Genomic DNA, 55,144 nt, shown 5'->3' with positions numbered 1-55,144 from the left:
GCTCCGCTTGAGTTCAAAGAAGGACGGGAAGGAGGCCAGCGTCACGGCGGCGTCCCAGAGCTTACCGGCGTCCTCGCCGCGCGGGATGCGCGTGAGAACCGGCCCGAAGAACGCCGTGCCGTTGAACGCGACAACCGGGGTGCCAACGTCCTGGCCGACCAGCGAGATGCCGGCGTCGTGGCTGGCGCGCAGCTGCGCGTCGAACTCATCGCTCTGGCCGGCGGCAGCCAGTTCGGCCGGCAGGCCCACCTCAGACAGGGACTTGGCGATGACCTCGGCGAAGTCCTTGTTGCCCTCGTTGTGGATCTTGGTGCCCATGGCGTCGTAGAGCGGCTTGATGAACTCGGCTCCGTGCTTCTCCGCGGCCGCGATGATCACCCGGACCGGTGCCCAGGCCTTGACCAGGAAGTCCTTGTACTCGGCCGGCAGCTCGTCGCGGCCCTCATTCAGGACGGCCAGGCTCATCACGTGCCACTCCGTCCGGATATCGCGGACCTCTTCGACCTCGCCGATCCAGCGGGACGTCACCCAGGCGAAGGGGCACATCGGATCAAACCAGAAATCGGCCTTGTTGGTCAGGGTTTCAGACACAGCTGTTCTCCTTAAGGAATGTCAGGGGGAATGCGCAGCGGACGCAGGACGCATCAGTTGCGCAAGCGCATCACTGGTAACAGCCGCCTGCACGGCTGATTTATTCCGGGGCGGCGCGGCTCAGGCGAGACGGATCAGGCGGACTTACGGCGTTTGACGTCGTGGGCGATCATGGTGGGTTCGGCCTTCTTGGCCACCACGTCTTCGGTGATCACCACGGTGGCGACGTCGTCGCGGCTCGGCAGGTCGAACATCACCGGCAGCAGGACTTCCTCCATGATGGCCCGGAGCCCGCGGGCGCCGGTGCCGCGTTCGAGTGCCTGGTCTGCGATGGTGTTCAGCGCCTCCTCCTCGAAGACCAGTTCGACGCCGTCGAGCTGGAACATCTTCTGGTATTGCTTTACGAGGGCGTTTTTGGGCGTGGATAGGATCTGGATCAGTGCCGAACGGTCCAAATTCGAGACCGTGGTGATGACCGGGAGGCGGCCAATGAATTCGGGGATGAGGCCAAACTTGAGCAGATCCTCCGGCATGACCTCGCCGTAAGAGTCCGCATTGTTCTTGACCTCGTTGAGCGGGGCGCCAAAACCGATGCCCTTGCGTCCGGAGCGCGAACCGATGATCTCCTCGAGCCCGGCGAAGGCACCGGCCACGATGAAGAGCACGTTGGTGGTGTCGATCTGGATGAATTCCTGGTGCGGGTGCTTGCGGCCGCCCTGCGGCGGGACGGACGCGACGGTGCCCTCGAGGATCTTCAGCAGGGCCTGCTGCACGCCCTCGCCCGAAACGTCGCGGGTGATGGAGGGGTTCTCGCTCTTGCGCGAAATCTTGTCGATCTCGTCGATGTAGATGATGCCCTGTTCGGCCTTCTTGACGTCGTAGTCAGCGGCCTGGATCAGCTTGAGCAAGATGTTCTCGACGTCCTCGCCCACGTACCCGGCTTCGGTCAGCGCGGTGGCATCGGCGACGGCGAAGGGGACGTTCAGGCGGCGGGCCAGGGTCTGCGCCAGGTAGGTCTTGCCGCAGCCGGTGGGGCCGATCAGCAGGATGTTGGACTTGGCGATCTCGACGTCGTCGTGGTGGACTCCCTCGGCGAGGCTGCCGCTCTTGGGGGCGTGGCCGGCCTGGATCCGCTTGTAATGGTTGTAGACCGCGACGGCGAGTGAGCGTTTGGCGGGTTCCTGGCCGATCACGTATTCCTGCAGGAAGTCAAAGATTTCGCGGGGCTTGGGCAGTTCAAAACTTCCCAGGTCGGCTACTTCGGCGAGCTCTTCTTCAATGATCTCGTTGCAGAGTTCAATGCACTCGTCGCAGATGTAGACGCCGGGCCCGGCAATGAGCTTCCGCACCTGCTTCTGGCTCTTTCCGCAGAAAGAACACTTCAGCAGATCCGTGCTCTCGCCAATCCGAGCCATATGTGAACCCCTTTAGTAACGTGCTGCCGGCCCTGTAGAACTCCTGCGCAGCGCTGCACCCGTTTCTGGAATCACGGACGTTCCGCGTGGGACGCCGGCCGTGACATGTTCCACTCTAGGTCACTTTGGGCCTGTTGGGTGGAAAGCCGACGCCGGTGCGGCCACATTGTGGCGCCGCACCGGCGTCGGTTACTGCTTGCTGTACGGTGGTCCGCGCTACCGCGTGATTGCCTGGGGCTTGATCTTGCGGGAATCAAGTACCTGGTCGATCAGGCCGTAGCTCATAGCCTCGGCTGCGGTGAGGATCTTGTCGCGTTCGATGTCGTTGTTGACCTGCTCCGAGGTGCGCCCGGAGTGCTTGGCCAGCGTGTCCTCCAGCCATTCCCGCATGCGCATGACCTCGGCGGCCTGGATCTCCAGGTCCGAGGCCTGTCCGCCCTGGCCGCCGGACAGCGAGGGCTGGTGGATCAGGACGCGGGCGTTCGGCAGGGCCAGGCGCTTGCCCGGGGTGCCCGCGGCGAGCAGGACGGCCGCTGCGCTGGCCGCCTGGCCGAGGCAGACGGTCTGGATCTCCGGCCGGATGTACGTCATGGTGTCGTAGATCGCCGTCATGGCGGTGAAGGAGCCGCCTGGGGAGTTGATGTAGAGCGTGATGTCCCGATCCGGGTCGGTGGACTCGAGCACCAGCAGCTGGGCCATCACGTCGTCGGCGGAGGCGTCGTCCACCTGGACGCCCAGGAAGATGATGCGGTCCTCGAAAAGCTTGGTGTAGGGGTCCTGGCGCTTGAAGCCGTAAGGGGTCCGCTCTTCAAACTGCGGCAGCACGTAGCGGCTGCTCGGCAGGTTCCCGGCAGTCGATCCGAAGTTGTAGTTCATGTTCATTGCTCCTGGAGTCGGTTCTGTCTGCGTGCCGGTTAGTTTTCGGTGCCGGCGCCGTTGGCGTTCGTTCCGCCGCCGCCTGCCACGGACCCGGCGTGCGCCGCGATCTTGTCGAAGAAGCCGTATTCGAGGGCTTCGGTCGCCGTGAACCACTTGTCGCGGTCGTTGTCCTTGAGGATGGTCTCGACGGACTGTCCGGTCTGCTCCGCGGTCAGTTCGGCCATGACCTTCTTCATGTGCAGGATCAGCTCGGCCTGGATCTTGATGTCCGAAGCGGTGCCGCCGATGCCGCCGGAGGGCTGGTGCATCAGGATCCGGGCGTTCGGGGTGGCGTAGCGCTTGCCCTTGGTGCCGGAGGAGAGCAGGAACTGGCCCATCGAGGCGGCCAGGCCGGTGGCGACGGTGACGACGTCGTTCGGGATGAACTGCATCGTGTCGTAGATGGCCATGCCGGCGGTAACCGAGCCGCCGGGCGAGTTGATGTACAGGTAGATATCCTTCTCGGGGTTCTCGGCCGAGAGCAGCAGCAGCTGCGAGCAAATCGCGTTGGCGTTCTCGTCACGGACCTCGGAGCCGAGCCAGATGATGCGCTCTTTCAGCAGGCGGTTGTAAATGTAGTTATCCTGGGCGGCCGGATCGACGGTAGCCATCCGGGGTGCCCCTGCTTGCTGTGACATATGTACTTACCTCTCGCTGGCGACGGTGACGCCACTGGACGGCATCACTGAACTTTCCTACTTGGACACTAACGGTTTTCGCAGCCGCTTTGTGCTCAGGCACAGGGCTGTTCGCTGACGGCGCACGACCGGCCGGGAGGGTTCATCGCGGGCTTAAAAAACAGCACCCCCGGATCGGTGATCCGGGAGTGCTGCGGGAAACTCGGGTACAGAAAGTGTTAGAACTTCACTGCTGCCGGGTCGTCGTTCTTAGCGGTCTCGGGTGCTGCTTCTTCGGAAGCGACGTCCTCGACGTCGGTCTCGTCGGCTGCCTCGACCGGCGCCTCTTCGCCGCCGGGGCGGACGAAGTCGCTCAGGTCAACCTTGTTGCCCTCGGAATCGGTGACCTCGGCCTGGCCCAGCACGACGGCGAGTGCCTTACGGCGGCGGACCTCGGAGACCATCATCGGAACCTGGCCGCTCTGATCAATGATCTGGGCGAACTGGTTCGGGTCCATGCCGTACTGGCTGGCGGTGGTGACGATGTAGTCGATCAGCTCGTTCTGGCTGACGTCGACTTCTTCCTTCTCGGCGATCGCGTCAAGGATGACCTCGTTCTGGAAGGCACGCTCGGTGTTGGCCTTGACCTCGGCGCGGTGCTCCTCAGTGTCGTGGTCGCCTTCACCGTGGGAGTTCTCGGCGCTGAAGTGCTGTTCGATCTGCTCCTCGACGACGGACGCCGGTACCGGAACCTCGACGAGCTCGACGAGCTTGTCCAGGACCTTGTCGCGGGCCTCTACGCCCTGCTCGACAATCTTGGAGTCGGCGGCCTGCTTGGCGAGGTCCTCGCGGAGCTCGGCCAGGGTGTCGAACTCCGACGCGAGCTGGGCGAAGTCGTCGTTGGCCTCGGGAAGCTCGCGCTCCTTGACGGCCTTGAGCACAACCTTGACCTGGGCGGACTCGCCGGCGTGGTCGCCGCCCACCAGGGTGGTGTCGAAGATGGCGTCTTCGTCGGCGCTGAGGCCGGTGACGGCTTCGTCGAGGCCTTCGAGCATGGTGCCGGCGCCGACCTGGTAGGACAGCCCTGACGCGGAGTCGACCTCGGCGCCGTCGATGGAGGCGGTGATGTCGATCGTGAGGAAGTCGCCGTCGGCGGCGGGGCGGTCAACGGACTTGAGCGTGCCGAAGCGGCCGCGCAGTTCGTCGAGGGCCTTGTCGACGTCGGCTTCGCCGGACTCGGCAGCGGCAACCTCCACCTTGATGCCGGCGTAGTCCGGGAGTTCGATCTCGGGGCGGACGTCAACTTCGGCGTGGAACTTGAGTTCGCCGTCGGTGGCGGAAGGGTCCGGCACCTCGGTGATTTCAACCTCGGGACGGCTCAGCGGCCGGATGCCGGTTTCCTGCACGGCGGTCTGGTACCAGCCGTTGAGGCCTTCGTTGATCGCCGTTTCCAGGACGTAGCCGCGGCCAACGCGCTGGTCAATGAGCTTGGAGGGGACTTTGCCCTTGCGGAAACCGGGAACCTGGATCTGCGAAGCAACAGTCTTGTATGCCTCTGCGATGCTGGGCTTCAATTCCTCAAAGGGGACCTCAACATTGAGCTTGACCCGCGTAGGGGTGAGGTTCTCGACAGCGCTCTTCACAGTCTAAGTACTCCTGGATTTGGGGGATGGGGTTCTGCAACACCACTGCCTGGCAGTCGCTGCAGAGTCGGGGTGACAGGATTTGAACCTGCGACTTCCTGCTCCCAAAGCAGGCGCTCTAGCCAAGCTGAGCTACACCCCGTAAGTGCACAGAACAGTCTACGGTCATAGTGTGCCGGTTTGCACATTTGACACCGGGGGCCTGAATTGGGTTTAGTTGTATCCGGCTTCAACAGCCGCCCGGAAGCTTAGCTGAAGTTCCAGCAAGTTCCCGGGGACGTAGCTTAATGGTAAAGCCTCAGTCTTCCAAACTGATTACGCGGGTTCGATTCCCGTCGTCCCCTCCGAGTCTGACGAAGACAGGGCCCCTCTCCGGAGGGGCTTTTTTCATGTCCGCGCCTTCATGTCCAGGCCTCATGCCCAGTCCATCGATTGCTCCGCAGGTGCCCTTATCACGGCTCAAAACAGCCGCTTTGGAGCAATCGATGAGGAGACCGGCACATCAGCCGGCTCAATCCTGCTGGCAGGCCGGGCACCAGTAGAGCTTCCGCGCAGCGTGCTCCGTCAGGGCCACGGCGGTCCCGCAATCCCGGCAGTCCAGACCCTGCCGCCGGTACACAAAGTGCGCGTCCTCCGGGGCCGGCAGCCTGCCGCCCGGTCCCGTGAAGCCAAGTTCCGTGGCGCCTTCTTCCGTGGCGCGGGGCTCCGTCCAGTAGCGCGCCGGTGTGGTGATGATCCGGCCGTCGCGGACGCCGTCGGACATCATCGCGGCCGTATCGTCCCAGAGCCGCCCGGCGGCCTCCGCCGGCAGTGCCGCCCCGGGAAGCCACGGGTCCAGCCGCTGCCGGAACAGCAACTCGGCACGGTAGACGTTCCCGACGCCGGCGATCACCGACTGGTTCATCAGCAGCGTCGCCAGCGGGGTGCGCTTCCTGGCCAGCCCGGCTATGAAGGCGTCCCGGTCGCCAGGGAGATTCCGCAGCGGATCAGGACCCAGCCGGGCCTCGACGGCGTCCGCCTCGGCTTCGGTCAGCGTTTCGCAGGTGGTCGCGCCGCGCAGGTCCGCCCAGCCGTGTCCACTGACCAAGCGGACCCGGACTGCTCCGACGGGGGCCGGCGGCCCCGCGCACCCGACACCCGCATGCCCAGCACCCGCCAGCCCGGCATCCGCGCCGCCGTCGTCGTAGAGCTCCCGCTCGCCCACTTTCCGGGGCGCGCCGATGCTGGACGCGCCGCGAAAATCCGCGTCGCCGCCGAAGTCCCAGGCCCCGTACAGGCCCAGGTGCACGTGCAGGACCAGCCCGTGCTCGAAGCCGAGAAACAGGTGCTTCCCGTGCGCCGCCGAGCCGGTGAGCACGTGGCCGTCGAGCACGGCAGCGCCCTGGGCGAACCGCCCCTGCGGGCTGGAAACGGCGAGCCGCTCCCCCTCGAAGACGTCCGCGAACTGCCGGGCCAGCCGGTGGACCGAATGCCCCTCCGGCACTATTCGACGACCTCGCCGGTGGTCTCGTAGGTGGCGATCTTGCCGATCCGGCGGACGTGCCGCTCCTCGTTGCTGAAGGGCTCGGTCAGGAAGGCCTCGATGATTGCGGTGGCCTCGTCCACGCTGTGCTGCCGGCCGCCGACGGCCACGACGTTGGCGTCGTTGTGTTCACGGGCCAGCCTGGCGGTGTCGAGGTTCCAGGCCAGCGCGGCGCGGACCCCCTTGACCTTGTTGGCAGCGATCTGCTCGCCGTTGCCGGAGCCGCCCAGGACAATGCCCAGCGCGGACGTGCCGGCTGCCTGGTCGACCACCACGGCAGTGGCGGCGTTGATGCAGAAGGAGGGGTAGTCATCCAGCGCGTCGTAGGTCTTCGGCCCGTGGTCTACCACCTCGTACCCCTTGGCGCCGAGGTGGTGCACCAGGTGGGCGCTAAGTTCCATGCCGGCGTGGTCGGTGGCGATGTGAACGCGCGGGAAGTCCGGGGCAGTGGTCACGGGCAGATCCGTTCTGTGGGGAGCGCCGGAGGACTCGCGGCGCCGCTGGTCAGGGCTGTTCCCAGTTTACTAGGGCTGCGACGCGGGCGCCCCGCCGTTGCGGCGCGCCCGGGCAGCCACGCGGGACAGCACCTGCGCCACGTTGTCCGCCGTCGCGGCACTGCCGCCGCTCACCGTCAGCCGCCGGCCGTCGGAGCGGTCAACGACGACGGCGGGTCCGCTGCCGACCAGCAACGCCGTCGTGGCGCCGCGGCTCCGGTAGCCCCATCCGCCATAGTCGGCGGCCTTGACTTGTTGGGGCGTCGCCGCGTCGATGGCGGCGGCGGGCACATCCATGACCCGTACGAAGCCGCCGGCGAACACCTGCAGCCCGCCGCGGTCCACCCGGATGCGGGCGAAGAGGAACACGGCCGCGAGCAAAGCTGCAGCTACGAGGACCGCCGCCAGCCACGGGACGGCGACGGTGAGCAGGGCAGCCGGTAACAGGGTGGCAATGCCGAGCATCACGAACACCGAACTGCGGGCGTGCACCCAGAGACCCACGGTGTCCCTGGCCAGCTCCGGGTCCTGTTCCCGCGCGAGGGCCTCCCGCACGGCCCGCTCGTCATCGGTGGACCACCGTTCGTCCGCCTTGAAGACGAACCCCATGACCACGCCCAAACCCAGCGCAGCCCCGCTGCCCATGGCCAAAATGGTCACATCGACGCGGGACTCCCGGGCGTCGGCGAGGCCCAGCTGGCCGACCAGCAGGGCGGCGAGGACGGCCGTGACGAAGAGGCTCATGCTCAGCCCTGCACCCATCATGAACCGGCGCATCAGCGCCGGGCGGGACAGCGGCGCGGCCTGCAGCAGGATGGCCCAGCCGACCAGCACGATCAGTCCCGCGCCGGCGCCCACCACGGCTCCGAAAGGCGCGAAGTCCGCTGCGCCGGCGTCGGTCCAGCGGACCGCCAGCGGCTCGGGCAGGTCGGCGCGGATCAGCAGTGCGCAGACCACGAACGCGGCCGCCAGCATGACGGGGAACCCCACGGCGAAACGCAGGGCCCTGGTGTCGACGGAATCCCGGATCTTTCCCATGGCTCCAACGCTACCCCTGCGGCACGCACGCGCAGACGATGCCCGCGGCCAGCCGCCGCTTGCCAACCGGCCTCACCGTGAAAGAATAATTTCACAGTATCGTTTCCACCTCTCCGACCAATCCTGGAGGCACCCCTTGCCCGGAATGAACCTCACGCGCGCCGAAGCCCGCGAGCGCGCCGAACTGATCGCCGTCGGCTCCTATGACGTCAGCCTGGACCTAACGCGGGGCGCGGAGGTCTTCGGCTCCACCACCGCCGTGACCTTCACGGCCACGCCGGGCTCCTCAACCTTCATCGACGCCGTCACCCGGAAGGTGCACAGCGTCACGCTGAACGGCCGCGAACTGGATCCGGCGGAAGTGTCCGACGGCATCCGGATCCAGCTTCCCGATCTTGCCGCCGAGAACGAACTCCTGGTGGTCGCGGACGCGCCCTACATGAACACGGGCGAGGGCCTGCACCGCTTCGTGGACCCGGTAGACAACGAGGTCTATCTCTACACCCAGTTTGAAGTTCCCGATTCCCGACGGATGTTCGCGGTCTTCGAACAGCCAGACCTCAAGGCCAGCTTCAGCTTCACCGTCACCGCACCCTCGCGCTGGGATGTTGTCTCCAACTCCCCCACCCCGGCGCCGGTGGAAACCACCCCCGGCGTGGACGGCGGCGCGCGGTCGGTGTGGGAATTCGCGCCCACCCCGCGGCTCTCCTCCTACGTCACCGCGTTGATCGCCGGGCCGTACCAGTCCGTCCGCAGCGAAGTGAAGTCCGCGGACGGCAAGGTCACCCCGCTGGGCGTCTATGCGCGCAAGTCGCTCATGCAGTACCTGGACGCGGACAACATCTTTGAGCTCACCCGGCAGGGCTTCGAGTTCTTTGAGGCCCAGTTCGGCTGCCCGTACCCGTTCGAAAAGTACGACCAGCTTTTCGTGCCGGAGTTCAACGCGGGTGCTATGGAGAATGCCGGGGCCGTCACGATCCTGGAGGGCTACGTCTTCCGCAGCAAGGTCACGGACGCGCAGGTGGAGCGCCGCGCCATCACCGTGCTGCACGAACTGGCCCACATGTGGTTCGGCGACCTGGTCACCATGCGCTGGTGGAACGACCTCTGGCTGAACGAATCCTTCGCCGAGTACATGTCCCATCTTGCCGCCGTCGAGAACACGAAGTTCGACCACGCCTGGACCACCTTCGCCTCGGTGGAGAAGTCCTGGGCGTACCGGCAGGACCAGCTGCCCACGACCCACCCGATCTTCGCCGAAATCAACGATCTGGAGGACGTCGAGGTGAACTTCGACGGCATCACCTACGCCAAGGGCGCCTCGGTGCTCCGGCAACTGGTGGCCTGGGTCGGGCCGGAAGAGTTCATGGCCGGCGTCCGCGAGTATTTCCGCAAGCACGCCTGGCAGAACACCGAGCTCAGCGACCTGATGGTCGAGCTGGAAAAGTCCAGCGGCCGCGACCTGGACCAGTGGGGACGGCTCTGGCTGGAGACCGCCGGGGTCAACACGCTCAAGCCCGAACTCGCCGTCGAAGCTGACGGCACGATTTCGTCCTTCGCCATCCTGCAGTCCGCCACCGAGGCCCAGTCGACGATCCGGCCGCACCGGCTCGCTGTCGGCTTCTACAACCTGGACGGCGCCGGGAAGCTCGAGCGCGTCCACCGCGAGGAACTCGACGTCGACGGCGAGCGCACCTCAGTTCCGGCCCTGGCCGGCCTCGCGCAGCCGGACCTGATCCTGCTCAACGACGACGACCTCGCCTACGCCAAGGTCCGGCTCGACCCGAAGTCCCTCGCGACCGCCACCGCGCACCTGAAGGACTTTGGCCGGAGCCTCCCCCGCACCCTGGTCTGGGGCTCGGCCTGGGACGCGGCGCGCGACGGCGAAACCCCGGCGCGCGGCTATGTGGAACTGATCCTCGCCAACATCGCGGAGGAATCAGACTCGTCCGTGATCCAGGTCCAGCTCCGCCAGCTCGCTACCACGCTGAACTTCTATGTGGCCGCGGAGTACAAGGACGCGACCGCGGCGGCGGCCGCCGACCGGCTTTGGGAGCTCGCCTCCCGCGTGCCGGCCGGTTCCGACGCGCAGCTGCAGTTCGTGAAGTCCTTCGCCTTGCTGGCGCGCAGTACCGGGCAGCTGGACACGGTCGCCGGCCTGCTGGACGGCTCCCGGGAACTGGCCGGCCTCGCCGTGGACCAGGACCTGCGCTGGGAACTGATCGCGTCCCTCGTGGTCGGCGGACGCGCCGGCCAGCAGCAGATCGACGCCGAACTGGAGCACGACAACACGGCCACCGGCCAAAACGCCGCGGCCCTGGCCAAGGCCGCCATCCCCACCGCCGAAGCCAAGGCGGCGGCCTGGGAGTCGATTGTGGTCAAGGGTGAGCTGTCCAACGCGCTGCAGGGCTCGGCGGTCGCCGGCTTCACGCGGGTGCTGGATACCGGGCTGTTGGAGCCCTACGCCGGGAAGTATTTCGAGGCCGTCCCGGGGATCGTCAAGGACCGCACCCACGCGCTGGCCCAGCAGATCGTCCTCGGGCTCTATCCGGCGCAGCTGACCACGCAGGCGACGGTGGACCGCACGGATGAGTTCCTGGCTTCGCTGCCGGAAGACAGCGCGGCGTTGCGCCGGATGATGCTGGAAAACCGCGACGGCGTCGCCCGGGCCCTGCGCGCACGCGCGGCGGACGTCTAGGACCGCAATGAGCCTCGACGAGCACCATTACACATTGGCAGTCCGCTGGACCGGGAATCTGGGCGGCGGGACGGACACGTACCGCGGCTATTCCCGCGACCACGACGTCGAGATCCCCGGCCTGCCGGTCCTAAAGGGCTCGGCGGACCCCACGTTCCACGGCGACGCTGGACGCTATAACCCCGAGCAGTTGCTGCTGGCGGCGCTCTCGCAGTGCCACATGCTGTCGTTCCTGCACGTCGCCGTCAAACACGGCGTGGTGGTGACCGGGTACGAGGACTCCGCCGAAGGCGTGATGCGGACCAACCGGGACGGCAGCGGCCAGTTCGAGTCAGTGACGCTCAAGCCCCGCGTGACGACGGCGGCTCCCGTTGCGGAGCCGCTGCTCGAGGAGCTCCACCGGGAAGCGAACGCGGTGTGCTTCATCGCCCGGAGCGTGAACTTCCCGGTGCGGCACGAGACCTCGGCCGCCGCGGGTCCGGGCGCCGTGGATCGGGGCGCCTCGGCTCAGGCGGACTGAGCCGCCCGCAAGTCGCGCACCAGCCGGCGCTCGGCGTCGGGGCTGAGACCGGCCTTTCGTTCCCGGTCCAGACCCCGGCGCCGCTCATCCGCGAGGCTGTCCGCCAGCGTCTGGGTCCACGGGCGCAACCGCAGACCCGCCGCGCGGGCCGCGGCATTGCTGCGCGCGGAAAATCCGTCGTGGCCGGGTGGCAGCCAGAGCGGCAAGGAATCCGGTCCTGCCCAGTAGTTCGCCCCGTGGGCGGCCAGCCAGCCGGCCGGCGCCATCACCGTCTCGGAGACTCCCCCGGACAGCCGTCGCGATTCTTCGAGGTACGCGGCAAATGGGACCGGGTCACCGACCGCATTCAGCACCCCGGTGACACCGGCTTCGGCTGCAAACAACAGCCAGGCCGCCAGGTCGCGGACGTCGATCACCTGGGTCGGAGCTGCGGGAATCTCCGGAGCCAGGACCGGGCCGGAGTCCCGGGCGAAGCGGGCGGGCCAGTAACCGTAGCGGTCTGAGCCGTCTCCGGGCCCTCCGATCAGTCCGGACCGGCACAAGTGCGCCCTGTCGCCGACAAAGTCCGCCGTGGCCCGTTCGATGGCGGATTTCGCCTCGCCGTAGTTCTCCGCTGTCGGCTCCGCGCTCCCTGCCAGCGGCTCCAACACGGGGGCGTCCTCCGCGGCACCGCGCACTGAATGGTCGGCGTAGACCGAGCAGCTCGAGACGAACGTCCAGTGCCGGGCGCGGCCGGCCAAGGCTTCGAGCGCCTCCCGCGCCTGCAGCGGATCCCGGGCGACCTCGATGACCGCGTCCCACTCCCCTGCAGCGCTCGCGCCGGCGTAGGCGGCCGGACCCTGTGCCCGGTCCGCCTGCAGCCAGCCGGCGCCCTCCGGCGGCGGCGAGCTTGTTCCGCGGGCCAGGCAGAGGACGTCGTGCCCGCCGGCCACGGCCTGCCGGGCAATTTCTGCTGACAGGAAGGCTGTGCCGCCGAGGACCAGGATGCGCATGGGGCAACGCTACGGCGCTACTGTTGAAGGTGAACAGAGTGTTATGCGCCCGGCGAACGCGGGCGCGCGTTAGGAGCAAACCCCACCGATGTACAGCCTGACCACCGCCGCGCCCATCACGGCGCCGGATATCTCCGCCATCAACCTGCCGGGTGTCCTGATCAGCATCGGAGTGGGCGTTGCCGCGTGGCTGGTGGCGTCCTTCGTGATCTCCGGCATCACCAAGCGCGTCGCCGCCGGCACCACCTTCTTCAAGAAGCCGCATTTCCGCTGGGTGGCGCCGGCGCTGCGCGCCCTGGACAATCAGCGGCGCGAACAGCGCGCCAACACGATCGGGGCGCTGCTCAATAGCGTCGTGAGCGTGCTCGTCGTCGTCATCACCGTGATCTATGTGCTGCAAAACCTCAATGTGAACATTGCCCCGCTCCTCACCAGCGTCGGCATTCTCGGCGTCGCCATCGGTTTCGGCGCCCAGCAGCTGATCCGCGATTTCCTGGCCGGCATCTTCATCACCATCGAAGACCAATATGGGATCGGCGACGTCATCGAGACCTCCGAAGTGGTGGGGATCGTGGAGTCCATGGGCCTGCGCATCACCCGGGTCAGGGCCGAGGACGGGACCGTCTGGTACCTGCGCAACGGCGAGATCCTGCGGGTGGGCAACCGTTCGCAGGGCACGTACGTATCACCCGACGCCCTCGCGGCCGATGACGCCGGCGTGGCACCCCAGCAAGCCGCACCCCAGCAAAAGGCCGGAGAATAGACATGACGATTTCCGCAGCCGGCGAACCGGGCCGGCCGAAGATGCTGATGCAGAACGATCCATTCAGCCAGCCCGGCTACACGGACAATTTCTATGATGCCGTGGGCGGCCACGAGACCTTCGTGAAGCTGATCGACGCCTTTTACGACGGCGTCGCCACGGATCCGCTGTTGCGCCCGATGTATCCGGAGGAGGACCTCGGACCGGCCAAGCGCCGGTTCCTGATGTTCCTGGAACAGTATTGGGGCGGCCCCACCACCTACGGGGAAGAACGCGGCCACCCAAGGCTCCGGATGCGGCACCAGCCGTTCCGCGTCACGCCCGAGGCGAAGGAGGCGTGGCTGCACCACATGCGCGTCGCGGTGGACGCCCTGGAACTGCCGCCGCTCTACGAGAGCACGCTCTGGGATTATATGGAACGCGCCGCGCTCTCGATGGTCAACAGCCCGTCAGGGGCCTGAAACCGAAGTGGAAATGGAAAGACCCCGGAGGCACTTGGGGGAATGTCTCCGGGGTCTTTCTACATCCAGAATACCCGCCCGGGTATGGCGAGGCAAGTAGGCTGGCTCGCATGGCAATTATTCATCAAGCCCAGTTGCACCCGACGAAGATGGAACTCCTGGAGGGGTGGCTGCCGCTGCAGCCATGGTTCACGGCGCACGGTGACGCCCTGAGCAAGGCCGGCTCGTTCCGGTTCGATGACCCGGAAGGCGAAGTCGGTATCGAGACGATGCTGGTCGCGGGGGCGGACACTGTCTTTCAGGTGCCCCTGACCTACCGCGGGTCTCCCCTGCACGGTGCCGAAGCGTCCTTGATCGGCACCATGGAGCACTCGGTCCTCGGCCAGAGGTGGATCTACGATGCGTGCGGCGATCCCAGCTATTTGGCCGCCCTGGCCGCCGCCATCCTGACGGGCACCCCGCAGGCCGAGCAGTATCTTGACGTCGAGGGTCGGCTCGAGGCGATGCCGGAATCCGTCGTCGTGAAGTGCACCGGACCGATAGTCGCGTCACCGCCTGATATCGGCGTCGTGACCGCCCCCGGCAGCAACAGCAGCGGTGCGGGAACCCTGGTCCGGACCGGGGACGTTGAACTGCTGGTCGTGCGGCGGCTCGAGCTGGCGGGCCCGCCTGCCGGACCGCGTGCCTTGACAGCCACGTGGGCCGGGCAACAGGCCCCGGTCAAACTCGCAGCGGCCACTGCGCCCTGACACGGGCGGATCGCTCGGCCCGACGGTCGGCCGCCGGCCGCCCGGCAGTCACCCGGCGGAATGCCTACAGTCCCGAGCCAGCCCGGACCAGGACGTGGCCACGGGGGCTGCTGAGGCGGAACCAGCGGCCCGCACGGAAGAGGCTTTGTTGGCCGTCCGCCAGGAAGCCCAGCGTCAGTGCCGCGAACGCGGCCCCCGCGGGCAGGCCTCCGGCGTCGGGCAACGGCCGTCCCCAGACAGTCGCGCGGGCGTTGTTGACGATCAGGGCGCCGGGTTTCTCCGGGATGATCGCGGCGATCTCGGTGATCCCCGCCTCTGCGCCCTGCCGCAGGCTTAGGTCCGACAGGGTGCCGAGCGACTCCCAGCCGCTGCGGGGAGCGCCGACGCCGGCCCACGATTCGGTAACGGTCACGGGCGGGACCGGAAGTGCGACGTCGTCGGCGCCCGCTCGGGCCAGGCGGTCGAGTACGGCGGAAAGCGGGACGGTCACGTCAAGCTCGGCGGGCTCGGCCAGCGCCACGGTGCGGAGCCCCAGAATGGTGGGCGTCGACTCACCCAGCAGCCGGGGGCGGAGTACGCAGACGTAGGCGGCCAGCACGGGTCCGGCGGCGCTCAGCCGGATGGCGCCGTCGTCAATGGCCCTGGCCCGCGTCGCAAAGGTGCGCAGGTCGGCGAGGTCGCGGGGATCGGTGAACTGCAGGGGCTCGATGAGGACGTCAGGCACAATCTCGACTCTACCGGTTGCGCCTCTTTTGAGCCGTGCCGGGGTGCCGTCTAGAGTCAAACCATGACTGAAGCCGACGCCGGAACGCAGGCGATGCCCCTCGAGGACCCCACCTCCTCGCTCATCCAACTCCTGGACCTCGGCGATCTGGAGGGCGCACGGACCGACGAGGACATTTTCATGGGTCCGTCGCAGAAACAGCCGCGGCAGCGTGTCTTCGGCGGCCAGGTCCTCGCGCAGTCCCTCGTGGCCGGCGGCCGCACCGTCCCGGAAGGCCGTGGCGTCCACTCCATGCACGGCTATTTCCTCCGGCCCGGCGACGCCAACAAGCCCATCACCTTCGGTGTCCAGCGGCTGCGCGACGGACGGTCCTTTTCCGCGCGCCGGGTCCACGCGTACCAGGAGGGCATGCCCATCCTGTCGATGATCGCGTCCTTCCAGGACGAGGACGAGGGAATCGAGCACCAGACCGAGATGCCGACCGGCATCCCGGGCCCGGAGTCGCTGCCGAGCACTGCCGATCTGCTCGGCAAGTACGACCACCCGGTGGCACGGCACTGGGCCTACGAGCGCCCCTTTGACATCCGCCACGTGGATCCGGCGCTGTATGTGTCCGCGACGGGGGCCAAGGAGGCCCGGAACGCCGTCTGGATGCGGACCTTCGGACCGATGCCCGATGACCCCCAGATGCACCGGGCGGCGCTGGCCTACGCGAGCGACTACACGTTGCTGGAATCCGTCCTGCGCCGGCACGGCCTCAGCTGGATCACCCCGGGAATGTCGGTCGCCAGCCTGGACCACGCCATGTGGTGGCACCGCCCCGTCCGCGTGGACGAGTGGCTGCTCTACGTCCAGGAATCCCCGAGCGCGCAGGGCGCACGCGGCCTGGCCACGGGCAAGATCTTCAGCCAGGACGGCCAGCATGTCGCCACGGTCGCGCAGGAGGGCATGATCCGGGTGCCCACGGACCTCAAGAGCAAGGTCAAGGGCGCCGTCCAGACCAAGGTCCTGCAGCACCAGATGCGCAAGGCCGACCGCGCCTGACGGACGACAAAGGGTCGGCTCCCCCCGTGGGGAGCCGACCCTTTGCCGTTGGCCCGGCGGGACTAACCCGGCGGACTAGTCGCGGGTGAGGCGGCGGTGGGTCACGCGGTGCGGCTTGGCCGCGTCCGGGCCGAGGCGCTCGACCTTGTTCTCCTCGTAGGATTCGAAGTTGCCCTCGAACCAATACCACTTGGAGGGGTTCTCCTCGTCACCTTCGTAGGCGAGGATGTGGGTGGCCACCCGGTCCAGGAACCAGCGGTCGTGCGAGACTACGACGGCGCAGCCCGGGAATTCGAGCAGGGCATTTTCGAGGCTGCTGAGCGTCTCGACGTCGAGGTCGTTAGTCGGTTCGTCGAGGAGCAGCAGGTTGCCGCCCTGCTTCAGGGTCAGGGCCAGGTTCAGGCGGTTGCGCTCACCACCGGAAAGCACCCCTGCCTTCTTCTGCTGGTCCGGGCCCTTGAAGCCAAAGGCTGCGACGTAGGCGCGGGACGGCATCTCGACCTGGCCTACCTGGATGAAGTCGAGCCCGTCGGAGACGACCTCCCACAGGGTCTTGTTCGGGTCGATGCCGCCACGGCTCTGGTCCGCGTAGGAGATCTTGACGGAATCACCGATTTTAAGCTCACCGCCGTCGAGGGGCTCAAGTCCGACAATGGTCTTGAACAGGGTGGTCTTGCCGACGCCGTTCGGGCCGATGACGCCGACAATACCGTTCCGCGGCAACGTAAAGGACAGCCCGTCGATCAGGGTGCGGTCCTCGAAGCCCTTCTGCAGGTTCGTGGCCTCCAGAACGAGGCCCCCCAGGCGCGGGCCCGGCGGGATCTGGATCTCTTCGAAGTCGAGCTTGCGGGTCCGGTCCGCCTCGGCGGCCATTTCCTCATAGCGGGCCAGACGGGCCTTGGACTTGGTCTGCCGGCCCTTGGCGTTGGAACGGACCCATTCCAGTTCCTCGGTGAGGCGCTTGGCCTGCTTCGCGTCCTTCTTGCCCTGGACTTCGAGGCGGGCACGCTTCTTCTCCAGGTAGGTGGAGTAGTTGCCTTCGTACGGGTACAGGTGGCCGCGGTCCACTTCGGCGATCCATTCGGCCACGTGGTCCAGGAAGTACCGGTCGTGGGTGACGGCGAGGACGGCACCGGCGTAGGAGGAGAGGTGCTGCTCAAGCCACAGCACGCTCTCGGCGTCGAGGTGGTTGGTCGGTTCGTCCAGCAGCAGCAGGTCCGGCTTCTGCAGCAGGAGCTTGCAGAGTGCAACGCGGCGGCGCTCACCGCCGGAGAGCAGCGTGACGTCGGCATCGGCCGGCGGGCAGCGCAGCGCGTCCATGGCCTGCTCAAGCTGGGAATCGAGGTCCCACGCGTCGGCAGCGTCGATGGCTTCCTGCAGGTGGCCCATTTCCTCGAGGAGCGTGTCGTAGTCCGCGTCCGGGCTCGCCATTTCTTCGGAGATCTCATTGAACCGCTGGATCTTGCCGTAGATTTCGCCGACGCCTTCCTGGACGTTGCCCAGAACGGTCTTGTCCTCGTTCAGCGGCGGTTCCTGCAAAAGGATGCCGACGGAGTACCCGGGGCTCAGGCGTGCTTCACCGTTGGACGGAGTGTCCAGGCCGGCCATGATCTTCAGAATGGTGGATTTACCGGCACCATTGGGGCCAACAACACCAATCTTGGCCCCCGGGAAGAAGGACATGCTCACGTCGTCGAGGATAAGTTTTTCGCCAACGGCCTTGCGGGCCTTGGTCATTGTGTAGATAAATTCCGCCATGCCTACAAATCTAGTGGCTCGGAGCGGATAACTCACATTCCGGAGGGCGCCCGCCGGAGTCCGGCGACGGGTCCGCGGAGCGCCGTTCCGGTGGCTGCGGACTAGGCCGGCGAACCGACGAAACAACGGCCGCCTGCAAGGAGGGGGAGAACGGTCACGGCCACGGTGCCCTTCCGCAGCTGGGCAACGATGCAGTCCTGGTCCTGCCGGACCGCTGCCTCCACCGCGTCCGCCGCAAGACCGGTGGGCGTTCGGCTGGCTGTGACTTCGATGGCAGCGGGCGGGAAGCCGGCGTCGACGATGGCCGCACGGATTTGATCCGTCCCGGGCGCGGACCCCGGGGCCGCCATCCTTGCCAGAGCCGCCTCCATGCGGGTCCGGGCCGCCGAAGTGGCCGGACCGGGCGTCGCGGAGGGGGTTTCGGGTCGGGCGGCCACCGCTGGCGCCGGGGCGGACGGGGCTGACGCGGCCGCGGACGCGCCGCTGCTGCCGATGCTGCTGCTGCCGATGCTGCCGCCGCCGATGGTCGCCGAGCAGGCGGAGGTCGCTGCCAGTAGCAGGCCCACTGCTCCGAACACGGGCAGCAGCGCCAATCGCTCAGTCTTCCTGAAGGCCCGCATCACCTGGCAATTCTGCCACGGGGCCACCGTCCGCGGGCTCAGGCGGCGGCCTCCTTCAGTTCGCCGGTCTCCTCGTCGAACTCCTGCTCGTCATCGGTGTCGTCGCCGTCCGATGCACCATGGCCGCCGTCGTCGTTCGGCTCGCGGTCACCGTCGTGGGGCAGGTCGGCCCCGCTGCCGTTGCCCTCGACAGCCGCGAGGCCCTGGCCAGGCACCGGGCCGCCGCCGGCGGTCCGTGTGAAGTTGGCCGAGCCCCACATCAGGTCGTGGCCGACAGACTCCGCGTCGATCTCAGCCACGTGATAGATGCGGCCCTCCTTTTCCCAGCTGCGCATCTTGAGCCGGCCGACGATGATGACGCGCTGGCCCTTCTTGATGCTGCAGCCCATGTTTCCGGCCAGTTGCCGGTATCCCTGCACCGTGAACCAGTTGGTGTTGCCGTCCACCCAGGCGTTCGCGGCGCGGTCAAAGCGCCGCCCGGTGGAACCCAGCCGGAAGGACGCCGTGGCGACGCCACCCGGCGTCGTTGAGGTCTTGATCTCCGTGGCAACGAAGCCGCGGACCGTAATGCTGTCATTCATGGGGTTGTCCTGTCTCGATTGGTCGTGCCCTAGCAGGCATTCCCAGCTTCCCGCCGGGGCGGAAGCGCCGCGAGGGCGGGACTTGCCTATGTGGAAAACCGAGGCCGCCACGGCGGGCGGGGGCGGGGAGTGGAAAATGCCCGGACGCCACTGACAGGCAGCACGCCGCCGGCACTGTAAACTTCTTGAGGCGCCCCCGGCAGAAGCTGGGCGGCACGCCAGATTGCCCCAGTAGCTCAGGGGATAGAGCAGCGGCCTTCTAATCCGCCGGTCGGGGGTTCGATTCCCTCCTGGGGCACCGCGTGCGGCTCTGGCCGCGGATCATCCGCCGGCCGGAGCCGCCCCTTCAGCCGCTCTCGTTCGGTTCGGACGCTCCCCCACGTCTACTGGGAAGCACGCCGCTCAGATCCACTTGTTGTGTCGGAAAATCACGTACAAAACCAACCCCATCACCACCATCAGCCCCATCGCCATCGGATACCCGAACGGCCAATCGAGTTCGGGCATCAGACGGAAGTTCATCCCGTAAATCGATGCGATGAGCGTGGGGGCGAAGAGAATGGCGGCCCACGACGAGATCCGCTTGGTCTGCTCGTTCTGGGCGATGCTCGATTCCGTCAGCAGCTTCATTTCGTCGTTCTGCCGTTGTGCCACAAGGGCGGCGTTGACCGCGAGCGCATTCTGCAGCAGGGCCCGGAATGCCGCGATCCGTTCGCTGAGACGCAACACATGGTCCAAGACGTCCCGGAAGTGGTCCTGCAAGTCCGGCCCGGGCACCCTGCCGGGGCTGCCCGCCCGGAGCGCCTGTAAGATGGCCGCCAGCGGCGCCGTAGCGCGCTGGAACGTGATCACCTGCCGCGAGAGTTCATAGATCCGGCGGGTGACGCCGGGATCGGCGGCGAAGAGATCATCCTCGATCTCGTCGACGTCGTTCTCCAGACCGGCCGCGACCGGCTCGTATTCGTCTACCACCTGGTCCAGGATGGCGTACAGCACAGCGTCCGGCCCGAGCGCCAGGAACTCGGGCTCGGATTCCATCCGGCGGCGCACCCGTGCCAGGTCCGGCGACTCGGCGTGGCGGACGGTGACCACAAAATCGGGGCCGGAGAAGACGTGGATTTCGCCGAACTGGACTTTCTCCACCTCGTCCAGGTACCGGGCAGGCCGAAGCACGAGAAAGAGGGTGTCGCCGTAGTGTTCAAGCTTGGCGCGCTGATGGCCGGCAAGCGCGTCCTCCACGGCCAGATGGTTCAGGTCAAATTCCTCGGCCACCGAGCGGAGCTCCGGAGCGTCCGGGCGGTACAGCCCGATCCAGGCCATCCCCTGGCGCTGTCGCAGGATGAAGTACGTCTCATCCAGGTCTTCGGGGTCCGCGGTCCGGTGTCCGTCCACGTAAACAGCGTTGTCGACGATAGTCACAGCTGCGCCTCCCTGCCGGACGGCCCGCCAGGGCGTCCCTTTGGAGTGACGCTATACCGTCGCCCGCCCGGTGCCAACAGCCGCACGTTTCGCCGGACCCCCATGCCTCATTTCGCGGCAACGCGCCACTCCCGCACGCACCATTGGTCATAAGCACGCTTAGTATTGAGATGACAGCCGCGGCCCAGGGAAAGCCTGTGCCCGGCCCGCAACCGAAAGGTACGGCCGCCATGACCCAGACACCCCGCGGATTCGATCCCCAGGATCCCAACGATGCCGCGACCACGCCTCCCCCGGTCACGGCTGAGGCCCCGGCCGCGGACATCGACGGGGGCTACGACACCGCTGGCCCAGGTGGGAGCACCCCTCCCCTCACCAGCCCGCCCGGCGGCACACTGGCACCGGCCGGGGAAGCCCCCCGCGCCGCGACCCCCGAAACGCCCACGGCAGCGCCGACGCCGGAACCGGAACCCCGCCGCGTTACCCGCGCGGGAATGGTGTGGGCCGCGGTGGCCAGCGCGCTGGTGGTGTTGGTCCTGCTCATCGTCTTCATCCTGCAGAACCAGGAATACGTCCAGGTGAAGTTCTTTGGCCTCGAAGGGGCAGTCCCGCTCGGCATCGCCCTTTTCATCGCCGCTGTTGGCGGCGGCATCCTGGTCGCCATCGCGGGCGCGGCCCGCATCATTCAGTTGCGGCTCGCAACCCACCGCCAGCGTCTCCGGCTGGCCGGCCAGGCGGCGCGGCAGCGCTGACGCCCTGACGGGGACGGCCCCGGCCGCCCCACGGCCCCGTCCGCACGCAGGTCCCGGGTCCGCTACGGCAACGTCAGGATGACCGGACCGTCGGCGGTGATCGCGACGGTGTGCTCGCTGTGGGCTGCCCGGCGTCCGTTGGCCGAGCGGAGGGTCCACTCGTCGTCGTCGTGGTAGTAGTCGTCCTTGCGGCCGAGGATCAGCATGGGCTCGATCGCAATGACCAGCCCCTCGGTCAGCTTGATCCCCCGGCCCGGCCGGCCGTCGTTGGGCACGTGCGGGTCCGCGTGCATAGTCCTGCCGATACCGTGGCCGCCATGGTCCGCCAGCAGACCGTAGCCGGCCCGGCGAGCGGCCCCGCCGATCGCATAAGCCACGTCACCCATCTTGTTGCCGATCCGCGCCGCCTCGATCCCCCGTGCCAGGGCCTGGTCCGTGGCATCGATCAGCGCCTGGTCCACCGGATCAGCCGTACCCACGATGAAACTGATCGCGGCGTCCCCGCACCAGCCCGCCAGGAACGCGCCGCAGTCCACGCTCAGCAGGTCGCCGTCCGCAAGCCGGTAGTCGTTGGGGATGCCGTGCACCACCGCATCGTTGACACTTGTGCAGATGACGCCCGGGAACGGCACGGAGGCCCAGCGGGGGCGGTAGTCAAGAAACGCCGGAGTGGCGCCGGCCGCGGCAATCGCCTGTGCGGCAACGCCGTCGAGCTCCTTCAGCGTCACGCCGACGTCGGCTGCCTCGCGCACCAGCGCCAGCGTGTTCGCCACCACCCGTCCGGCCTCGCGCATCAGGGCGATCTCGTCGGGGCTCTTGATCATGGACATTGGCTCCTTCCGAGGCGGACCGGTGAGGGCGACGGCTAGATGACCGGACGGGTGGTGACGGGCTCCGCCGGTTTGCTGAACAGCTGCTTGGTTTTCGGATCCAGGAAGATCAGGTACAGCGCGAAGAGCAGGGCGATCAGGGCAGCAGCGTTGCGGGCCAGCGCCAGTGCCAGGCCAAGGTCTCCGGTCTGCAGGTAGGGAAACACTTCCAGCTGGTCCGAGATGGCGTAGACCATGAAGAAGGACACCATGAAATACACCGCCTTCACTTGCCAGTCATCCCGGATGCCGGTGACCGCGAACAGAGGGATGAGCCAGACAACGTACCAGGACTGGATCATCGGTGCCAGGAACACGACGGCGGCGAAGGCAAGCGTGAGGCGACGCATCAGGCGGTCGTAGTCTCCGCGGAAGATCTGCCAGGCGACGATGCCCAGCGCGAGCAGCTTCCCGGCGTCGTACACCCACTTGGCCATCCCCCAGCCGTCGAGGTTGAAGGCGTTCAAGATGGAGGCGACGATGAGTCCGAGCAAACCGACCGGCGCGTACCAGATCCAGATGCTGCCCGGCGCGGACAGGCCATTGATCCAGCCGAACCCGAACCCGTTGACCAGGCTCATCGCGTAGAGCAGGGCGAAGCTGATGCCCCCAGTGAGCGCCCAGAAGATGAACTTGCGCGACCAGCCGGCGTTCTTGCCCGCCCACAGCAGGCCGATAAACGGCAGGAACACGATGGTGATGGGTTTGACCGAGATGGACAGCGTGACCAGGACCAGGCCCAGCAGCACCCGCTTGGTCGCGCAGTAGTACAACCCGGCGAGGGCCAGGCCGATCATCAGGGCGTCGTTGTGCACGCTGGCGATGAAGTTCGTGAGGAACAGCGGATTGGCGGCAGTCAGCCACAGGGCCCGGTGCGGGTTGACACCGTGCAGGTCAGCCAGTTTCGGTACGTAGATGATGCAGAGCACAATGCCGACCAGGGCGGCGAGCCGGAACAGCATGATGCTGGCTTCGGGTTGGACGTTCGTGGACCAGACGACGAACTGCTCGATCCACAGGAAGAGCTGCCCGTACGGCACCGGCGCCTCGGTCCACATCTTGTCGGCGCCCAACTGGAAGTAGTTTGATAGCGCCGAGATGCCGTTTTCGTATGGGTTGAAGCCCTCCACCATCAGGCGGCCCTGGCCGATGTAGGCGTACACGTCGCGGCTGAACAACGGAACGGAAAACATCATCGGCAGCCCCCACGCGACCACCGCCTGCAGCGTTGCCTTGCGGGCGCCGGCACCCCAGCTCCGCACCCGCTGACCCAGCCGAAGCCAGGCACGGACCAGCAGCATACCGCCGACGGCCAGGAGCACAATGCTCAGCCCGGTGCCCACGGCCTCGGTCCGCATCCAGATGAACAAGGGCACCCGCCGCAATTCGGAGACCGGGGCCAGCCAGCCGACGCCGAGCGAACCGACGGCCATGAACATCGAGCCAAGGAATCCCGACAGGATCGGCGACCGGGCGTTGTCCACATCAGCGGCCGCCGCCGTTGGGGAGGTGCGGGACCTGCCGGCGGCCGATTCCGCCACCGCAGGTACAGGCGCCGTCATCTCAGGATCGTCCAATCTGTTGTCGGGCTAGTTGTGGCCGGCCGCTTTGGCCCGCTGGTTCTGGGCCACCTTCCGGCCAGCAGTGCAGTCACGGGGCACGCGGCCACGCCGGAAAATTCCGAGGGCCGCGTATCCGAAATCGTAGCACCGGAGCGCTCAGCGGCGCCGGAACTGTAGGCTGGGCGGGTGCCTATATCTAATGAACGCATCGTGTGGATCGACTGCGAAATGACCGGACTGGACACCACGAATGACGCCCTCATCGAAGTGGCGGCCTTGGTAACGGACTCGGAACTGAACATCCTCGGCGACGGCGTGGACGTCGTGATCAAACCGGACGACGCTGCGCTGGCCCAAATGAACGACTTTGTGCGCGACATGCATACCCGCTCCGGGCTGCTCGCTGAACTCCCGCACGGCAAGACCATGGCCGAAGCGCAGTCGGTGGTGCTCGAGTACATCAAGAAGTGGGTGCCGGACCCGAAGAAAGCCCCGCTGGGCGGCAACTCGGTGGGCACCGACCGGGTGTTCCTGGTCCGCGACATGCCGGAACTGGTCGAGCACCTGCACTACCGGGTGATCGATGTGAGCACCATCAAGGAGCTCTCCCGGCGCTGGTACGCCCGGGCGTACTTCCAGTCCCCGGCCAAGCTCGGCGGCCACCGCGCCCTGGGCGACATCCAGGACTCCATCGACGAACTCCGTTACTACCGGGAGGCAGTCTTCGTGCCCGCGCCCGGTCCCGACAGCGCCACCGCGCAGCGGATCGCGAAGTCGATCATGGCACCGGCACCCGAAGCGACGGGAGCGCAGGCTCCGGCACCGGCGGAGTAATCTCCACCACGTTTGGAGAAATATCCGACCAAATACGGAAAATTGGCAAAACCATCCCCGAACAGCAGGTAAGCTATTTGTCGTTGCCTTTTCAGCCCGCCGGTTCGCCGGAGGGAGTGAGACGGCACATGGTGGGCGTAGCTCAGTTGGCAGAGCGCCTGGTTGTGGTCCAGGAGGTCGCGGGTTCAACCCCCGTCGCTCACCCTCACCAAGGACGGCAGAGTTGTCCGACCTTGCCTAAGGCCGCACCGGATATCCGGTGCGGCCTTTGGTGTCTGTACGGCGGTGTCTATACGGCGTTATCTGTCCACTGTTGTCCGTGAGGAAGGAACCGCGATGAAGCGCCAGCTCTTTGAAGAAGACCACGAGATGTTCCGTGAGATGGCCGCGGAGTTCGACGCGCGTGCGGTTGCCCCGCACTACGGGCAATGGGACCAGGACCACATCATGTCCCGCGAACTCTGGACGGCGGCCGGCGAGCAGGGCCTGCTGGGCCTCGCCGTCCCCGAGGAGTTCGGCGGCATGGGCGTGGACGACTACCGTTACCGCGCCGTGCTGGACGAGGAATTCGCCCGACGCGACCACCTGGCTGTCGGCCTGGCCTTCCACCTGCACGATGACATGGTCCTCCCCCACCTGTTGGCCTACGGCTCCGACGAACTAAAGTCCCGGTGGCTGCCCGGCATGGTCTCCGGCGAAACGGTCACCTCGATCGCCATGACCGAACCCGGCGCCGGTTCGGATCTGCGCGGCGTCCGCACCAAGGCCATTCGCGACGGCGACGACTGGCTGGTTACCGGCCAGAAAACCTTCATCGGCAACGGCATCTCCGGCGACGCGGCGCTGGTCCTGGCCCGTACCGACGGGAGCACCGGGAGGGGCGGCCGCGACTCCTTCTCGCTGTTCATGGTGCGGAAGGGCGAGGGCTACAACACGGGCAAGCAGCTGGACAAGATGGGACTGAAGGCCTCCGACACGGCGGAACTGTTCTTCGACAACGTCCGGGTGCCGCGCGCCGACCTGGTTGGGGAGGAAGGCAAGGGCCTGCAGTACGCCGCCGAGCAGCTCCCCCAGGGCCGGCTGGCCATCGCCGTCGCCAGTTCCGCCGTCGTCCGGGCCGTCTATGAGGCGACCGTGACGTACACGAAGGAGCGGAACGCCTTCGGCGAGCGGATCATCGATTTCCAGAACAGCCGGTTCGAACTCGCCGACATCCTCACCGAGGTGGAGGTCACGGAGGGTTACGTGGACCGGGCCATGCTGGCCTTCAACGCCGGCGAACTCGACGCCGCCTCGGCGGCGCGGGCCAAGTTGTGGGCCTCCGAGCGGGCCAAGTCCATCACCGACCGGTGCCTGCAGCTGCACGGCGGCTACGGTTACATCCTGGAATACCCGGTGGCCCAGGCTTACCTCGCCGCCCGGTTGCTCACCATTTTCGGCGGCACCAACGAAATCATGCGCGACGTCATCGGCCGCACCATCGCCGACTGACCACCCGGGCACGCACACGCAAAGCATCAAAGGAACCAGCCGCCATGACAGTCCTTCCAATCACGATCTGGGGCGAACCCGTGCTGCACCGCCGGGCCGCCGAAGTCGAAGTCTTCGACGACGAACTGCGCACCCTGATCGCGGACATGTTCGAGACCAACGACGCCGCCAACGGCGTGGGCCTCGCCGCACCCCAGGTCGGGGTGGGCCGGCGGTTGTTTGTGTACAAATTCGAAAACGACGACGGCGCGCCGTCGTCCGGTGTCGTCGTCAACCCGGTGCTCACCCTCTCCAAGGTCTCCGGTGCACTGCCGGATCCGGACGAGGAGGAGGAAGGATGCCTGTCCTTCCCCGGCGGCCAGTACCCGCTCAAGCGCGCCGAATGGGCGCGGGTGCAAGGGTTCGACGGCGAGGGCAAGCCGATCGAGTTCGAGGCGACCGGCTGGTTCGCCCGGGTGATCCAGCACGAATACGACCACCTCGACGGCAAGCTGTACGTTAACCGGCTGATCGACCGCTACTCCCGCAAGGCGATGAAGCAGGCCAAGAAAAGCGGCTGGGGTGTGCCCGGACTGACGTGGATGCCCGGCGTGGACCCGGATCCCTTCGGCCACTAGCGCACCGGCGGGCTACTCTTCGCGCGGTTCCAGGAGGGCGGCCGCGTGATCCGGAACGTAGCGGAAGAGATCCCGCGGTGGACGGGTGTAGTTGACAGCCTTGGGCCTTTCCGGCAACGTCACCGGCTCCGTGCGGACTTCGGCGTAGTCGATGCTGGAAAGCAGATGGGCGATCATGTTGATCCGGGCCCGACGCTTGTCCTCGGCCTCGACCACAAACCATGGCGATTCGGCGGTGTCCGTCTGCATGAACATGTCGTCCTTCGCCCGCGAGTAGTCCTCCCACCGCAGGATCGCCTCCCGGTCCATCGGCGAAAGCTTCCACTGCCGCAGCGGGTCCTCCAGCCGGGACCTAAAGCGCCGTTCCTGCTCCGCGTGGCTGATCGAGAACCAGTATTTGAACAGCAGGATGCCGTCTTGGAGCAGCAGCCGCTCGAAGACCGGGCACTGGGCCATAAAGCGTTTGTGTTCCGCGGGCGTGCAGAATCCCATCACCTGCTCGACGCCGGCGCGGTTGTACCAGGAGCGGTCCATCAGGACGATCTCTCCCGCCGCCGGCAGATGCTCCACATAGCGCTGGAAATACCATTCGCCGCGCTGCCGTTCGGTCGGGGCGGGCAGCGCGACGATGCGGGCGACACGCGGGTTGAGGTACTCGGTAACCCGCTTGATGGCGCTGCCCTTGCCCGCGGCGTCGCGTCCCTCGAAAATCACGAGGACGCGCGCCCCGGTGCTACGCACCCATTCCTGCAACGCGACCAGCTCGGCCTGCAGCCGCGCTAGTTCGGTCTCGTAAACATCGAGCGGTAACCGCCCGGCCCGCCGTGGCGCATCGCCTTTGGCCCCCTTAGCCCGCGTCTTCCCCCGTGCCGCGCCCTTCCCGGCGCCGCCTTTGCCATGTGCCACGGTTGGCCGGATGGTCAGGGCATCACTTTGTACAGGTCAACGACGGTTTCTTCCGGCGGGGAAGTAAAACCGCCGTCGATGCCCGCCTGCATCTTGGGCATCAGGACGCCGTCGCGGAATTTCTCCCAACTCTCCTTCGATTCATGGACTGCCATGATGGTCCAGCCGCCGGCCGAGGCGCCGCCGGCGTGAAAGACCTGGCCTTCCGGCAGGCGGCCTTCGCCGGGATGGACCGCGGCGATTGACGCCTCGTACTGCTCCTTGGTTCCCCCCGCGAAAAAGTGCACCACTCCGTACGCCATCTTGTCCTCCTTGGTTGGATTACCGTTCCGACAGCCACAGTCGTAGACCCGCCGGACCGGCATGTCAATGAGCTCGGATTTCGGACCCGCGCCGGGTCAGCGTGGCACCACGGTCTGCTGCTCCGGACAGGCGCCCAGGGCACGCCTCATCGCGTCCCTTTCGGCCGGCGTCACCCACAGTCCGTAGGCTGCCTTGACCGAGATCTGCCGGGCTACGTAATGGCAGCGGAACGCCTTGTTGGGGGGCAGCCAGGTGGCGGCGTCGGAAGCGCTCTTGTCCTGGTTTGCCTGTCCGTCGACGGCGATCAGGTTCAACGGATCGTTCGCCAGATGCTGGCGCTGCACAGCCGTCAAGAGCTGGGCGCCCTTCTGCCAGGCGTCCCCCAGTGCCACCACGTGGTCAATCTGGACCGCCTTGCTGGACTCCGCTCCGCGCTGGAACTCGATGGTCCGGCCGGTGTAGGGCTCCTGGAAGGACCCGGCCCCGACCCGGCAGCGGGACCCTTCGGTAAACCGGGCGTCGGGCAGGTCGCGGCGGAGGATGTCGTTCCGGGTGTCGCAGCCGTTGCCGTCGACATCGAGCCATGCCTGGCCGAAGGCGCTGCGGTCATAGCCGTTCGCGGCTGCACGGCCCTTGACCGGCAGGGTCTCCAGCACATCCGCCGCGAGCTCATCAGGCACCGGCCGCACCGGCGCGACGGCCTTCATCCAGCCCGCCGCGAGCACCGGAGCGTCACGGGGACCGGCGGTCGGCGGCTCTGCCACGGCAAACTGGCCCGCGGTGAAGAACCAGACAACGGTGGCGGCCAGCGCCAGCAGTCCGGCCGTCAGCAGGGCCCACGCCTGGCGGGACCGGCGCCGGGCGCGCCGGAAGTCGGTCCAGGTGGCGGTCACGGACGTTTCCGCGCAGGATGGGTCTGCAGCACCCTCACAGCCTAGGACGCAGCACCGACGCCGGACCGGATCTCCACAGTGTGCAGGACAGGTCCAGCGCCGGTGCACCAGTCCCAAGGGCTCCCGGGCCGGGAGCTCAGGGCTGCGCGGTCATTGTTCCTTGGTGACCCGGCGGAGGTCCTCCTCGGCGAGGGCCATCAGCCCTTCCAGTTGGCTGACCCGCGCGTCGTCGACCTCGCCGGCCTCGCGCTTGGCGCGGGCGTCGTCAAGGAGGCGCTTGGCTTCCTTGGCGTTCCGCCGTGCCACGTCGAGGGCATGTTCCAGGGTGGTTTCGTGCTCCACAGCCGAGTTCTGTTCCATGGCTCCATTGTGGTGCCCATTCCCGGCCGTTTCCAGAGACCCGGCCGGGAACGTCCTCAAAATGCGGTTATCCGACCTCGACCGGGAGGCCTGCCGCCTCCAACGTTGCTGCGGCATCCTTGGCCGGGAACGACGGCGGGTTCACGCCGGCCATTTCTTCCATGACGCGGACCACCTGGCAGCTGTAGCCGAACTCGTTGTCGTACCAGACGTACAGCACGAGGTTCTTCTCGTTGGAGATCGTGGCCAGGCCGTCGACGATCCCGGCGCGGCGGGAGCCGACGAAGTCGGTGGAGACAACCTCGGGCGAATCGATGTAGTCGACCTGCTTCCGCAGCTCCGAGTGCAGCGACATCTCCCGCAGGTAGTCGTTGACTTCATCCCTGGTGGTGCCGTTTTCCAGGCTCAGGTTCAGGATGGCCAGGGACACGTCCGGGGTGGGCACCCGGATGGAGCTTCCGGTCAGTTTCCCAAGGAGCTCCGGCAGGGCCTTCGCTACTGCCTTTGCGGCACCGGTCTCGGTAATCACCATGTTCAGTGCGGCGGAGCGGCCGCGGCGGTCACCCTTGTGGAAGTTGTCGATCAGGTTCTGGTCGTTGGTGAAGGAGTGCACCGTTTCGACGTGGCCGTGCACGACGCCGTAGCGGTCGTTGATCGCCTTCAGCACCGGGGTGATGGCGTTGGTGGTGCACGACGCCGCGGAGACGATCTTGTCCGAATCGGTGATCGTTGCGTGGTTGATGCCGTGCACGATGTTTTTCAGCTCGCCCTTGCCCGGCGCGGTGAGGAGCACCCGGGAGACGCCCTTGCTCTGCAGGTGCTGGGAGAGGCCGTCGGCGTCGCGCCAGCGGCCGGTGTTGTCGACCACCAGTGCGTCGTGGATGCCGTAGCCGGTGTAGTCGACAGTTGCCGGGTTGTCCGAGTAGATCACCTGGATCTGGACGCCGTTGGCGGTGATGGTGTCGTTCTCGAGGTCCACCTTGATGGTGCCTTCGAAGGAGCCGTGAACCGAGTCGCGGCGCAGCAGGCTGGCGCGCTTGGTCAGGTCGTTGTCGGAGCCGCGGCGCACCACGATCGCACGCAGACGCAGGCCGTGGCCACCGCCGGCCTTTTCGATCAGGAGGCGGGCCAGCAGCCGGCCGATGCGGCCAAAGCCATACAGGACGACGTCGGTGCTGGTGCGGTCGTCGCCGCCGCGCTTGCCGACAACTTCGGCGAGCTCTTCGCGCAGGAATGCGTCCAGGCTGACGCCGTCGCCTTCGGCACGGTACTTCTCGGTCAGGCGGGCGATGTCGATGGCCGCCGCGCCCAGGTCCAGTTTGGTGAGGGCATCCAGCAGGGGTGCGGTCTCTTCGAGCCGCAGCTCTTCCTTGCTCATCCGGCGGGCGAAGCGGTGCGCCTTCAGGATGTTCATCGTGGACTTGTTGATCAGGCTCCGGCCGTGGATGGAAGTCACCACGTTGTTTTCGCGGTACAGCCGGCCGATCACCGGGATCATGGCCTCGGCGAGGGCCTCCCGGCCCATCCACGTATCAAGACAAGAATCTGACGTCTGGCTCACAGAACTACCTTCCTAAAATCCACCGCACACGTCCTCGTGTGCGGAAGTCGGCCGCCGGCGGGTCTCCGGAACCTAGGTGCTGCGGGGATTCGGTCCACCCCGTGCGCCTGCTTGAACCGCAAAGAAAAGCCGCCGGCTGCGAACGCAGACCCGGCGGCAGAACCTCTACGTTCGCTCTCCATTCTAGGGCGGCCCGGCGGCTCCGCCGGGCCTGGCCGGCGTGAAATCACTCACACGCAATCCGGGCCGGTGGTCCCCCCGTCACATAGGATGACCGCATGGGACTCATAGTTGCACTTCTTGTCGTTTGGCTCATCCTGTCGATCCTGGGCTTCGTCGTGAAGGGCCTGCTTTGGCTGGCCATCATCGGCCTGGTCTTGTTTGTCGCGACCGTGGTTTGGGGTTGGGTGAAGCGGAAGGCGAAGGCCTGATCCGACACCCGGTTTTGACTGGAGGGGCTGGCACCACAAGGTGCCGGCCCTTTCGTCTGTCCGGGGGGTGTCCGGCTCAGTGTGTGGGTTCCCATGCGCTGGCCGGGGGCCTCGCGGCCGCCGGCGCGGTGGTGGGATGGGTTGACCGATACGCCGGGTTCTGTGTTCCCGCGCTGTTACCGGCGCGGGAGTAGCGGCCATCCATCTACGGACGCCGTTGCCGACGCCCTCCAGCAGCCTACCCGGACACTCGGGCGAGCAGCCCTCAAACGTGCCCTGTCTGGCCTTGCTCCGGGTGGGGTTTACCTAGCCTTCCCGGTCACCCGGGAAGCTGGTGGTCTCTTACACCGCCGTTTCACCCTTACCTGCTCCCTGGCCGTGCGGACACGGCTCGGGGCAGGCGGTCTATTCTCTGTGGCACTGGCCTGCGGGTTACCCCGAGTGGGCGTTACCCACCACCCTGCCCTGCGGAGCCCGGACGTTCCTCGAGCCACTTGCGTGACGCGCGGCCGCCTGGTCAACCCATCCGTCGTTCATTCTACGGTCTCCCCGACTGTCCCGCCGCAGCGGCGCCATTTGGCCACGCCGGTGGGAGAATTGAAGCAAGTATTCCGCTAGTCGAGGAAGCGATTCGGATGGACGTTACCGCCGTCGTCGTATGGCTGATAATTCTGGTTCTGCTGTTCATCGTGGCCCGGATGTCGATCCGGATTGTGCGCCAGTACGAGCAGGGCGTGCTGTTCAGGCTGGGCCGGGTAATCGGCGTCCGGATGCCGGGTCTGCGCTTGATTGTTCCGGTGATCGACAGGCTCCAGCTGGTCAGCCTGCGGATCGTGACCATGCCGATCCAGTCCCAAGGCATCATCACCCAGGACAACGTCAGCGTGGACATCTCCGCGGTGGCGTACTACCGCGTGATCGATGCCGTGAAGTCCGTCGTGGCGATCGAAAACGTGGCCGCCGCGATCAATCAGATCGCGCAAACCACGCTGCGGAAGGTGGTGGGCCGGCACAGCCTGGACCAGACCCTGTCCGAGACGGAGCACATCAACAGCGACATCCGCGAAATCCTTGACGCCCTTACGCTGGAGTGGGGCGTCGAGGTGACACTCGTGGAGCTCAAGGACATTCAACTGCCGGAGAGCATGAAGCGTGCCATGGCCCGGCAGGCCGAGGCTGAGCGGGAGAAGCGCGCAAAGATCATCGCCGCCGAAGGTGAATCGATCGCGGCCGCGGCGCTGGGCGAAGCCTCCGACACGATGATGGCGCACCCGTTGGCCCTCCAGTTGCGCAACCTGCAGTCCCTCGTCGAAATCGGTGTGGACAAGAACACCACAGTCGTCTTCCCCGCCCCGCTAATGAGCACCATCGGCGAGCTGTCCGCGTTCTTGGCGCGGGAATCCCGTGCGGCCGGGGTAACGTCGCCGACCGTGGCCCCGGCAACGGCTCCGGCGTTTGTCCCCTACGAGGCCTCCGCACCGGCTCCGGTTCCGACCCCGGTCGCGGCCTCCGCAGCGGCTCATGTGGCAGCGGCACCCGCCAAGGTGGCGTGAGCGGATAGACCTCCAACGCCGGTCCGCGGCCATCCCGCCGCCGCCGGTAGGATCGTACGGTGCTGATTCTGCTGCCACCCTCCGAAGGCAAGACCCCCGCCACCGGCGGTGACGCCGTCGAACCGGCGTCACTCAGTTTCCCCGGCCTTAATGGCCACCGCGCCAAGGTCCTCGAGGCGCTCGGCACCGTCAGCGCCCATGAGGATGCGCTCGCCCTGCTCGGCGTCGGCGCCTCCCTGAAGGCCGACGTCGAACGCAACACCCGGCTGCATGCCGAGCCCGCCGCGCCCGCACACCAGGTGTACTCCGGGGTGCTCTACGACGCGCTGGACTACCGGTCGCTGACTTCCGTGCAGCGGAAAAAGGCGGATGCCTCGGTGCTGGTGATTTCCGCGCTCTGGGGTGCCATCCGCTTTGCGGACCGGGTGCCGGCGTACCGGCTGTCGATGGGCACGGCGCTGCCCGACGTCGGACGGCTGGCCTCCTTCTGGAAACCGCAACTGGCGGCAGCCCTCGCCGCGGAAACTGCCGGCGAGCTGCTGGTCGATTGCCGCTCCAGCACCTACGCGGCGGCGTGGGCTCCTCCGCCGGAACAGACGGTGGCCGTGCACGTCTTCACCGAGGTCAACGGGGTCCGCAAGGTGGTGAGCCATTTCGCCAAGCACACCCGCGGGGAGCTCGCCCGGCACCTGTTGGCGCGGCGTGGCAAGTCCCCGGAGACGCCCGCGCAACTGCGGAAGGCCGCGGCCGAGAAGTGGTCCGTGGAACTGGTTGACGGCACGGCCCGGAAGCCGCACGCCCTCAACATCATCCTGCCCAACTAGCTCGCATTAGGTGGCGTTTTCAGGGCTCAAAGCGACAACAAGTGCCAGCCAGTTGGGTGGTTAGGCCCATTCGGCGGAGCGGACCAGGATGCACCCGGAATCGGGGCAAAAGACGATGTCGTCCTCCGCGGCGGCCTTGATTTCAGCGAGGTCGCCGGGGCTCAGCTGCATGCCGGACCCCTCGGAGGTGCCGTGGAAAAGCCGGGCCGCGCCGACGCCCCGCTTGGCGAGGGTCTTCTCGTAGACGGCAAGCATTCCGGCGTCCAGGCCGGCTGCGAACTCGGCCCGGTGGCCGCGCACCACCGTGGCTTCTGCGGCCACTTCGGCCAGCTGCTCATCGAGTTCGGCACGGATGCTGCCGAAGGAACCTTGGATGTCATCAACAATCTGCTGTTGCGTGGCCTGGCGCAGGCGCAGCGAATCCAGCCGCTCCAGAACTTCGAGTTCGACGTCCTCCAGGTCCGAGCGGCGCTTGTTCAGTGACGCGATGTCGCGCTGCAGGGCCACGAGGTCCTTGGAGAGCCCGGTACCGCTGTTGAGCCTGGCCTCGTCGCGTTCGATCCGGGAGGCGACCTGTTCGACGTCGGCCTCGGCGCGTTTGAGTTCGAGTTCGGCGTCGTGCACCGCCACCTTAGCGGCCCCGAGTTCGCCGTTGGCCACTCCGAGGGCGGCTTCCAGGTCGGTGATCCGGGAGTCGCTTTCAAGGCTGCGGCGGCGGTTGGACAGAGACTTGAGTTTGGCATCCAGTCCCTGCAATTCAAGCAACTTCAACTGTTCCGCCGGTGCTGCCTTGGCCACTATTTCCTCCGCGTGTTCACATACCGGCCGGAGCCGGGCACCGTACCGGCGCTCTTTAGACTCTAGCGCCTAGCGTGCTCCCCGGCCTCGCTACGTCCCCACCAGCTCCCAAACCTCGCTGCGCTCGGTATGGGTCCCTCGCCGGTGTGGGCCCGGCGACGGACCTCGCCAACAAGGCTTAACCCGGAGTCAGAATGAAGTCCCACGGATCGCTGTTGGTGTTGCTCACCCGGATTTCGATGTCGTGCCCCTGGTCCGTCAGCACGTTTCCGAGAGCCTCGGCGGCCGCCGGCAGCCACAGCCACTCGCTCGCAAAGTGCGACACGTCGATCAGGTAGGGCCGGTCGTTGACGGCGGCCTCGCGGGCCTCCGACGCCGGATGATGCCGCAGATCCGCGGTCAGGTAGACGTCGGCGTTGCTCGCGCGGACCTCATTGAACAGCGAGTCGCCCGCGCCGCCGCACAGGGCCACCCTTCGCACCAAACCGTCCCGGTCGCCGGAGACCCGCACACCGCCTGCAACTGAGGGCAGGATGCCAAAGACCCGCGCGGCAAAATCCCCCAGTGTCTGGACGTCGGGGAGGTCGCCGACGCGGCCGATGCCCTCCTCGGGAAGGCCGTTTGTGGCGGGAGTCAGGGGCACCACGTCCTGCAGGCCCAGCGCGTCGGCCAACACGTCGGAGACGCCACCGACGGCGGAGTCACCATTGGTATGGACAGTCATCAGGGCGGTTCCGGACTCAATCAGCCGGTGGACGGCCTTGCCCTTGGGGGTATTGGCTGCCACCGAGGTGACGCCCTTGAGCAACAGGGGATGGTGCGTGATCAGCAGCTCCGCGCCCCAGCTGACGGCCTCCTCGATCACCTCGAGCGTGGGATCGACGGCAAACAGGATCCTGCTCACCTCGGCGGACGGATGCCCGGCCACGAGGCCCACCTCATCCCAGTCCTCCGCCAGCGATTCGGGCCAGAGCTCCTCGACGGCCAGCAGGATCATGCCCAGTGTCGCGGCCGAGCCGGGGCCCGCGGCTTCGGCGGGCTGAACTGAAACGTCGGTGTTCTCAGGTTCCATACCCTCATTTTTACCCTATCCGCGGCGCCGGCAGCCCCGGCAGGGCGTTCCGTGAACGCCGGAGTCCCGCGTCCGGGAATGATCCGGGCCGTTCGTCCATTGAACAAGGCATGAGAACTTTCGTGCTCGGCGGGGGCTGCTTCTGGTGCCTCGACGCCGTCTACCAGAAAACCAAGGGTGTCAGCTCGGTGATTTCCGGCTACACCGGAGGCCATGACCGCAACCCCGATTACTACTCCGTCTGCTCCGGAACCACCGGGCACGCCGAGGTTGTGGCCGTGACCTTTGACGAGGAAATCGTTCCGGCCGACATCATCCTGGACATGTTCTTCGCCCTGCACGATCCCACGACGCTGAACCGGCAGGGCTACGACGTCGGCACGCAGTACCGTTCCTCAATGTTCTACGAGACCACCGAGGAAAAGATTCTCTTCGAAGAAGCGATCGAGCGGAACCAGCAGCTGTGGACGCATCCCATCGTCACCGAGGTGAGCCGGCTGCCTCTTTTCCACGTGGCCGAGGATTTCCACCAGGACTACTTCGCGAAGTACCCCGAGCAGGGCTACTGCCAGGTGATTATCAACCCGAAGCTGGCCAAGGCCCGGAAATATTACTCCGCATGGCTTAAGGCTTAGCCAGGGTTCAGAGGCCCTCGTTAGGCTGACCTTAAAATTCCCTCCTCACGGATAGGCATACACACCCATGGCACGGATCTATGACGACGTTACCCAGCTGGTCGGCGGCACCCCGCTGGTCCGCCTCAACCGGCTCAGCGAAGGCCTGGACGCCACGGTGGCGGTCAAGTTGGAGTTCTACAACCCGGCCAACAGCGTCAAGGACCGGATCGGGGTCGCGATCGTCGACGCCGCGGAGAAGTCCGGCGCGCTGAAACCCGGCGGGACCATCGTCGAGGGAACCTCGGGGAACACGGGCATCGCCCTGGCCATGGTCGGCGCGGCCCGCGGCTACAAGGTCATCCTCACCATGCCGGAGACCATGTCCACCGAACGGCGCGTCATGCTCCGCGCCTACGGCGCTGAGATTGTGCTGACGCCCGGTTCCGACGGCATGCGCGGCGCCGTCGAGAAAGCCCAGGAGATCGTCGCCAACACGGAGAACTCGATCTGGGCCCAGCAGTTCGCCAACGAGGCCAACCCCGAGATCCATCGCCGGACCACCGCGGAGGAAATCTGGACCGACACCGACGGCAAGGTGGACATCTTCGTCGCCGGTGTCGGCACCGGCGGGACCGTCACCGGCGTCGGACAGGTACTCAAGGAGCGCAAGCCCGACGTGCAGATCATCGCCGTCGAGCCCAAGGACTCGGCCATCCTCAACGGCGGCAACGCCGGTCCGCACAAGATCCAGGGCCTGGGCGCCAACTTCGTCCCGGAGATCCTGGACACCAGCGTCTACGACGAGGTCCTGGACGCCAGCCTGGAGGATTCGGTGCGTGTGGCCCGCGAACTGGGCATCAAGGAAGGCATCCTGGGCGGCATCTCCTCCGGTGCGATCGTCTGGGCGGCGCTGGAGCTCGCCAAGCGCCCGGAGAACGCCGGTAAGCTGATTGTTGCCGTTGTCTGCGACTTCGGGGAGCGCTACATCTCCACCGTGTTGTACGACGACATCCGCGGCTGAGTCCAGCCCGTTGGCCACGACTTCGTAGAAAGATCTTTGTGAGCTTCTTCGCAAGACTGAGGGAAGACCTCGACGCCGCCCGGTCCCACGACCCGGCGGCGCGGGGCTCTTTCGAAAACGTCCTGGCCTACTCCGGCCTGCACGCGATCTGGGCGCACCGCGTCACGCACCGCTTGTGGCAGAACCCCTCGCTGCGTTTCCCGGCCCGGCTGATCTCCCAGCTGGCCCGGTTCCTGACCGGCATCGAGATCCACCCCGGCGCCACCATCGGCCGGCGTTTCTTCATCGACCACGGCATGGGCGTCGTGATCGGCGAGACCGCCGAGATCGGCGAGGACGTCATGATCTACCACGGCGTCACCCTCGGCGGCCGTTCGCTCGCCAAGGTCAAGCGGCACCCCACCATAGAGGACCGCGTCGTCATCGGCGCCGGCGCCAAGGTCCTGGGCCCCATCACGATCGGCCGGGACAGTGCCATCGGCGCCAACGCCGTCGTGGTCAAGGACGCACCGGCCGAGTCGATCCTGACAGGCGTGCCGGCGACCTGGCGGCACCGCGACGCCCAGCGCGAAACCAAGCCCGCCGTCGATCCGGCCGAATACGAGATCGATTACCACATCTAGCCGCCCCGTGGGCCATTGTCTATCCCGGAAAGCGCTGGTAAATCTTCCAGAGCACGACGTCGAACGCGCGGTCCGGCAGCAGCCGGCGCAGCAGCAGGATCGCCCGCGCACCCTTCCCCACCGGGTAGCGGGTTCTGGGCCGCGGCGAGGTGGCTGCGTGGACGATCGCATCGGCAATCACTGCGGGCTCCGAGGACAGCGCCGAACCGTCGGTGGAGGCCAGCGCTGCAGCCACGACCTTCGCCTGGGCCGCGTACGGTCCCGCGCCCGAGCTGGCCCGCAGCCCCTCGGCGGCGATGGCGCCCCACTCGGACTGGGTGCCCCCCGGTTCAATGATCGACACCCGGATACCGTGCGGCGAAAGCTCCACGCGCAGCGAATCGCTGAGTCCCTCCACGGCGAATTTAGTGGCGTGGTACCAGGCCCCCAGCGGCTCGTACATCTTGCCGCCGATCGAGGAGACGTTGATGATCCTGCCCCTGCCTGCGGCCCGCATGGCCGGAAGCACGAGCTGGGTCATCCGGGCCAGGCCGAAGACGTTGACGTCGAACTGCCGCCGGGCCTCGGCGAGTTCAACCTCTTCGAGCGAGCCGTACGACCCGTAGCCGGCGTTGTTCACCAGCACGTCGATCCGGCCGTGGGCGGCGAGCACTCCCCCGACGGCGGCGTCCATCGAGGCCCCGTCCGTCACGTCCAGCGCCACGATCCGGACGCCGTCGGCCTTCAGCGGTTCCATTTTCTCCACCCGCCGGGCGCCGGCGTACACGGTAAAACCGTGCGCCGCGAGCTTCCGGGCGGCCTCGAAACCTATCCCGGTGGACGCCCCGGTGACAAATGCGACAGGCTGGGGCATGAGCAAGACTCCTTAGGACAGTGCGGCCGGACTGGCAGTGCGGCCGGGAAAACTGTGCGGCCGTAAACAGGAACGGCCGGCGCCCCCAGAGTATCGGGTAGCGCCGGCCGCCGTGCCGGAACGGACCGGACTAGTGCGTGTCCACCGCGGCGATTTCCGACTTGTCCTCGCCCCAGAGGGTGTGGAAAGTGCCTTCGGTGTCATTGCGGCCGTAGGTGTGGGCACCGAACAGGTCGCGCTGGCCCTGGATCAGGGCGGCCGGGAGCCGTTTGCGGCGCAGGCCGTCGTAGTAGGCCAGCGAGGAGGAGAACACCGGGACCGGGATGCCCAGCTGCACCGCGGTGGCCACCACGCGGCGCCAGGCCGGGAGCAACTCGGCGATCGCCTTGGTGAACGCCGGGGCGAACAGCAGGTTGGCCGGCTTCTCTGCCGCGGCGTAGGCCTTGGTGATGTCCTTGAGCAGCTCTGCCCGGATGATGCAGCCGCCGCGCCACAGCGAGGCGATCTCGTCCAGCTTGAGGTCCCAGCCGTACTCCGTGGCCGCGGAACCGAGCATGTCCAGCCCCTGGGCGTAGGAGACCAGCTTGGAGGCGTACAGCGCCTGCCGGACATCCTCGACAAAGGTTTCCGGCACGTCGACGGCGGCCTCGCCGCCGGTGAGCAGTTCCTGCGCCAGCTTGCGCTGCTCCGACTGCGAGGACAGTGCGCGGGCGAAGACCGATTCGGCGATGCCCGACGTCGGGGAGCCCAGTTCGAGGGCGGAGATGACCGTCCAGCGGCCGGTGCCCTTCTGTCCGGCGGCATCCACCACGACGTCGACGAAGGGCTTGCCGGTCTTGGCGTCCACGTGGCCGAGGACCTCGGCGGAGATTTCGATCAGGAAGGAGGCGAGGTCGCCCTTGTTCCACTCGGCAAAGATCTTGGCCTGCTCGGCCGGTTCGATGCCGGCACCGGAGCGCAGCAGGTCGAACGCTTCACCGATGACCTGCATGTCGGCGTATTCGATGCCGTTGTGCACCATCTTGACGAAGTGTCCGGCGCCGTCGGTGCCGATCCAGGCGCAGCAGGGCTGGCCGTCGACGTGGGCCGCGATCTTTTCCAGCAGCGGACCAAGCGCCTGGTAGGACTCCTTGGAGCCGCCGGGCATGATCGAGGGGCCGTTGAGGGCGCCTTCCTCGCCGCCGGAGACACCGATGCCCACGAAGTGCAGGTCCTTCTTCGCGAGGGCGGCTTCGCGGCGGCGGGTGTCCTCGAAGTGCGAGTTGCCGGCGTCGATGATGATGTCGCCCGGCTCCAGCAGCGGCTCGAGCTGTTCGATCACGGAATCCACCGGCTTGCCGGCCTTGACCATGATGAGCACACGGCGCGGCTTCTCCAAGGAGTCGACCAGTTCCTGCAGCGTTTCCGTGCGGATGAAGTCGCCCTCCTGGCCGTGCTTTTCCAGGAGCGCGTCCGTCTTCTCCACGGAGCGGTTGTGGAGGGCAACGGTGAAGCCGTTGCGGGCGAGGTTTCGGGCGAGGTTTGCCCCCATCACGGCAAGGCCGGTGACACCGATGTGTGCTGACATCAAAACTCCAATTCATTCTGTGCAACGAGTGCATTTGGTCCCGCACAGGAGGCGGGACCGTCTTCTTGGGATCAGTGGCTGTCAATAAACCATACGTATTTACGCGGGCGGCTGGAAAGGTGCGCCAGCGAAGCGGAATTCGTCGCGTCACAAACAGTCTATGGTTTTACGTCACAGCCGCGACTGCGCTCGTGGGGATCGGAGGTCGCGCCACTATGCTTACGACTATGTCAACCAGCCTCCATCATCGTGCCATCGAGCACCTGGGAACCCGCATCATCGCCGGTGAGCTACCCGCGGGCCACGTCATGCTGGCCGAACATCTCGAGGACGAGCTAAAGGTCTCCCGCTCGGTGGTGCGCGAAGCCGTGCGCGTGCTTCAGTCCCTGGGGCTGGTCGAGACGATCAAACGCGTCGGCATCCGGGTGCTGCCCGCCAGCCGCTGGAATCCGTTCGACCCGCTCGTGATCCGCTGGCGTCTGGCCGGCGAGGGCCGGGGTGCCCAGCTGCGCTCCCTGGCCGAGCTGCGGACCGCCGTCGAACCGGTGGCGGCGGAGCTGGCGGCCGGCAACGCCCCGGCTGAACTCCGCAGCGAACTGGTGGACATCTCGCACGCCATGCGGAAGGCCGGCGAGGCCGGCGACGTGCCGCGGTTCCTGGAACTGGACATCGCGTTCCATTCGCTGCTGCTGACCGGCTCCGGCAACGAGATGTTCGCCAACATGGTGGGGCAGGTCGCTGAGACTCTCACCGGGCGCACCGTGCACGGTCTGATGCCGGACCACCCTCGGGCTTCGGCACTGCAGTGGCACGTGGACGTGGCTGAGGCGATTGAAGCCGGCGACGGCGCCGCCGCTCGTGATGCCTCGAACAAGATCATGCGCGAAACGATCGCGGAAATGGAACCCAGCTGGAAGGACCAGCCCCGGGTCTTTCTTCCCGTCCAGCACCGGTAAGCGGCGCGAGCGGCGGCCGTCTGCCGGCCGTGCCGCCGCCGCAGTTAGTCCTGACGATGGTGTAATTCAACCGCTTTGCGTTTCACATTTGGACTCATTCACGGTATATTTTTTACAAGCCTTCCACCGCGGCATCCCCCAATAGTCGCGGTGGAAGGCTTTTCCATTGCCCGAAGGCTTTTCCATTGCCCGGAGGCTACAGTCTGCGGCTAGGCGGCGTCCGCCACCGCCTCCCGCAGTCGCCAGCCGCCGCCCAGGCCGTCCCGGATAATTTCCATGGTGGTCAACGCGGATCCGCTGTTCCGGCCCAGTCGCGCCTGAATCTGCCACACCTCGACGTCGACCCGGCTCAGGCCCTTCGGCATCCGGTGCTCGGCCTCCCACCAGCTCACCCGCTCAAACCAGCGCACGGGTTGCGCACCGACAAACCATTCGCGGCCACCGCGGACCACCGCCAGGGGGTGCCCGTCCGGGCCGGTTTTTACTAAGACGTGTTCCATGCCAGCGACGGTACTGATAGGCACCGACATTCTGCGCGCAGCCCAACCCCGGCCAAAAAACGCAGCAAACGGCGCAGCAAAAAACCCCGCCGCAACAGGCCTCTCAGCCTGCCGCAACGGGGTTTTCAGTGGTGGGTCCTACCGGGATCGAACCGATGACATCCACGGTGTAAACGTGGCGCTCTACCAGCTGAGCTAAAGACCCAATTCGTTGTTTCCGCACACTGGCGCGTCAACCAACGAACAATGACTCTACCGGAACCGGCGCGGGAAACGCCAATCGGTGTCGGCCGCCGCACGAGCCTTAGGGAACTGTCTCAGAGGCTTGGGAGTTCCGCCGCGAGCCAGGTCAAGGATTCGCTGACGCCGGCCTCCAGCTTGATGGTGGCCAGGTCATCACCCCGGGTCTGCCCCCGGTTGATGATCACCACCGCCTTTCCCTGCTTGGCCGCGTGGCGGGCGAACCGCAGCCCGCTCATCACGGTCAGGGATGAGCCCGCCACCAGCAACGCCGCGGCGGCGTCCACCATGGCGTAGGAGCGTTCCACGCGGTCTTTCGGAACGTTCTCGCCGAAGTAGACGAAGTCGGGCTTCAGTGTGCCGCCGCAGGCCGGGCAGATCGCGACGACGAAGCCCGCGATCAGGTCCGAGTCCTCCACGGTGGCATCGGCGTCGGGCGCCATTTCCACGACGCCGGCAGCAAGGGCCTCGGCCAGGAAGCCCGGATTGAGTTCCTCCAGCATGCCAGCCAGCAGCGAGCGGCTGTAGCGGCGCTGGCAGCCCAGGCAGACCACCTTGTCGAAGCGACCGTGCAGGTCCACCACGTTGACGCTTCCGGCGTCCTCGTGCAGCCGGTCCACATTCTGCGTGATCAGGCCCGTGAGCAGTCCCCGGCGTTCCAGCCGGGCCGCGGCCGCGTGGCCGGGGTTCGGGTCAGCCCGGCGCAGATGCGACCAGCCGATGTGGTTCCGCGCCCAGTAGCGTCGGCGGTTCTCGGCAGCGCCAATAAATTCCTGGTAGGTCATCGGCGCGCGCGGCGCCGCGCCGGGGCCCCGGTAGTCCGGGATGCCAGAGTCCGTGCTCAGTCCGGCGCCGGTGAGCAGCGCGAAGCGCTCCCCCGCCAGGACGGCGTGAATTTCCTGCAGAACCTCCAGTTCGCTGCGCGCCGGTTCGGCGGCCGCAACTGGAGGCAGGCTGGCGAAGCCGGTCATGCCGACCCCGGGCCGCCGCTGCCTCATTGCCCCGGCCCCCGCCGTCAGGTCCTGGCGAGTGCGGCCAGGGCGGACCGGTATTCGGCGAAGTCCCGGGCCTGCCCGCGGGGATTCACGACGACGTAACGGATGATTCCGTCCGCGTCGATGATGAATGTGCCGCGCTGGGCCATGCCGCTGGCGGGATCAAAAACGCCATACTGCTGCGCCACGGCACCGTGCGGCCAGAAGTCCGCGAGGAGATCGAAGGTGTACCCCTCCTTCTCCGCGTACGCACGCTGCGCGAACTTGCTGTCCACCGATACCCCCAGCACGACGGCGTTGCCATCGTCGAAAAGGGCCAGGTTGTCGCGGATTTCGCAGAGTTCCCCTGTGCAGATGCCGGAGAACGCGAAGGGAAAGAACACCAGGACCACGTTGCGGCCGCGCAGGGCGGCAAGCCGGACCGGCTCGCCGAACTGGTTGACCAGCTCAAAGTCCGGCGCCGCGTCACCGACGGCCGGCACGCGAGAAACCGGGCCGGCCGCAGCGGCGGAAGCGGCTTGGGTCACTTGTTCTTCCGCGTGACCAGGCGGGTGGCGCTCCAGTCCTTGGAGACGCCCGCCGAGGTGGTGTAGTGCAGCCCTGCGGTGGGAGCGGCGTCCTGGATCTCCGCCGGCGAAACGTAACCGACACGGCCGTTCTTGGGGGTCAGCACCCAGACCACGCCGCCTTCGGTCAGGGTGGTCCGCGAACCGACCAGGGTGTCAACGAGGTCGCCGTCGTCGGACCGCCACCAGAGGATAACGGCGTCTACTACCTCGTGGTCGTCCTCGTCGAAGAGTTCAGAGCCGGTGAGGTCCTCGATGTCGTCACGCAAGTCGAAGTCGACGTCGTCGTCGTAACCGAATTCCTGAATCAGATCCCCGTTTTTGAAACCCAATTTTTCCGCCACATTTACCGAAGTGGCGGCGTCGGCCTCGCTCACGTGTTGCTCCTATGCTGTTGGTGCTTCCTGGTGCCCCGCTTGGGGTACTGCAATTTCGCGTACTGCAATTTCAAGTGCTGCATTCTGTCTTGCTTTGAAGTGCCTGTGCCGCTAGTGATTTCCATTACTACCAGCCAACACCCTTTGGGCTTTCGCTTCAAGCTGCAGACCCGGCGATCCACCATATTCTGCGTCACACCGGGCCTTCCTGGGAACCCGGGAGGCCTCGTTGTCACAGAACCAGTATGCCCGTGAAATACGGCGGCGGCCCCACGCGACGGCTACGCATCCGCGGACTCGCCCGGCTAGAGTGGCTGATGACGACCATGCCTGCGCGGACAACCGACCGCTCCTACAACAGGGATGGTTGTGATTGGACCTAGCCCGGCGCACAGGACCGGGCTGCTGTTACCGATATGTCGCACACGTCGCGTTCACGCCAGGCAGTTACCCTGCCGGAGCTGAGGGTGCCGATGAATGCGCTCAAAGAGAGGTTGGACGTGGCTGCAGGAGAAGAAACCTCCCATATCCTCAGCGGGTTGACTAACCAGCTGCCTGATCGTGATCCGGAAGAGACCGCCGAATGGCTGGAGTCCCTGGACACCCTGATTCAGGAACAGGGCACCGAACGTGCCCAGTACATCATGCGCAGCCTGCTCCAGCGGGCCGGCGCACAAAGCGTGGGCGTGCCGATGGTAACCACCACGGACTACGTCAACACGATCCCGGTGGACCAGGAAGCGCCGTTCCCCGGCGATGAAGAGATCGAACGCAAATACCGCGCCTGGCTGCGCTGGAATGCCGCCGTGATGGTGCACCGGGCCCAGCGGCCGGACATCGGCGTCGGCGGCCACATCTCCACCTACGCGGGCGCTGCGACCCTTTACGAGGTCGGCTTCAACCACTTCTTCCGAGGCAAGGACCACTCCGGCGGCGGCGACCAGGTCTTCTTCCAGGGCCACGCCTCCCCCGGCATGTACGCCCGCGCGTTCATGGAAGGCCGCCTGACCGAGGAGGACATGGACGGCTTCCGGCAGGAGAAGTCCAAGGAAGGACACGCCCTCTCCTCCTACCCGCACCCGCGCCTCATGCCGGAATTCTGGGAGTTCCCCACCGTGTCCATGGGCATCGGCCCGATGAACGCCATCTACCAGGCCCAGTCGAACCGCTACCTGCACAACCGCGGCATCAAGGACACCTCCGACCAGCAGGTCTGGGCGTTCCTGGGCGACGGCGAAATGGACGAGCCGGAGTCCCGCGGCCTGCTGCAGCTCGCGGCCAACGACAAGCTGGACAACCTGAACTTCGTGGTCAACTGCAACCTGCAGCGCCTCGACGGCCCGGTCCGCGGCAACGGCAAGATCATGCAGGAACTCGAAGCGTTCTTCCGCGGTGCCGGCTGGAACGTCATCAAGGTCGTCTGGGGCCGCGAGTGGGATGCCCTGCTCGATAAGGACGAAGACGGCTCCCTCGTCAAGATCATGAACGAGACGGTCGACGGCGACTACCAGACCTACAAGGCCGAGTCCGGCGGCTTTGTCCGTGAACACTTCTTCGGCAAGACCCCGCAGACCAAGGACATGGTCGCGGACATGACGGACCAGGAGATCTGGAACCTCAAGCGCGGCGGCCACGACTACAACAAGGTCTACGCCGCGTACAAGGCCGCTACCGAGTTCAAGGGCAAGCCGACGGTCATCCTGGCGCACACGGTGAAGGGCTACGGCCTTGGCACCCACTTCGAGGGCCGCAACGCGACCCACCAGATGAAGAAGCTCACGCTCGCGGACCTGAAGGCCTTCCGCGACCACCTGCGCATCCCGATCACCGACGAGCAGCTTGAAGCCGACCCCTACCGGCCGCCGTACTACCACCCGGGCGCCGACGCACCGGAAATCAAGTACCTGATGGAACGCCGCCAGGCACTGGGCGGATTCCTCCCGGAACGCCGCTCCAAGCACACCGATGTGACGTTGCCGGGCGACAAGGCCTACGAAGTCGCCAACCGTGGTTCCGGCAAGCAGCTGGCCGCCACCACCATGGCTTTCGTACGCCTGCTCAAGGACCTGATGCGGGACAAGGAGTTCGGTTCCCGGATCGTGCCGATCATCCCCGATGAGGCACGCACCTTCGGCATGGACGCATTCTTCCCGACCGCCAAGATCTACAACCCGAACGGCCAGAACTACCTGTCGGTGGACCGCGACCTTGTCCTGGCGTACAAGGAATCCATCGCCGGGCAGATCGTCCACGCCGGCATCAACGAGGCCGGCTCGGTGGCCGCGTTCACCGCTGCGGGCACGTCCTACGCCACCCACGGCGAACCGCTGATCCCGATCTACGTCTTCTACTCGATGTTCGGGTTCCAGCGGACGGGCGACTCCTTCTGGGCCGCCGCGGACCAGATGACCCGCGGCTTCGTGATTGGCGCAACCGCGGGCCGCACCACCCTGACCGGCGAAGGACTGCAGCACGCCGACGGCCACTCCCCGCTCCTCGCCTCGACCAACCCGGCCGTCGTCAGCTACGACCCTGCTTACGGTTATGAGATCGGCGTCATCATGCGCGACGGACTCAACCGGATGTACGGTCCGGGGCTGGCCGACAACGACCCGTCGCGGAACGTGATGTACTACATCACTGTCTACAACGAGCCGATCTCCCAGCCGGTGGCCCCGGCGGAGCTCGACGTCGAGGGCATCGTCAAGGGCATCTACCTGCTGGCACCGGCCAAGATCGACGGCCCGCGCACGCAGATCCTCGCCTCCGGCGTGTCCGTCCCGTGGGCCATCGAGGCCCAGCGGATCCTCGCCGAGGACTGGGGCGTGTCCGCCGACGTCTGGTCCGTGACCTCCTGGACCGAGCTGCGCCGCGACGCCATGGCCGCCGAGGAAGACGCCTTCCTGAACCCGGGCCAGCCTGCCCGTGTCCCGTTCGTCACTGAACAGCTCGCAGGCGCCACCGGACCGATCGTGGCCGTCTCGGACTACATGAAGGCCGTCCCGGACCAGATCCGGCAGTTCGTCCCGAACGAGTTCGCCTCGCTCGGCGCCGACGGCTTCGGCTTCTCGGACACCCGCGCCGCCGCGCGCCGCTTCTTCAAGAACGACATCCACTCGATCGTGGTCCGTTCGCTGCAGATGCTGGCCCGCCGCGGTGAGGTCGACGCCCAGGCCCCGGCCCAGGCTATCGAGAAGTACCGCCTGCTCAATGTCAACGCCGGCACCACCGGCAACGCGGGCGGCGAGGCCTAACCCGCGCCAGCGGCGCAGGAGACACCACGACGGCGGTTCCCACCCTGGTGGGGGCCGCCGTCGGGCATTTAACCCGGTGTGATCCAGCCCAACGCGACTTGTAGCCTTTGCACAAATGGAGCTTGGCCCGCCTGCGCCGTATGCTCGAAGCATGGCAGAGCCCACCACCACTCCCGCAAAGCGCAAGCCGGCCATGCGGGCGCTGACCCCGGAGAAGGCCGAGACGCTCAAAAAGCTCCGGTCCAGCGTGGGCCAGCTGTCCACAACCACCCTGCGTCAGCTGGAAAAGTCGCTGCCCTGGTACAGCCGGCTGAACTCCGATGAACGGTCCGCCCTGGGCATGGTCGCGCAGAACGGCATCGCCGCGTTCGTGACCTGGTTCGAGCGGCCCAGCTCGCCCTCCTGGATCCTCTCCGACGTCTTCGGCACGGCACCGACCGAGCTCACCCGCTCGATCAGCCTGCAAAAGGCGCTGCAATTGATCCGGATCGTCGTGGAGGTGGTCGAGGAGCAGGTCCCGGTCATCGCACCGGAAGCCGACCAGGCCGCCCTGCGCGAGGCAGTGCTGCGTTACTCGCGCGAGGTGGCGTTCGCCGCGGCCGACGTCTACGCCCGCGCCGCCGAGACCCGCGGTTCCTGGGACACCCGGCTGGAGGCGCTCATAGTCGACGCGATCCTGCGCGGCGAAAACACCGATGCGCTCCGCTCCCGGATTGCCGCGCTGGGCTGGAAAGCCCAGGAACGCTTCACCGTGATGGTGGGAAATTCGCCGTCCGAACCGAACGCCAGCTATGTCAGCGAACTGCGCCGCACGGCCGGCCGCTTCGCCGAGGACGCCCTGGTCGGCATCCAGGGCGACCGGCTCATCCTCATCCTGGGCGGGGTGCAGGACCGCGAGACCGCGTGCCAGAAGCTCAGCGAACTCTTCGCCCCGGGCCCGGTGGTCTACGGGGCCGAGGCTGCCTCGCTGCCGGAGGCCAGCAGCTCCGCCCAGTCGGCCTTCGCCGGCCTGACCGCGGCACGGGCCTGGCCGTCCGCGCCGCGCCCCGTGGCGGCCGACGACCTGCTGCCGGAGCGCGTGATCTCCGGGGACGACGCCGCCAGGCGCTCACTGGTCAAGAACATCTACCGGCCACTGCTCGCCGCGTCCAATGGGCTGGTGGAAACCCTCGGGACGTACCTCGAACTGGGCCATTCACTCGAAGCGACGGCCCGCGAGCTCTTCGTCCACGCCAACACCGTCCGGTACCGGCTCAAGCGGGTTTGCGACGTCACCGGCTGGGACCCGCTGATCCCCCGGGAGGCGTTCGTGCTCCAGGCGGCGCTGGTGGTGGGCAGGCTTTCGACCCCGCCCAGGCCCTCCACGGAACGCCAGCCGTCCCGCAACAACACCTGACCCGTTGTAGACTTCCTACAAACCGACCCGGTGAGCTTGGTGCATGAAAGTACCGATGAATCACGCGGCAATTTGGAAAGCTGGATACGTGCTTGCAATCGTCTGCCCTGGACAGGGCTCCCAGACCCCTGGTTTTCTCGCCCCCTGGCTGGAACTGCCTCCCGTCGCAGGCCACCTGGCCTCCCTTAGCGAAATCGCAGGTATCGACCTCACTGCCCACGGAACGACTTCGGACGAGGAGACCATCAAGGACACCGCCGTCGCGCAGCCCCTGATCGTCGCCGCCGGACTCGTGGCCGCCAAGTCCCTCTTCGACGTCGAACTGGGCACCCTTCCGGTCATCCTCGCCGGACACTCGGTGGGCGAAATCACCGCTTCCGCCCTCGCCGGCGTGCTGACCGAAACCGAAGCCATGACCTTCGTCCGCGAACGCGCCAACTCGATGGCCGCCGCCGCCGCGGCAACCCCCACGGGCATGAGCGCCGTCGTGGGCGGCGACCCCGCCGAAGTCCTGGCCGCGATCGAGGCCTGCGGCCTGACCCCGGCGAATGTCAACGGCGCCGGCCAGACCGTGGCCGCCGGCACCCTGGAGCAGCTCAAGGCCCTCGCCGAGAATCCGCCGGCCAAGGCCCGCGTGATCCCGCTGAAGGTCGCCGGCGCGTTCCACACCTCGCACATGTCCCCCGCCGTCGCTGCGTTGCAGGCCCTCCGGCCCTCGCTGCACCCGCGGAACCCGCAGGTCCCGCTGCTGTCCAACTTCGACGGCGCCGAGGTCACCGAGGGCGGCGCCGCCGTCGACAGCCTGATCGCCCAGGTGTCGCGGCCGGTCCGCTGGGACCGCTGCATGGAGACCCTCGTGCAACGCGGCGTCACCGGCGTGATCGAGCTGGCCCCGGCCGGGACGCTGGCCGGACTGGCCAAGCGCGGCATGCCCGGCGTGAAGACCGTCACCGTCAAGACCCCGGATGACCTTTCCGCCGCCTTGGCCCTATTCGCAGAACTGGAGGGAGTGAAATGAGCGCTCCGACCCTGAAGCAGGCCCCCCTCAATGAAAACAGCCGGGTGATGGGCGTGGGCGCCTACCGGCCCGACGTTATCGTCACCAACGAGGACGTCTGCCAGTGGATCGACTCCTCGGACGAATGGATCCGGCAACGCACCGGCATTATCACCCGCCACCGGGCCTCCGCCAACGTCAGCGTCATCGACATGGCCGAAGGCGCCTCCCGCGAGGCCCTGCAGAAGGCCGGCGTTGACGCGTCCGAACTGGGCGCCGTGATCGTTTCCACCGTGACCCACCCCTACGCGACGCCCTCCGCCGCCGCGAGCCTTGCCGACCGCCTCGGGGCCACCCCGGCGCCGGCGTTCGACATTTCCGCCGCCTGCGCCGGGTACTGCTACGGCATCGCCCAGGCGGACGCCTTGGTCCGCTCCGGCGCGGCCAAGTACGTGCTGGTGGTCGGGGCGGAGAAACTCTCCGACGTCATCGACAACACCGAACGCACCATCTCCTTCCTGCTCGGCGACGGCGCCGGCGCCGTCGTCATCGGCCCGGCCGACACCCCGGGCATCGGCCCGTCGGTATGGGGATCGGACGGCAGCAAGTGGGACGCCATCGGCATGACCCATTCCATGCTCGACATCCGCGACTTCGCTGCCGCCGGCAAGCACGGGAGCGCCCTCAGCGAGGGTGAGGCCGCCGCAACCGAAGCCGCCCTGTGGCCCACGTTGCGCCAGGACGGCCAGACGGTGTTCCGCTGGGCGGTCTGGGAAATGGCCAAGATGGCGCAGCAGGCCCTCGACGCCGCCGGGGTCAAGGCGGAGGACCTCGCGGCGTTCATCCCGCACCAGGCCAATATGCGAATCATCGACGAGATGGCCAAGAAGCTCAAACTCCCGGACACCGTCAAGATCGCCCGGGATATCGCCGAAGCAGGCAATACCTCGGCGGCCTCCATCCCCCTCGCCACCCACCGCTTGCTGCAGGAAAATCCTGAACTGAGCGGCGGGCTGGCCCTGCAGATCGGCTTCGGAGCCGGACTGGTCTTCGGCGCCCAGGTGATTGTGCTTCCATAGCACGGCACCGCTCTTCCCGGCTGTTCGCATTTCACAACAGCACGGATTCCCAAACCAAGCCGAACCCTCGGTTTGAATCATTTCGCCAGAAACGCCCGGAAGCGCCGGGAGCAGACGGCAACAACAAGAAAAGGAGCCATCAATGGCTAGCAACGAAGAAATCCTGGCCGGTCTGGCTGAAATCGTCAACGAAGAGACCGGCCTGGCCCCCGAGGCCGTCGAGCTGGACAAGTCCTTCACCGAGGACCTGGACATCGACTCCATCTCGATGATGACCATCGTGGTCAACGCCGAAGAAAAGTTCGGCGTGCGCATCCCGGACGAAGAGGTCAAGAACCTCAAGACCGTCGGCGACGCTGTCAGCTTCATCGCCAACGCCCAGGCCTGATCCCGCCTGCACCCCGGCTTCGGCCCCTTCCGGCCGGACCTGTGGCCGGCCCGGGACGCTTCAACAGCTTCCCGGGCCGGCATACCACGGCCGCCTTCTTTCAGTACCACCCCGAGATTTCCTTACGCAGGCCCCGGCCGCCCCATCAGGCTCCGGACACGGCAGGCGCACCGACAGAGAGTGATCCCATGACACGCAAAGTAGTCATTACCGGTCTGGGTGCCACCACGCCCATCGGCGGCGATGTCCCCACGATGTGGAAGAACGCGCTGAAGGGCGTCTCCGGCGCGCACACGCTTGAGGACGACTGGGTAGCCAAGTACGAGCTGCCGGTGCACTTCGCGGCACGCGCCTCCACTCCCGCCCTCGACGTCCTAAGCCGGGTCGAAGCCAAGCGCATGGACCCGTCCACGCAGTTCGCCGTGGTGGCCTCCCGCGAGGCCTGGGCCGACTCCGGCATCACCGACATCGACCACGACCGCCTGGCCGTGGCCTTCGCCACCGGCATCGGCGGCGTTTGGACCCTCCTGGACGCCTGGGACACCCTCCGCGAAAAGGGCCCGCGCCGGGTCCTTCCCATGACCGTGCCGATGCTGATGCCGAACGGCCCGGCTGCGGCTGTCAGCCTTGACCTGGGTGCCCGCGCCGGCGCCCACACCCCCGTCTCCGCCTGCGCGTCCGGCACCGAAGCCGTGCACGTGGGACTGGACCTGATCCGCTCCGGCAAGGCCGACGTCGTCGTCTGCGGCGGTGCCGAAGCCGCCATCCACCCGATGCCGATTGCCGCTTTCGCCTCGATGCAGGCGCTCTCGCGCCGCAACGACGATCCCGAGCACGCCTCGCGCCCCTACGACCGCGACCGCGACGGCTTCGTCATGGGTGAGGGTGCCGGCGCGCTGGTCCTCGAAGCCGAGGAGCACGCGATCGCCCGCGGCGCCCGCATCTACGCCGAACTAGCCGGCACCTCGGTGACCGCCGACGCGTACCACATCACCGCCCCGGACCCGGAGGGCCTCGGCGCCACCCGGGCGCTCAAGGCGGCCATGTTCGACGGCCGTATCCAGGCCGAGGACGTCGTGCACGTCAATGCGCACGCCACCTCCACCCCGGTCGGCGACAAGCCCGAATACACCGCGCTCAGGGCCGCCCTCGGCAGCCACGTCGACAACGTGGCGGTCTCCGCCACTAAATCGCAGATGGGGCACCTGCTGGGCGCCTCCGGCGCGGTGGAAGCGGTGCTGACCGTGATGGCCGTGTACGAGCGCAAGGCGCCGGTCACGATCAACCTGGAAAACCAGGATCCGGAGATCCCGCTCGACGTCGTCACTTCCGAGCGTGCGCTGCCCGGCGGAAGCATCGTGGCGCTGAGCAACTCCTTCGGCTTCGGCGGCCACAACGCCGTCATCGCCGTCCGCAGCCTCTAGGCGGGCTCGGGCCGGCTCCGGCCCGCACGCCGAAATGACAGATGGCGGCAATGTTCTTCGTGAACATTGCCGCCATCTGTCATTTGGCGTTGCTATGGAGTGCGGTGGGGGTGGGCCAGGCGGCGGAAACCTGGGTCCAGAGGGTGTCGGTCCTAGCCGACCTGGTGAAGCCAGCGCACCGGGGCGCCTTCGGCGGCGTGCCGGAAGGGCTCGAGTTCCTCGTCCCAGGCCTCACCAAGGGCGAGGGAGAGCTCATGGTAGACCGCGGAGGGGTCGCCGGCGCCGGATTCATAGGCGTAGCGGATGCGGTCCTCGGAGACCATGATGTTGCCGTGTACGTCCGTGACGGCGTGGAAGATGCCAAGTTCCGGAGTGTGCGACCAGCGGCCGCCGTCAACACCCTGGCTCGGCTCCTCGGTGACCTCGTAGCGCAGGTGGGCCCAGCCCCGGAGAGCAGACGCCAATTGAGCCCCCGTCCCGGCTGTTCCGGTCCATGAGAGCTCTGCCCGGAACATTCCGGGCGCAGCGGGCTGGGCAGTCCAATCAAGGTCCGTCCGCTTGTCCACGACAGACCCAATGGCCCACTCAACGTGGGGGCACAGGGCGGTCGGGGCCGAGTGAACGAACAAGACACCGCGGGTTAGTGCAACAGACATTCCATCCTCCATAGCTATAGGTACGTCTTCCCCAACGACCTCTGCCTGGATGTCCGTCTGTTGCGCGGATCCGTGTGCGGGGCGGTTGCCCCTGCCTGACTATTCAGTTTTTCAAAGCACTATCGCATTTTTCGCAGCAGTTTCGAAACCCCGTGCCGCAAAAAATAGGTCCGGGTCTCAGGTGGTGAAAACGATGCTCTTGAGCTTCAAGCACCACTTGAAAGTTGCCGGGCGTGAATCTCATTCTGCCCCACCCCGGCTAATTACGCCAGTGCAATTCGGCGCGTCGCACCCCGGCGAGTCGTTTTATCTGACCAACTCGTCAGCCGGGCGTCCGACCGCCTTCTGCCGCGTGGCGGTGGAGGGGGCAGGTCAGGCGCGCGGGTGGGCCTGCAGGTAGCTCTTGCGGAGCCGGTCGACCGAGACGTGGGTGTAAATCTGCGTGGTGGCCAGGCTGCTGTGGCCAAGGATTTCCTGCACGGCACGGAGGTCCGCCCCGCCGTCAAGCAGGTGGGTTGCCGCCGAATGCCGCAGCGCGTGCGGACCGGTGGCGGAGGTGTCCCCCAGCCCGTCCAGTTGCCCCTTCACGACGCTGCGGACCTGCCGCTGGTCCACCCGCTTGCCGCGCGCGCCGAGGAAGAGCGCCGGGCCCGAATCGTCCGTAGCCAGGGCCGGACGTCCACGGCGCAGCCAGTCGTCGACTGCGAGCGCCGCGGGGAGGCCGTACGGTACCGTGCGTTCCTTGTTGCCTTTGCCGATGACCCGCAACGTCCGACGGTCCGGGTCGAAATCGTCCACATCCAGGCCCGACAGCTCCCCGACGCGCACGCCGGTGGCGTAGAGCAGCTCCAGCATGGCGCGGTTCCGCAGGGCCAGCGGATCGCCCTCGGCTGCGGCCGTCTCGGCCCCGGCCACGAGCCGCTGCACCTGCCCTTGCTGCAGCACGCCGGGCAGGGACTTTTCCCGCTTCGGCGCCCTCAGCCGCAGGGCCGGGTCGACGGCGATGAGTTCCTCGCGGACGGCCCAGGCGGTGAAAGCCCTAGCGGTGGCGGCGTGACGGGCCAGCGTAGCGCGGGACTTCCCCGCTTCGCTCTGGGCTCCCAGCCAGCGGCGCAGGGTGCCAAGTTCGAGATCGGACAGGTCCCCGGCCCCCTCCGTGGCCGCATGTGCCAGCAGGCTTCCGACGTCGGCGAGGTAGGCGCGCACGGTGTGCACGGAGCGACCCCGTTCCGCATCCAGATAGCGGCCGAAAGCGTGGGCGGCCTCGGCGAGCGCTGTGGGCAGTTGCTGGGTCGGCACCCTCCAACTCTCCCAGCATTCACGCCCGCGCTGGTGGAGCTTGTCGGCGCGCCGCCGGGTCGGGCCGATCCCGTGCGTTACCCCGCCGAGGAAGACCGCTTCCAGCCGCCGCCTCGGGATTCGGCCAGTCCCAGCAGGCCAAGCCGGCCGAGGCCTGCGCGGACCGATTCGGCGCTCAGCCCGGCGACGGTGGCAAGCTTCTCAACCGAACTGGTAATCCTCAGCGGCAAGGCGTCCAGCAGGATCAGGTCCTCCAGGGTCAGCCCGTCGTGGGCTTCCACCCGGCCGGACTTGGCGTCGGGCAGCGAGTCGCCGCTGGGCGAGGCCAGTTCGGCGATCTCGCCCGCGTCCGTGACGCACACAGCCCCGCCCTCGCGCAGCAACCGGTGGCAGCCGGCCGAGTTGGCGCTGTGCACCGAGCCGGGCACCGCTCCGACTGGCCTGCCCAGAGTTTCGGCATGGTGCGCGGTGTTCAGCGCCCCGGACCTCCACCGGGCCTCAACCACCACCGTGACGGCGGCCAGGGCTGCGATGAGTCTGTTGCGTTGCAGGAAGCGGTATCGCGTGGGTGCCGACCCCGGCGGGACTTCGGCCAGGACCGCTCCCTGGTTGGCGACGGCGCGGAGCAGGTCCTCGTTGCCGGCAGGGTAGAACCGGTCAACTCCCCCGGCCATGACGGCAATCGTAGGCAGGCCGCCGGCAGCACCGGCCAGGGCGGCCCGATGCGCGTGGGCGTCGATGCCGTAGGCTCCGCCGGAGATGATCGTAAACCCCCGCTGGGCCAGCGCGTAGGCAAGATCGCCGGTCACGGCGGAGCCGTACGAGGTGCTGTCCCTGGAGCCCACCAACGCTATGGCTCTGCCCGCCGGCGGCAGCTCCTGCTCCACGCCCCGCCACCAGAGGCAGAGTGGCTCCTGCAGCGCCAGGTCCGCGAGCTGGCCGG

55 protein-coding genes, 5 tRNA genes and 1 other RNA gene (2 of these 61 only partly in view) are annotated in these 55,144 nt (G+C 67.0%); 26 read left to right on the top strand and 35 right to left on the bottom strand.

The window, feature by feature from the left end; translation table 11 throughout:
- The 6 genes from AC1DGI_RS02795 to AC1DGI_RS02770 all read right to left on the bottom strand — a co-directional run.
- Positions 1 to 591 carry the 5' portion of a mycothiol-dependent nitroreductase Rv2466c family protein gene (locus AC1DGI_RS02795; RefSeq protein ID WP_476897674.1) on the bottom strand. It extends 27 nt beyond the left edge of the window, so 591 of the gene's 618 nt are visible here — the first part of the coding sequence; its start codon is at positions 589 to 591; the stop codon falls past the left edge of the window.
- A gap of 134 nt (positions 592 to 725) precedes the next feature.
- A complete protein-coding gene (clpX, locus tag AC1DGI_RS02790; RefSeq protein ID WP_476897673.1) occupies positions 726 to 2,006 on the bottom strand; it encodes an ATP-dependent Clp protease ATP-binding subunit ClpX in 1,281 nt (426 codons plus the stop codon).
- A gap of 216 nt (positions 2,007 to 2,222) precedes the next feature.
- A complete protein-coding gene (locus AC1DGI_RS02785; RefSeq protein ID WP_441403605.1) occupies positions 2,223 to 2,882 on the bottom strand; it encodes an ATP-dependent Clp protease proteolytic subunit in 660 nt (219 codons plus the stop codon).
- 38 nt (positions 2,883 to 2,920) lie between these two features.
- Entirely contained in the window at positions 2,921 to 3,535 is a 615-nt protein-coding gene (locus tag AC1DGI_RS02780; protein WP_476897764.1) for an ATP-dependent Clp protease proteolytic subunit, read from the bottom strand.
- A 245-nt stretch (positions 3,536 to 3,780) separates the two neighbouring features.
- Positions 3,781 to 5,184: a trigger factor gene (gene tig / locus AC1DGI_RS02775; RefSeq protein WP_476897672.1), complete on the bottom strand. Its 1,404-nt coding sequence runs from the start codon at positions 5,182 to 5,184 to the stop codon at positions 3,781 to 3,783.
- Positions 5,185 to 5,251: 67 nt separating this feature from the next.
- Positions 5,252 to 5,326 (bottom strand) — tRNA-Pro (locus AC1DGI_RS02770).
- A gap of 131 nt (positions 5,327 to 5,457) precedes the next feature.
- Between AC1DGI_RS02770 and AC1DGI_RS02765 the strand changes: the two genes are divergently transcribed.
- A tRNA-Gly gene (locus AC1DGI_RS02765) sits at positions 5,458 to 5,528 on the top strand.
- Positions 5,529 to 5,695: 167 nt separating this feature from the next.
- On the opposite strand, the gene AC1DGI_RS02760 is transcribed toward AC1DGI_RS02765, so the two are convergent.
- The 3 genes from AC1DGI_RS02760 to AC1DGI_RS02750 form a co-directional block, all read right to left on the bottom strand.
- Positions 5,696 to 6,667: an Fpg/Nei family DNA glycosylase gene (locus tag AC1DGI_RS02760; RefSeq protein WP_476897671.1), complete on the bottom strand. Its 972-nt coding sequence runs from the start codon at positions 6,665 to 6,667 to the stop codon at positions 5,696 to 5,698.
- On the bottom strand, positions 6,667 to 7,161 hold the full coding sequence (locus tag AC1DGI_RS02755; protein WP_441400733.1) for a ribose-5-phosphate isomerase: 495 nt from the start codon (positions 7,159 to 7,161) through the stop codon (positions 6,667 to 6,669). The genes AC1DGI_RS02760 and AC1DGI_RS02755 overlap by 1 nt, the downstream gene beginning before the upstream one ends.
- A gap of 69 nt (positions 7,162 to 7,230) precedes the next feature.
- Positions 7,231 to 8,238, bottom strand: a complete 1,008-nt coding sequence (locus AC1DGI_RS02750; RefSeq protein WP_441400732.1) for a hypothetical protein — start codon at positions 8,236 to 8,238, stop codon at positions 7,231 to 7,233.
- A 145-nt stretch (positions 8,239 to 8,383) separates the two neighbouring features.
- On the opposite strand from AC1DGI_RS02750, the gene pepN reads away from it, so the two are divergent.
- On the top strand, positions 8,384 to 10,936 hold the full coding sequence (gene pepN, locus AC1DGI_RS02745; RefSeq protein ID WP_476897670.1) for an aminopeptidase N: 2,553 nt from the start codon (positions 8,384 to 8,386) through the stop codon (positions 10,934 to 10,936).
- Between the two features lie 7 nt (positions 10,937 to 10,943).
- Positions 10,944 to 11,456: an OsmC family protein gene (locus AC1DGI_RS02740; protein WP_441400730.1), complete on the top strand. Its 513-nt coding sequence runs from the start codon at positions 10,944 to 10,946 to the stop codon at positions 11,454 to 11,456.
- Here AC1DGI_RS02740 and AC1DGI_RS02735 read toward each other — a convergent pair.
- Positions 11,444 to 12,448, bottom strand: a complete 1,005-nt coding sequence (locus tag AC1DGI_RS02735; protein WP_476897669.1) for a Rossmann-fold NAD(P)-binding domain-containing protein — start codon at positions 12,446 to 12,448, stop codon at positions 11,444 to 11,446. The two genes, AC1DGI_RS02740 and AC1DGI_RS02735, sit on opposite strands and share 13 nt — an antisense overlap.
- A gap of 88 nt (positions 12,449 to 12,536) precedes the next feature.
- On the opposite strand from AC1DGI_RS02735, the gene AC1DGI_RS02730 reads away from it, so the two are divergent.
- The 3 genes from AC1DGI_RS02730 (at position 12,537) to AC1DGI_RS02720 (ending at position 14,421) form a co-directional block, all read left to right on the top strand.
- Positions 12,537 to 13,211, top strand: coding sequence for a mechanosensitive ion channel family protein (locus AC1DGI_RS02730; protein ID WP_476897668.1), 675 nt, complete (start codon positions 12,537 to 12,539; stop codon positions 13,209 to 13,211).
- A 2-nt stretch (positions 13,212 to 13,213) separates the two neighbouring features.
- The gene (locus AC1DGI_RS02725; RefSeq protein WP_441402991.1) at positions 13,214 to 13,672 is read left to right on the top strand and encodes a globin; all 459 of its coding nucleotides are present in this window, start codon (positions 13,214 to 13,216) and stop codon (positions 13,670 to 13,672) included.
- 110 nt (positions 13,673 to 13,782) lie between these two features.
- Entirely contained in the window at positions 13,783 to 14,421 is a 639-nt protein-coding gene (locus AC1DGI_RS02720) for a CG0192-related protein (protein WP_476897667.1), read from the top strand.
- 64 nt (positions 14,422 to 14,485) lie between these two features.
- Here AC1DGI_RS02720 and AC1DGI_RS02715 read toward each other — a convergent pair whose 3' ends face one another.
- Positions 14,486 to 15,145 (bottom strand): DUF8185 domain-containing protein, encoded by a 660-nt coding sequence (locus AC1DGI_RS02715; RefSeq protein ID WP_441402989.1) that lies wholly within the window; start codon positions 15,143 to 15,145, stop codon positions 14,486 to 14,488.
- 63 nt (positions 15,146 to 15,208) lie between these two features.
- Here AC1DGI_RS02715 and AC1DGI_RS02710 point away from each other — a divergent pair, with 63 nt between their 5' ends.
- Positions 15,209 to 16,189, top strand: a complete 981-nt coding sequence (locus AC1DGI_RS02710; protein WP_476897666.1) for an acyl-CoA thioesterase — start codon at positions 15,209 to 15,211, stop codon at positions 16,187 to 16,189.
- Between the two features lie 75 nt (positions 16,190 to 16,264).
- Here the strand turns inward: AC1DGI_RS02710 and ettA are convergent, their stop codons facing one another.
- From ettA to AC1DGI_RS02695, 3 genes are all read right to left on the bottom strand, one after another.
- The gene (gene ettA, locus AC1DGI_RS02705) at positions 16,265 to 17,947 is read right to left on the bottom strand and encodes an energy-dependent translational throttle protein EttA (RefSeq protein WP_476897665.1); all 1,683 of its coding nucleotides are present in this window, start codon (positions 17,945 to 17,947) and stop codon (positions 16,265 to 16,267) included.
- A 101-nt stretch (positions 17,948 to 18,048) separates the two neighbouring features.
- A complete protein-coding gene (locus AC1DGI_RS02700; protein WP_476897664.1) occupies positions 18,049 to 18,540 on the bottom strand; it encodes a DUF6993 domain-containing protein in 492 nt (163 codons plus the stop codon).
- Between the two features lie 65 nt (positions 18,541 to 18,605).
- Positions 18,606 to 19,148 carry a single-stranded DNA-binding protein gene (locus AC1DGI_RS02695; protein WP_476897663.1) on the bottom strand — a complete coding sequence of 181 codons (543 nt, stop codon included), beginning with the start codon at positions 19,146 to 19,148 and terminating at the stop codon, positions 18,606 to 18,608.
- Positions 19,149 to 19,373: 225 nt separating this feature from the next.
- On the opposite strand from AC1DGI_RS02695, the gene AC1DGI_RS02690 reads away from it, so the two are divergent.
- A tRNA-Arg gene (locus AC1DGI_RS02690) sits at positions 19,374 to 19,446 on the top strand.
- 104 nt (positions 19,447 to 19,550) lie between these two features.
- Here AC1DGI_RS02690 and AC1DGI_RS02685 read toward each other — a convergent pair.
- A complete protein-coding gene (locus AC1DGI_RS02685; protein WP_476897662.1) occupies positions 19,551 to 20,567 on the bottom strand; it encodes a magnesium and cobalt transport protein CorA in 1,017 nt (338 codons plus the stop codon).
- Between the two features lie 230 nt (positions 20,568 to 20,797).
- Between AC1DGI_RS02685 and AC1DGI_RS02680 the strand changes: the two genes are divergently transcribed.
- Entirely contained in the window at positions 20,798 to 21,319 is a 522-nt protein-coding gene (locus tag AC1DGI_RS02680; protein ID WP_476897661.1) for a LapA family protein, read from the top strand.
- 62 nt (positions 21,320 to 21,381) lie between these two features.
- Here AC1DGI_RS02680 and map read toward each other — a convergent pair whose 3' ends face one another.
- Both map and mptB read right to left on the bottom strand, forming a co-directional pair.
- On the bottom strand, positions 21,382 to 22,149 hold the full coding sequence (gene map, locus AC1DGI_RS02675; RefSeq protein ID WP_441403017.1) for a type I methionyl aminopeptidase: 768 nt from the start codon (positions 22,147 to 22,149) through the stop codon (positions 21,382 to 21,384).
- Between the two features lie 35 nt (positions 22,150 to 22,184).
- A complete protein-coding gene (gene mptB, locus AC1DGI_RS02670) occupies positions 22,185 to 23,750 on the bottom strand; it encodes a polyprenol phosphomannose-dependent alpha 1,6 mannosyltransferase MptB (RefSeq protein WP_476897660.1) in 1,566 nt (521 codons plus the stop codon).
- 186 nt (positions 23,751 to 23,936) lie between these two features.
- Here mptB and orn point away from each other — a divergent pair, with 186 nt between their 5' ends.
- The 4 genes from orn (at position 23,937) to def (ending at position 26,692) form a co-directional block, all read left to right on the top strand.
- On the top strand, positions 23,937 to 24,584 hold the full coding sequence (gene orn, locus AC1DGI_RS02665; RefSeq protein WP_476897659.1) for an oligoribonuclease: 648 nt from the start codon (positions 23,937 to 23,939) through the stop codon (positions 24,582 to 24,584).
- A 131-nt stretch (positions 24,585 to 24,715) separates the two neighbouring features.
- A tRNA-His gene (locus AC1DGI_RS02660) sits at positions 24,716 to 24,788 on the top strand.
- A gap of 132 nt (positions 24,789 to 24,920) precedes the next feature.
- A complete protein-coding gene (locus AC1DGI_RS02655) occupies positions 24,921 to 26,075 on the top strand; it encodes an acyl-CoA dehydrogenase family protein (protein ID WP_476897658.1) in 1,155 nt (384 codons plus the stop codon).
- A gap of 44 nt (positions 26,076 to 26,119) precedes the next feature.
- Entirely contained in the window at positions 26,120 to 26,692 is a 573-nt protein-coding gene (def, locus tag AC1DGI_RS02650; RefSeq protein ID WP_441401082.1) for a peptide deformylase, read from the top strand.
- A 12-nt stretch (positions 26,693 to 26,704) separates the two neighbouring features.
- On the opposite strand, the gene ppk2 is transcribed toward def, so the two are convergent.
- From ppk2 to AC1DGI_RS02625, 5 genes are all read right to left on the bottom strand, one after another.
- A complete protein-coding gene (gene ppk2, locus AC1DGI_RS02645; protein ID WP_476897657.1) occupies positions 26,705 to 27,598 on the bottom strand; it encodes a polyphosphate kinase 2 in 894 nt (297 codons plus the stop codon).
- Between the two features lie 14 nt (positions 27,599 to 27,612).
- The gene (locus tag AC1DGI_RS02640; protein WP_441401078.1) at positions 27,613 to 27,900 is read right to left on the bottom strand and encodes a hypothetical protein; all 288 of its coding nucleotides are present in this window, start codon (positions 27,898 to 27,900) and stop codon (positions 27,613 to 27,615) included.
- Positions 27,901 to 27,996: 96 nt separating this feature from the next.
- Positions 27,997 to 28,794 (bottom strand): HNH endonuclease family protein, encoded by a 798-nt coding sequence (locus tag AC1DGI_RS02635; protein ID WP_476897656.1) that lies wholly within the window; start codon positions 28,792 to 28,794, stop codon positions 27,997 to 27,999.
- A 150-nt stretch (positions 28,795 to 28,944) separates the two neighbouring features.
- Positions 28,945 to 29,154: a hypothetical protein gene (locus tag AC1DGI_RS02630; protein WP_441401074.1), complete on the bottom strand. Its 210-nt coding sequence runs from the start codon at positions 29,152 to 29,154 to the stop codon at positions 28,945 to 28,947.
- A gap of 67 nt (positions 29,155 to 29,221) precedes the next feature.
- On the bottom strand, positions 29,222 to 30,715 hold the full coding sequence (locus tag AC1DGI_RS02625) for a glyceraldehyde-3-phosphate dehydrogenase (protein ID WP_476897655.1): 1,494 nt from the start codon (positions 30,713 to 30,715) through the stop codon (positions 29,222 to 29,224).
- Positions 30,716 to 30,993: 278 nt separating this feature from the next.
- On the opposite strand from AC1DGI_RS02625, the gene AC1DGI_RS02620 reads away from it, so the two are divergent.
- Entirely contained in the window at positions 30,994 to 31,146 is a 153-nt protein-coding gene (locus AC1DGI_RS02620) for a hypothetical protein (RefSeq protein WP_441402520.1), read from the top strand.
- Positions 31,147 to 31,279: 133 nt separating this feature from the next.
- On the opposite strand, the gene rnpB is transcribed toward AC1DGI_RS02620, so the two are convergent.
- Positions 31,280 to 31,671: RNase P RNA component class A (gene rnpB, locus AC1DGI_RS02615), an RNA gene on the bottom strand.
- Positions 31,672 to 31,781: 110 nt separating this feature from the next.
- On the opposite strand from rnpB, the gene AC1DGI_RS02610 reads away from it, so the two are divergent.
- Complete coding sequence (locus AC1DGI_RS02610) at positions 31,782 to 32,699, top strand: slipin family protein (RefSeq protein WP_476897654.1); 918 nt, start codon at positions 31,782 to 31,784, stop codon at positions 32,697 to 32,699.
- Between the two features lie 59 nt (positions 32,700 to 32,758).
- On the top strand, positions 32,759 to 33,523 hold the full coding sequence (locus tag AC1DGI_RS02605; RefSeq protein WP_476897653.1) for a YaaA family protein: 765 nt from the start codon (positions 32,759 to 32,761) through the stop codon (positions 33,521 to 33,523).
- A 60-nt stretch (positions 33,524 to 33,583) separates the two neighbouring features.
- On the opposite strand, the gene AC1DGI_RS02600 is transcribed toward AC1DGI_RS02605, so the two are convergent.
- Both AC1DGI_RS02600 and AC1DGI_RS02595 read right to left on the bottom strand, forming a co-directional pair.
- Positions 33,584 to 34,321 carry a zinc ribbon domain-containing protein gene (locus AC1DGI_RS02600; protein WP_476897652.1) on the bottom strand — a complete coding sequence of 246 codons (738 nt, stop codon included), beginning with the start codon at positions 34,319 to 34,321 and terminating at the stop codon, positions 33,584 to 33,586.
- A gap of 178 nt (positions 34,322 to 34,499) precedes the next feature.
- Complete coding sequence (locus tag AC1DGI_RS02595; RefSeq protein ID WP_476897651.1) at positions 34,500 to 35,393, bottom strand: Nif3-like dinuclear metal center hexameric protein; 894 nt, start codon at positions 35,391 to 35,393, stop codon at positions 34,500 to 34,502.
- 110 nt (positions 35,394 to 35,503) lie between these two features.
- On the opposite strand from AC1DGI_RS02595, the gene msrA reads away from it, so the two are divergent.
- From msrA to epsC, 3 genes are all read left to right on the top strand, one after another.
- The gene (gene msrA / locus AC1DGI_RS02590; RefSeq protein WP_476897650.1) at positions 35,504 to 36,028 is read left to right on the top strand and encodes a peptide-methionine (S)-S-oxide reductase MsrA; all 525 of its coding nucleotides are present in this window, start codon (positions 35,504 to 35,506) and stop codon (positions 36,026 to 36,028) included.
- Positions 36,029 to 36,095: 67 nt separating this feature from the next.
- The gene (gene cysK, locus AC1DGI_RS02585; protein WP_441402943.1) at positions 36,096 to 37,031 is read left to right on the top strand and encodes a cysteine synthase A; all 936 of its coding nucleotides are present in this window, start codon (positions 36,096 to 36,098) and stop codon (positions 37,029 to 37,031) included.
- Positions 37,032 to 37,069: 38 nt separating this feature from the next.
- The gene (epsC, locus tag AC1DGI_RS02580) at positions 37,070 to 37,654 is read left to right on the top strand and encodes a serine O-acetyltransferase EpsC (protein ID WP_441402944.1); all 585 of its coding nucleotides are present in this window, start codon (positions 37,070 to 37,072) and stop codon (positions 37,652 to 37,654) included.
- A gap of 19 nt (positions 37,655 to 37,673) precedes the next feature.
- On the opposite strand, the gene AC1DGI_RS02575 is transcribed toward epsC, so the two are convergent.
- Together AC1DGI_RS02575 and gndA are read right to left on the bottom strand one after the other, a co-directional pair.
- Positions 37,674 to 38,507, bottom strand: coding sequence for an oxidoreductase (locus AC1DGI_RS02575; protein ID WP_476897649.1), 834 nt, complete (start codon positions 38,505 to 38,507; stop codon positions 37,674 to 37,676).
- 130 nt (positions 38,508 to 38,637) lie between these two features.
- The gene (gene gndA, locus AC1DGI_RS02570; RefSeq protein WP_476897648.1) at positions 38,638 to 40,074 is read right to left on the bottom strand and encodes an NADP-dependent phosphogluconate dehydrogenase; all 1,437 of its coding nucleotides are present in this window, start codon (positions 40,072 to 40,074) and stop codon (positions 38,638 to 38,640) included.
- A gap of 227 nt (positions 40,075 to 40,301) precedes the next feature.
- On the opposite strand from gndA, the gene AC1DGI_RS02565 reads away from it, so the two are divergent.
- Entirely contained in the window at positions 40,302 to 41,030 is a 729-nt protein-coding gene (locus AC1DGI_RS02565; RefSeq protein WP_476897647.1) for a FadR/GntR family transcriptional regulator, read from the top strand.
- A 209-nt stretch (positions 41,031 to 41,239) separates the two neighbouring features.
- On the opposite strand, the gene AC1DGI_RS02560 is transcribed toward AC1DGI_RS02565, so the two are convergent.
- The 5 genes from AC1DGI_RS02560 to AC1DGI_RS02540 form a co-directional block, all read right to left on the bottom strand.
- Positions 41,240 to 41,530, bottom strand: coding sequence for a hypothetical protein (locus AC1DGI_RS02560; RefSeq protein WP_476897646.1), 291 nt, complete (start codon positions 41,528 to 41,530; stop codon positions 41,240 to 41,242).
- A gap of 129 nt (positions 41,531 to 41,659) precedes the next feature.
- Positions 41,660 to 41,735, bottom strand: a tRNA-Val gene (locus AC1DGI_RS02555).
- 112 nt (positions 41,736 to 41,847) lie between these two features.
- A complete protein-coding gene (locus AC1DGI_RS02550; protein WP_476897645.1) occupies positions 41,848 to 42,768 on the bottom strand; it encodes an NAD-dependent protein deacetylase in 921 nt (306 codons plus the stop codon).
- 17 nt (positions 42,769 to 42,785) lie between these two features.
- Positions 42,786 to 43,292 (bottom strand): peroxiredoxin, encoded by a 507-nt coding sequence (locus tag AC1DGI_RS02545; protein WP_476897644.1) that lies wholly within the window; start codon positions 43,290 to 43,292, stop codon positions 42,786 to 42,788.
- On the bottom strand, positions 43,289 to 43,708 hold the full coding sequence (locus tag AC1DGI_RS02540; protein ID WP_441400597.1) for a DUF3052 domain-containing protein: 420 nt from the start codon (positions 43,706 to 43,708) through the stop codon (positions 43,289 to 43,291). The genes AC1DGI_RS02545 and AC1DGI_RS02540 overlap by 4 nt, the downstream gene beginning before the upstream one ends.
- Positions 43,709 to 44,181: 473 nt before the next feature.
- Here AC1DGI_RS02540 and aceE point away from each other — a divergent pair, with 473 nt between their 5' ends.
- From aceE to fabF, 6 genes are all read left to right on the top strand, one after another.
- A complete protein-coding gene (gene aceE / locus AC1DGI_RS02535; RefSeq protein WP_476897643.1) occupies positions 44,182 to 46,962 on the top strand; it encodes a pyruvate dehydrogenase (acetyl-transferring), homodimeric type in 2,781 nt (926 codons plus the stop codon).
- 151 nt (positions 46,963 to 47,113) lie between these two features.
- On the top strand, positions 47,114 to 48,358 hold the full coding sequence (locus tag AC1DGI_RS02530) for a PucR family transcriptional regulator (protein WP_441400593.1): 1,245 nt from the start codon (positions 47,114 to 47,116) through the stop codon (positions 48,356 to 48,358).
- 88 nt (positions 48,359 to 48,446) lie between these two features.
- Positions 48,447 to 49,376 carry an ACP S-malonyltransferase gene (locus tag AC1DGI_RS02525; RefSeq protein ID WP_476897642.1) on the top strand — a complete coding sequence of 310 codons (930 nt, stop codon included), beginning with the start codon at positions 48,447 to 48,449 and terminating at the stop codon, positions 49,374 to 49,376.
- Complete coding sequence (locus AC1DGI_RS02520; protein WP_476897641.1) at positions 49,373 to 50,434, top strand: beta-ketoacyl-ACP synthase III; 1,062 nt, start codon at positions 49,373 to 49,375, stop codon at positions 50,432 to 50,434. The genes AC1DGI_RS02525 and AC1DGI_RS02520 overlap by 4 nt, the downstream gene beginning before the upstream one ends.
- Before the next feature lie 142 nt (positions 50,435 to 50,576).
- Positions 50,577 to 50,822 (top strand): acyl carrier protein, encoded by a 246-nt coding sequence (locus AC1DGI_RS02515; RefSeq protein ID WP_175320862.1) that lies wholly within the window; start codon positions 50,577 to 50,579, stop codon positions 50,820 to 50,822.
- Between the two features lie 188 nt (positions 50,823 to 51,010).
- Positions 51,011 to 52,246, top strand: coding sequence for a beta-ketoacyl-ACP synthase II (gene fabF / locus AC1DGI_RS02510; RefSeq protein WP_476897640.1), 1,236 nt, complete (start codon positions 51,011 to 51,013; stop codon positions 52,244 to 52,246).
- A 152-nt stretch (positions 52,247 to 52,398) separates the two neighbouring features.
- On the opposite strand, the gene AC1DGI_RS02505 is transcribed toward fabF, so the two are convergent.
- From AC1DGI_RS02505 to dprA, 3 genes are all read right to left on the bottom strand, one after another.
- Positions 52,399 to 52,902, bottom strand: coding sequence for a DUF3145 domain-containing protein (locus AC1DGI_RS02505; RefSeq protein WP_441402896.1), 504 nt, complete (start codon positions 52,900 to 52,902; stop codon positions 52,399 to 52,401).
- Between the two features lie 372 nt (positions 52,903 to 53,274).
- Entirely contained in the window at positions 53,275 to 54,201 is a 927-nt protein-coding gene (locus tag AC1DGI_RS02500) for a tyrosine recombinase XerC (RefSeq protein ID WP_476897639.1), read from the bottom strand.
- Between the two features lie 77 nt (positions 54,202 to 54,278).
- On the bottom strand, positions 54,279 to 55,144 hold the 3' portion of the coding sequence (gene dprA, locus AC1DGI_RS02495) for a DNA-processing protein DprA (protein WP_476897638.1). 322 nt of this gene lie beyond the right edge of the window; 866 of the gene's 1,188 nt are visible here — the last part of the coding sequence; its start codon lies beyond the right edge, outside the window; the stop codon is at positions 54,279 to 54,281.

It is taken from the genome of Arthrobacter sp. 05N428_2 (genome assembly GCF_056397065.1).
This window is presented reverse-complemented; position numbering and strand designations above follow the sequence as displayed.

What these genes read in the sequence shown, in the direction of transcription:
- clpX (WP_476897673.1), bottom strand. Translation starts at nt 2,006, where the DNA reads ATGGCTCGGATTGGCGAGAGCACGGATCTGCTGAAGTGTTCTTTCTGC.
- AC1DGI_RS02785 (WP_441403605.1), bottom strand. Translation starts at nt 2,882, where the DNA reads ATGAACTACAACTTCGGATCGACTGCCGGGAACCTGCCGAGCAGCCGC.
- AC1DGI_RS02780 (WP_476897764.1), bottom strand. Translation starts at nt 3,535, where the DNA reads ATGGCTACCGTCGATCCGGCCGCCCAGGATAACTACATTTACAACCGC.
- AC1DGI_RS02750 (WP_441400732.1), bottom strand. Translation starts at nt 8,238, where the DNA reads ATGGGAAAGATCCGGGATTCCGTCGACACCAGGGCCCTGCGTTTCGCC.
- pepN (WP_476897670.1), top strand. Translation starts at nt 8,384, where the DNA reads ATGAACCTCACGCGCGCCGAAGCCCGCGAGCGCGCCGAACTGATCGCC.
- AC1DGI_RS02740 (WP_441400730.1), top strand. Translation starts at nt 10,944, where the DNA reads ATGAGCCTCGACGAGCACCATTACACATTGGCAGTCCGCTGGACCGGG.
- AC1DGI_RS02735 (WP_476897669.1), bottom strand. Translation starts at nt 12,448, where the DNA reads ATGCGCATCCTGGTCCTCGGCGGCACAGCCTTCCTGTCAGCAGAAATT.
- AC1DGI_RS02730 (WP_476897668.1), top strand. Translation starts at nt 12,537, where the DNA reads ATGTACAGCCTGACCACCGCCGCGCCCATCACGGCGCCGGATATCTCC.
- AC1DGI_RS02725 (WP_441402991.1), top strand. Translation starts at nt 13,214, where the DNA reads ATGACGATTTCCGCAGCCGGCGAACCGGGCCGGCCGAAGATGCTGATG.
- AC1DGI_RS02720 (WP_476897667.1), top strand. Translation starts at nt 13,783, where the DNA reads ATGGCAATTATTCATCAAGCCCAGTTGCACCCGACGAAGATGGAACTC.
- AC1DGI_RS02710 (WP_476897666.1), top strand. Translation starts at nt 15,209, where the DNA reads ATGACTGAAGCCGACGCCGGAACGCAGGCGATGCCCCTCGAGGACCCC.
- ettA (WP_476897665.1), bottom strand. Translation starts at nt 17,947, where the DNA reads ATGGCGGAATTTATCTACACAATGACCAAGGCCCGCAAGGCCGTTGGC.
- AC1DGI_RS02695 (WP_476897663.1), bottom strand. Translation starts at nt 19,148, where the DNA reads ATGAATGACAGCATTACGGTCCGCGGCTTCGTTGCCACGGAGATCAAG.
- AC1DGI_RS02680 (WP_476897661.1), top strand. Translation starts at nt 20,798, where the DNA reads ATGACCCAGACACCCCGCGGATTCGATCCCCAGGATCCCAACGATGCC.
- map (WP_441403017.1), bottom strand. Translation starts at nt 22,149, where the DNA reads ATGTCCATGATCAAGAGCCCCGACGAGATCGCCCTGATGCGCGAGGCC.
- mptB (WP_476897660.1), bottom strand. Translation starts at nt 23,750, where the DNA reads ATGACGGCGCCTGTACCTGCGGTGGCGGAATCGGCCGCCGGCAGGTCC.
- AC1DGI_RS02655 (WP_476897658.1), top strand. Translation starts at nt 24,921, where the DNA reads ATGAAGCGCCAGCTCTTTGAAGAAGACCACGAGATGTTCCGTGAGATG.
- def (WP_441401082.1), top strand. Translation starts at nt 26,120, where the DNA reads ATGACAGTCCTTCCAATCACGATCTGGGGCGAACCCGTGCTGCACCGC.
- AC1DGI_RS02640 (WP_441401078.1), bottom strand. Translation starts at nt 27,900, where the DNA reads ATGGCGTACGGAGTGGTGCACTTTTTCGCGGGGGGAACCAAGGAGCAG.
- AC1DGI_RS02630 (WP_441401074.1), bottom strand. Translation starts at nt 29,154, where the DNA reads ATGGAACAGAACTCGGCTGTGGAGCACGAAACCACCCTGGAACATGCC.
- AC1DGI_RS02620 (WP_441402520.1), top strand. Translation starts at nt 30,994, where the DNA reads ATGGGACTCATAGTTGCACTTCTTGTCGTTTGGCTCATCCTGTCGATC.
- AC1DGI_RS02610 (WP_476897654.1), top strand. Translation starts at nt 31,782, where the DNA reads ATGGACGTTACCGCCGTCGTCGTATGGCTGATAATTCTGGTTCTGCTG.
- AC1DGI_RS02595 (WP_476897651.1), bottom strand. Translation starts at nt 35,393, where the DNA reads ATGGAACCTGAGAACACCGACGTTTCAGTTCAGCCCGCCGAAGCCGCG.
- msrA (WP_476897650.1), top strand. Translation starts at nt 35,504, where the DNA reads ATGAGAACTTTCGTGCTCGGCGGGGGCTGCTTCTGGTGCCTCGACGCC.
- cysK (WP_441402943.1), top strand. Translation starts at nt 36,096, where the DNA reads ATGGCACGGATCTATGACGACGTTACCCAGCTGGTCGGCGGCACCCCG.
- AC1DGI_RS02575 (WP_476897649.1), bottom strand. Translation starts at nt 38,507, where the DNA reads ATGCCCCAGCCTGTCGCATTTGTCACCGGGGCGTCCACCGGGATAGGT.
- gndA (WP_476897648.1), bottom strand. Translation starts at nt 40,074, where the DNA reads ATGTCAGCACACATCGGTGTCACCGGCCTTGCCGTGATGGGGGCAAAC.
- AC1DGI_RS02565 (WP_476897647.1), top strand. Translation starts at nt 40,302, where the DNA reads ATGTCAACCAGCCTCCATCATCGTGCCATCGAGCACCTGGGAACCCGC.
- AC1DGI_RS02560 (WP_476897646.1), bottom strand. Translation starts at nt 41,530, where the DNA reads ATGGAACACGTCTTAGTAAAAACCGGCCCGGACGGGCACCCCCTGGCG.
- AC1DGI_RS02550 (WP_476897645.1), bottom strand. Translation starts at nt 42,768, where the DNA reads ATGAGGCAGCGGCGGCCCGGGGTCGGCATGACCGGCTTCGCCAGCCTG.
- aceE (WP_476897643.1), top strand. Translation starts at nt 44,182, where the DNA reads ATGAATGCGCTCAAAGAGAGGTTGGACGTGGCTGCAGGAGAAGAAACC.
- AC1DGI_RS02530 (WP_441400593.1), top strand. Translation starts at nt 47,114, where the DNA reads ATGGCAGAGCCCACCACCACTCCCGCAAAGCGCAAGCCGGCCATGCGG.
- AC1DGI_RS02520 (WP_476897641.1), top strand. Translation starts at nt 49,373, where the DNA reads ATGAGCGCTCCGACCCTGAAGCAGGCCCCCCTCAATGAAAACAGCCGG.
- AC1DGI_RS02515 (WP_175320862.1), top strand. Translation starts at nt 50,577, where the DNA reads ATGGCTAGCAACGAAGAAATCCTGGCCGGTCTGGCTGAAATCGTCAAC.
- fabF (WP_476897640.1), top strand. Translation starts at nt 51,011, where the DNA reads ATGACACGCAAAGTAGTCATTACCGGTCTGGGTGCCACCACGCCCATC.
- AC1DGI_RS02505 (WP_441402896.1), bottom strand. Translation starts at nt 52,902, where the DNA reads ATGTCTGTTGCACTAACCCGCGGTGTCTTGTTCGTTCACTCGGCCCCG.